At 41.9% G+C, this 56,764-nt stretch carries 50 protein-coding genes, 1 tRNA gene, 1 other RNA gene and 1 pseudogene; 6 read left to right on the plus strand and 47 right to left on the minus strand.

Annotated features, from left to right (window positions below; genetic code table 11):
- Positions 1-157 precede the first annotated feature (157 nt).
- Positions 158-670 (plus strand): ferritin, encoded by a 513-nt coding sequence (locus tag AC27EF_RS08565; protein WP_487110315.1) that lies wholly within the window; start codon positions 158-160, stop codon positions 668-670.
- A 150-nt stretch (positions 671-820) separates the two neighbouring features.
- Here the strand turns inward: AC27EF_RS08565 and AC27EF_RS08570 are convergent, their stop codons facing one another.
- From AC27EF_RS08570 to hrcA, 6 genes are all read right to left on the minus strand, one after another.
- The gene (locus tag AC27EF_RS08570; RefSeq protein ID WP_487110317.1) at positions 821-1,255 is read right to left on the minus strand and encodes a VanZ family protein; all 435 of its coding nucleotides are present in this window, start codon (positions 1,253-1,255) and stop codon (positions 821-823) included.
- 169 nt (positions 1,256-1,424) lie between these two features.
- Entirely contained in the window at positions 1,425-1,703 is a 279-nt protein-coding gene (locus tag AC27EF_RS08575) for a hypothetical protein (protein WP_487110319.1), read from the minus strand.
- A 270-nt stretch (positions 1,704-1,973) separates the two neighbouring features.
- On the minus strand, positions 1,974-3,125 hold the full coding sequence (gene dnaJ, locus AC27EF_RS08580) for a molecular chaperone DnaJ (protein WP_487110321.1): 1,152 nt from the start codon (positions 3,123-3,125) through the stop codon (positions 1,974-1,976).
- A 22-nt stretch (positions 3,126-3,147) separates the two neighbouring features.
- Complete coding sequence (dnaK, locus tag AC27EF_RS08585) at positions 3,148-5,007, minus strand: molecular chaperone DnaK (RefSeq protein ID WP_487110323.1); 1,860 nt, start codon at positions 5,005-5,007, stop codon at positions 3,148-3,150.
- A 107-nt stretch (positions 5,008-5,114) separates the two neighbouring features.
- Complete coding sequence (gene grpE / locus AC27EF_RS08590) at positions 5,115-5,687, minus strand: nucleotide exchange factor GrpE (RefSeq protein ID WP_487110325.1); 573 nt, start codon at positions 5,685-5,687, stop codon at positions 5,115-5,117.
- Between the two features lie 16 nt (positions 5,688-5,703).
- Positions 5,704-6,735 (minus strand): heat-inducible transcriptional repressor HrcA, encoded by a 1,032-nt coding sequence (hrcA, locus tag AC27EF_RS08595; RefSeq protein ID WP_487110327.1) that lies wholly within the window; start codon positions 6,733-6,735, stop codon positions 5,704-5,706.
- Positions 6,736-6,897: 162 nt separating this feature from the next.
- Here hrcA and AC27EF_RS08600 point away from each other — a divergent pair, with 162 nt between their 5' ends.
- Positions 6,898-7,194: a hypothetical protein gene (locus tag AC27EF_RS08600; protein WP_487110329.1), complete on the plus strand. Its 297-nt coding sequence runs from the start codon at positions 6,898-6,900 to the stop codon at positions 7,192-7,194.
- 61 nt (positions 7,195-7,255) lie between these two features.
- Here the strand turns inward: AC27EF_RS08600 and AC27EF_RS08605 are convergent, their stop codons facing one another.
- The 3 genes from AC27EF_RS08605 to AC27EF_RS08615 are packed head-to-tail and all read right to left on the minus strand — an operon-like array spanning position 7,256 to position 11,150.
- The gene (locus AC27EF_RS08605; protein WP_487110331.1) at positions 7,256-8,014 is read right to left on the minus strand and encodes a DeoR family transcriptional regulator; all 759 of its coding nucleotides are present in this window, start codon (positions 8,012-8,014) and stop codon (positions 7,256-7,258) included.
- Positions 8,015-8,035: 21 nt separating this feature from the next.
- Complete coding sequence (locus tag AC27EF_RS08610; RefSeq protein ID WP_487110333.1) at positions 8,036-8,716, minus strand: fructose-6-phosphate aldolase; 681 nt, start codon at positions 8,714-8,716, stop codon at positions 8,036-8,038.
- A gap of 22 nt (positions 8,717-8,738) precedes the next feature.
- Positions 8,739-11,150, minus strand: coding sequence for a glycyl radical protein (locus tag AC27EF_RS08615; protein ID WP_487110334.1), 2,412 nt, complete (start codon positions 11,148-11,150; stop codon positions 8,739-8,741).
- 179 nt (positions 11,151-11,329) lie between these two features.
- Between AC27EF_RS08615 and AC27EF_RS08620 the strand changes: the two genes are divergently transcribed.
- Positions 11,330-12,229, plus strand: a complete 900-nt coding sequence (locus AC27EF_RS08620) for a glycyl-radical enzyme activating protein (RefSeq protein ID WP_487110336.1) — start codon at positions 11,330-11,332, stop codon at positions 12,227-12,229.
- 156 nt (positions 12,230-12,385) lie between these two features.
- On the opposite strand, the gene AC27EF_RS08625 is transcribed toward AC27EF_RS08620, so the two are convergent.
- From AC27EF_RS08625 to AC27EF_RS08685, 13 genes are all read right to left on the minus strand, one after another.
- Positions 12,386-13,435, minus strand: a complete 1,050-nt coding sequence (locus AC27EF_RS08625) for a hypothetical protein (RefSeq protein ID WP_487110338.1) — start codon at positions 13,433-13,435, stop codon at positions 12,386-12,388.
- Between the two features lie 219 nt (positions 13,436-13,654).
- Positions 13,655-14,101 carry a hypothetical protein gene (locus tag AC27EF_RS08630; protein ID WP_487110340.1) on the minus strand — a complete coding sequence of 149 codons (447 nt, stop codon included), beginning with the start codon at positions 14,099-14,101 and terminating at the stop codon, positions 13,655-13,657.
- Between the two features lie 18 nt (positions 14,102-14,119).
- Complete coding sequence (locus AC27EF_RS08635; RefSeq protein ID WP_487110342.1) at positions 14,120-15,409, minus strand: M56 family metallopeptidase; 1,290 nt, start codon at positions 15,407-15,409, stop codon at positions 14,120-14,122.
- Between the two features lie 88 nt (positions 15,410-15,497).
- A complete protein-coding gene (locus AC27EF_RS08640) occupies positions 15,498-15,869 on the minus strand; it encodes a BlaI/MecI/CopY family transcriptional regulator (RefSeq protein WP_487110344.1) in 372 nt (123 codons plus the stop codon).
- Between the two features lie 166 nt (positions 15,870-16,035).
- Positions 16,036-17,265: a tyrosine--tRNA ligase gene (tyrS, locus tag AC27EF_RS08645; protein ID WP_487110346.1), complete on the minus strand. Its 1,230-nt coding sequence runs from the start codon at positions 17,263-17,265 to the stop codon at positions 16,036-16,038.
- Positions 17,266-17,445: 180 nt separating this feature from the next.
- On the minus strand, positions 17,446-18,810 hold the full coding sequence (locus tag AC27EF_RS08650; RefSeq protein ID WP_487110348.1) for a PFL family protein: 1,365 nt from the start codon (positions 18,808-18,810) through the stop codon (positions 17,446-17,448).
- Positions 18,811-18,822: 12 nt separating this feature from the next.
- Positions 18,823-19,095 carry an ACT domain-containing protein gene (locus AC27EF_RS08655; RefSeq protein ID WP_487110350.1) on the minus strand — a complete coding sequence of 91 codons (273 nt, stop codon included), beginning with the start codon at positions 19,093-19,095 and terminating at the stop codon, positions 18,823-18,825.
- Between the two features lie 21 nt (positions 19,096-19,116).
- The gene (locus AC27EF_RS08660) at positions 19,117-19,899 is read right to left on the minus strand and encodes an MBL fold metallo-hydrolase (protein ID WP_487110352.1); all 783 of its coding nucleotides are present in this window, start codon (positions 19,897-19,899) and stop codon (positions 19,117-19,119) included.
- An 88-nt stretch (positions 19,900-19,987) separates the two neighbouring features.
- A complete protein-coding gene (gene coaE, locus AC27EF_RS08665; RefSeq protein ID WP_487110354.1) occupies positions 19,988-20,578 on the minus strand; it encodes a dephospho-CoA kinase in 591 nt (196 codons plus the stop codon).
- Positions 20,579-20,590: 12 nt separating this feature from the next.
- Positions 20,591-23,224, minus strand: a complete 2,634-nt coding sequence (polA, locus tag AC27EF_RS08670; RefSeq protein ID WP_487110356.1) for a DNA polymerase I — start codon at positions 23,222-23,224, stop codon at positions 20,591-20,593.
- Positions 23,225-23,587: 363 nt separating this feature from the next.
- A complete protein-coding gene (cysK, locus tag AC27EF_RS08675) occupies positions 23,588-24,517 on the minus strand; it encodes a cysteine synthase A (RefSeq protein WP_487110358.1) in 930 nt (309 codons plus the stop codon).
- 122 nt (positions 24,518-24,639) lie between these two features.
- Positions 24,640-25,077, minus strand: coding sequence for an RrF2 family transcriptional regulator (locus tag AC27EF_RS08680; RefSeq protein WP_487110360.1), 438 nt, complete (start codon positions 25,075-25,077; stop codon positions 24,640-24,642).
- Between the two features lie 10 nt (positions 25,078-25,087).
- A complete protein-coding gene (locus AC27EF_RS08685; protein WP_487110362.1) occupies positions 25,088-25,690 on the minus strand; it encodes a DUF4362 domain-containing protein in 603 nt (200 codons plus the stop codon).
- A gap of 129 nt (positions 25,691-25,819) precedes the next feature.
- Here AC27EF_RS08685 and AC27EF_RS08690 point away from each other — a divergent pair, with 129 nt between their 5' ends.
- A complete protein-coding gene (locus AC27EF_RS08690) occupies positions 25,820-26,437 on the plus strand; it encodes an NUDIX hydrolase (protein WP_487110364.1) in 618 nt (205 codons plus the stop codon).
- Between the two features lie 412 nt (positions 26,438-26,849).
- Here the strand turns inward: AC27EF_RS08690 and AC27EF_RS08695 are convergent.
- The 7 genes from AC27EF_RS08695 to gltB form a co-directional block, all read right to left on the minus strand.
- Positions 26,850-26,933 (minus strand) — tRNA-Leu (locus AC27EF_RS08695).
- A 133-nt stretch (positions 26,934-27,066) separates the two neighbouring features.
- Positions 27,067-27,243: a (2Fe-2S)-binding protein gene (locus tag AC27EF_RS08700; protein WP_487110366.1), complete on the minus strand. Its 177-nt coding sequence runs from the start codon at positions 27,241-27,243 to the stop codon at positions 27,067-27,069.
- A gap of 116 nt (positions 27,244-27,359) precedes the next feature.
- Positions 27,360-28,499 carry an AI-2E family transporter gene (locus tag AC27EF_RS08705; RefSeq protein WP_487110368.1) on the minus strand — a complete coding sequence of 380 codons (1,140 nt, stop codon included), beginning with the start codon at positions 28,497-28,499 and terminating at the stop codon, positions 27,360-27,362.
- 69 nt (positions 28,500-28,568) lie between these two features.
- A non-coding RNA gene (gene ssrS, locus AC27EF_RS08710) (6S RNA) lies at positions 28,569-28,746 on the minus strand.
- A 76-nt stretch (positions 28,747-28,822) separates the two neighbouring features.
- The gene (locus AC27EF_RS08715) at positions 28,823-29,404 is read right to left on the minus strand and encodes a DUF5662 family protein (protein ID WP_487110370.1); all 582 of its coding nucleotides are present in this window, start codon (positions 29,402-29,404) and stop codon (positions 28,823-28,825) included.
- Positions 29,405-29,543: 139 nt separating this feature from the next.
- Positions 29,544-31,028 (minus strand): glutamate synthase subunit beta, encoded by a 1,485-nt coding sequence (locus AC27EF_RS08720; protein WP_487110372.1) that lies wholly within the window; start codon positions 31,026-31,028, stop codon positions 29,544-29,546.
- Between the two features lie 9 nt (positions 31,029-31,037).
- Positions 31,038-35,576, minus strand: coding sequence for a glutamate synthase large subunit (gltB, locus tag AC27EF_RS08725; protein ID WP_487110446.1), 4,539 nt, complete (start codon positions 35,574-35,576; stop codon positions 31,038-31,040).
- Positions 35,577-35,895: 319 nt separating this feature from the next.
- On the opposite strand from gltB, the gene AC27EF_RS08730 reads away from it, so the two are divergent.
- Positions 35,896-37,269 (plus strand): MATE family efflux transporter, encoded by a 1,374-nt coding sequence (locus tag AC27EF_RS08730; RefSeq protein ID WP_487110374.1) that lies wholly within the window; start codon positions 35,896-35,898, stop codon positions 37,267-37,269.
- A 97-nt stretch (positions 37,270-37,366) separates the two neighbouring features.
- Here AC27EF_RS08730 and AC27EF_RS08735 read toward each other — a convergent pair whose 3' ends face one another.
- The 14 genes and pseudogenes from AC27EF_RS08735 to AC27EF_RS08800 all read right to left on the minus strand — a co-directional run bounded on the left by AC27EF_RS08735 (position 37,367) and on the right by AC27EF_RS08800 (position 49,538).
- Positions 37,367-38,542 carry an iron-containing alcohol dehydrogenase gene (locus tag AC27EF_RS08735; RefSeq protein WP_487110376.1) on the minus strand — a complete coding sequence of 392 codons (1,176 nt, stop codon included), beginning with the start codon at positions 38,540-38,542 and terminating at the stop codon, positions 37,367-37,369.
- A 103-nt stretch (positions 38,543-38,645) separates the two neighbouring features.
- Positions 38,646-39,302 carry a 7-cyano-7-deazaguanine synthase QueC gene (gene queC, locus AC27EF_RS08740; protein WP_487110378.1) on the minus strand — a complete coding sequence of 219 codons (657 nt, stop codon included), beginning with the start codon at positions 39,300-39,302 and terminating at the stop codon, positions 38,646-38,648.
- A 19-nt stretch (positions 39,303-39,321) separates the two neighbouring features.
- Positions 39,322-39,909, minus strand: a complete 588-nt coding sequence (gene folE / locus AC27EF_RS08745) for a GTP cyclohydrolase I FolE (RefSeq protein WP_487110379.1) — start codon at positions 39,907-39,909, stop codon at positions 39,322-39,324.
- Between the two features lie 15 nt (positions 39,910-39,924).
- Positions 39,925-40,593, minus strand: a complete 669-nt coding sequence (queE, locus tag AC27EF_RS08750; protein WP_487110381.1) for a putative 7-carboxy-7-deazaguanine synthase QueE — start codon at positions 40,591-40,593, stop codon at positions 39,925-39,927.
- On the minus strand, positions 40,593-41,015 hold the full coding sequence (gene queD, locus AC27EF_RS08755) for a 6-carboxytetrahydropterin synthase QueD (protein ID WP_487110383.1): 423 nt from the start codon (positions 41,013-41,015) through the stop codon (positions 40,593-40,595). The genes queE and queD overlap by 1 nt, the downstream gene beginning before the upstream one ends.
- A 226-nt stretch (positions 41,016-41,241) precedes the next feature.
- Positions 41,242-42,645: pseudogene (locus AC27EF_RS08760) on the minus strand (PTS fructose transporter subunit IIC); the annotation flags it as partial.
- Positions 42,646-42,685: 40 nt separating this feature from the next.
- Positions 42,686-44,308 carry a recombinase family protein gene (locus AC27EF_RS08765; protein WP_077726929.1) on the minus strand — a complete coding sequence of 541 codons (1,623 nt, stop codon included), beginning with the start codon at positions 44,306-44,308 and terminating at the stop codon, positions 42,686-42,688.
- 107 nt (positions 44,309-44,415) lie between these two features.
- On the minus strand, positions 44,416-44,601 hold the full coding sequence (locus AC27EF_RS08770) for a hypothetical protein (protein ID WP_004849804.1): 186 nt from the start codon (positions 44,599-44,601) through the stop codon (positions 44,416-44,418).
- A 270-nt stretch (positions 44,602-44,871) separates the two neighbouring features.
- On the minus strand, positions 44,872-46,212 hold the full coding sequence (locus AC27EF_RS08775) for a virulence-associated E family protein (RefSeq protein ID WP_118392954.1): 1,341 nt from the start codon (positions 46,210-46,212) through the stop codon (positions 44,872-44,874).
- Positions 46,097-46,837: a CHC2 zinc finger domain-containing protein gene (locus tag AC27EF_RS08780; protein WP_144124320.1), complete on the minus strand. Its 741-nt coding sequence runs from the start codon at positions 46,835-46,837 to the stop codon at positions 46,097-46,099. The genes AC27EF_RS08775 and AC27EF_RS08780 overlap by 116 nt, the downstream gene beginning before the upstream one ends.
- A 47-nt stretch (positions 46,838-46,884) precedes the next feature.
- Positions 46,885-48,357 carry a MobQ family relaxase gene (mobQ, locus tag AC27EF_RS08785; RefSeq protein WP_118392956.1) on the minus strand — a complete coding sequence of 491 codons (1,473 nt, stop codon included), beginning with the start codon at positions 48,355-48,357 and terminating at the stop codon, positions 46,885-46,887.
- A gap of 2 nt (positions 48,358-48,359) precedes the next feature.
- Positions 48,360-48,677, minus strand: coding sequence for a DUF3847 domain-containing protein (locus AC27EF_RS08790; protein WP_207697956.1), 318 nt, complete (start codon positions 48,675-48,677; stop codon positions 48,360-48,362).
- Between the two features lie 286 nt (positions 48,678-48,963).
- The gene (locus AC27EF_RS08795; protein ID WP_004614949.1) at positions 48,964-49,167 is read right to left on the minus strand and encodes a hypothetical protein; all 204 of its coding nucleotides are present in this window, start codon (positions 49,165-49,167) and stop codon (positions 48,964-48,966) included.
- 146 nt (positions 49,168-49,313) lie between these two features.
- Positions 49,314-49,538: a helix-turn-helix domain-containing protein gene (locus tag AC27EF_RS08800; protein WP_120474617.1), complete on the minus strand. Its 225-nt coding sequence runs from the start codon at positions 49,536-49,538 to the stop codon at positions 49,314-49,316.
- A 302-nt stretch (positions 49,539-49,840) separates the two neighbouring features.
- Here AC27EF_RS08800 and AC27EF_RS08805 point away from each other — a divergent pair, with 302 nt between their 5' ends.
- Positions 49,841-50,881, plus strand: a complete 1,041-nt coding sequence (locus tag AC27EF_RS08805) for a DUF6076 domain-containing protein (RefSeq protein WP_118392959.1) — start codon at positions 49,841-49,843, stop codon at positions 50,879-50,881.
- Positions 50,882-51,106: 225 nt separating this feature from the next.
- Here AC27EF_RS08805 and AC27EF_RS08810 read toward each other — a convergent pair whose 3' ends face one another.
- The 4 genes from AC27EF_RS08810 to AC27EF_RS08825 all read right to left on the minus strand — a co-directional run bounded on the left by AC27EF_RS08810 (position 51,107) and on the right by AC27EF_RS08825 (position 56,606).
- Positions 51,107-53,497: an ABC transporter permease gene (locus AC27EF_RS08810; RefSeq protein WP_118392960.1), complete on the minus strand. Its 2,391-nt coding sequence runs from the start codon at positions 53,495-53,497 to the stop codon at positions 51,107-51,109.
- A 14-nt stretch (positions 53,498-53,511) separates the two neighbouring features.
- Entirely contained in the window at positions 53,512-54,177 is a 666-nt protein-coding gene (locus AC27EF_RS08815) for an ABC transporter ATP-binding protein (RefSeq protein ID WP_009296631.1), read from the minus strand.
- Positions 54,178-54,182: 5 nt separating this feature from the next.
- Positions 54,183-54,443 (minus strand): hypothetical protein, encoded by a 261-nt coding sequence (locus tag AC27EF_RS08820; protein WP_118392961.1) that lies wholly within the window; start codon positions 54,441-54,443, stop codon positions 54,183-54,185.
- 129 nt (positions 54,444-54,572) lie between these two features.
- A complete protein-coding gene (locus AC27EF_RS08825; RefSeq protein ID WP_055201191.1) occupies positions 54,573-56,606 on the minus strand; it encodes an ABC transporter permease in 2,034 nt (677 codons plus the stop codon).
- Between the last annotated feature and the right edge of the window lie 158 nt (positions 56,607-56,764).

Raw genomic sequence — 56,764 nt, forward strand, 5'->3', positions numbered from 1 at the left:
GGTTCAACAGGAGTGAGAAGAACTATTACCTGATTGACACTAGGACAATTATATCATGGGCTTTGCTAAGCCTATTGAACAATATTTATTTAGTAACTTATTAACCAAGATACATGGATTTATGTATCTAAAAGATATTATACGAGGAGTTTTGTTCATGTTAAATGAAAAAGTTGCTGAATTATTAAACGTTCAAGTAAACAAAGAATTTTACTCTGCCTACCTTTATCTGCATTTTTCTAATTTTTATGTAGAACAGGGATTGGATGGTTTTTCAAACTGGTACCGTATTCAGGCACAGGAAGAAAGAGACCACGCTATGCTGTTTGTAGAGTATATGCAGAATAATGACGTTCCTGTAACTTATGAAGCCATTGCAAAGCCAAACGCTGCCCTCAGTGACAATATGGACCCATTAAAAGCGGGGTATGCCCATGAAAAATATGTGACCAGCTTAATTCATGAGCTTTATGACGCCGCTTACAACGTAAAGGATTTTCGTACCATGCAATTTCTGGATTGGTTTGTCAAAGAACAGGGAGAAGAAGAAACCAATGCCAGTGATCTCATTAAAAAAATGGAATTGTTTGGCTCCGATCCCAAAAGTCTTTATCTCCTAGACCAGGAAATGGCAGGACGCACATATACGGCTCCATCTCTTACGTTATAATACAGAAAGCAAAGAAGCGCTCGCGCAGTCATTAAAAAATGACCGCGCGAGCGCCTCTTTTGTCTACCGATTTGCCAAAAGCAACACCGCCAATAAGCCCGCCATTGCAGCACTTGCAAGAGCTGCACAAAAAAGAATCACTTTTTGTGTTCACTCTTCTTTCTTTTGACATATGCAATGAATCAACGCATACGCCGCCAGCCCCAGAATTCCTCCGAACGTATTCTCAATTAAATCCGTAATATCTGCTCTGCCAATGGCAAAACCATATTGTATCGCCTCATAAAGAAAGCTAACCATGAAAAAAGCAAAGATTTTACCTCTTAGGTTCCATTTTCTCCACAAAACGCCTGCATAAATACCAAAAGGACAAAAAATGAGAACATTTTGTATCATTTCTGTCACATCCAGTTTTCCGTTCACAATCAACGCCCCGCCAAATGGTATCAGATTTAATGTCCGGTTTCCAATTGTCAGCTCCCGAAAGGAAAATTCCATTTTAAATACAATGATCCATGTCATTGACACAAGATAAAAAAGAAATAAACCCATTAAAATTTTCTTTTCCATATTTTGTCTTTTCATACTCCCACCTGCCTGTATTTTTCTTTCTTGTCTTGTTTCAATGATAACAAAGAAAAGGAACATTTCTAAAAATTTTTTCTTACATTTTTCTTAACAAACCGGACAGGTTCTGCTGTTTTCTCAAATTGCACAAAACCGGAAAGATCTTATGTCCTTCCGGTTTTTAATTTTAAGCTCCTAATCTGCTTTTTTTTATATTCTGGTCATAATGCTTCTCATACATCTCTTTCATCAAAACGATGATTTTGTGAAGCGGTTCCGATTTTCTGTGATTTACTTCATTTCGTATCATTTCTTTGACAACAGCTTCTTTTGCTGCCTTCATAGAATCATATCCTCCAATCTCTTCCAGAACCTCTTTCTGCTCTGTACGATCAAACGTTCTTCTCTTCAAGATGTACATTCCTTTGAATTTTTCGATATAATAATTATGTTTGATTCTAACCATGCTGCATTCTCCTTTCTTTCTCTGCTGATTCGATTGGATTACTGGCATTATATACCATTCTTCCTCTCAATTTGTTGCAAAATCATTACCTTTTCCTAAAATATTCCTTAATTTTTTACCAATTAAATAAAAACAAATATGAAAAGATTTATTTATTAACGTATTCTGTATACATTAAACCATGTGGATATTATATAGTATTCCCAAAGAAAGGATATTGATACAAATAAGGCCAGTATTTTGTCTTCCAATACTGACCTTGTTCTCTGACTATTTTTTTCGTTTTCCAAAAAAGCCCTTATGTTCATGTTCCTCTTTTTTCGGAACTTCTCCCATTGCTTCCTGAAATCTTTGAAGCGCGGCCCTCTGCTCTCCGCTTAAATGTTCCGGTACCTGTATCACCAGCGTTACAAAATGATCTCCGCGAACATTTTTATTTCGCACCAAAGGAACTCCTTTTCCCTTTAAACGGACTCTCGTATCTGTCTGTGTTCCCGGCTTAACCGTGTACTCGTACGGTCCATCCACCGTCGGAATCTGAATTTTCGCTCCAAGCGCTGCCTGAGTGAAAGAAATCGCCTCTGTAGAATAGATATTAGTATCTTGACGCTGGAATTTCGGATGCCGCTCAACCAGAACCTCAACCAAAAGATCTCCTCTTGGTCCTCCATTGATTCCCGGCTCACCTTTTCCACGAATTCTGATGCTCTGCCCATTATCAATTCCCGCCGGTACCGTAACCTCAATCGTCTTGCGGCTGCTCACATAGCCAGTACCATGACACTCCGGACATTTATCCCGGATGACTTTTCCGCTGCCATGACATTCCGGACAGGTTTGAACATTTTGAACCGTTCCAAACATAGATTGCTGTGTATAAACAATCTGACCACGGCCACCGCATTTCGGACAAGTCTCCGGGCTCGTGCCAGGTTTTGCTCCAGTTCCGTGACAGGTCGTACACTCATCTTTTAATGTGATTTCTATCTTCTTTGATGTACCAAATACAGCCTCTTCAAATGTAACATGGATTCTGGCACGCACATGCGCTCCCTGCGCCGGACGATTCGCTTGTGCCCGGCTACTTCCTCTGCCGCCGCCAAACATACCGCCGAAAATATCGCCAAAGATATCGCCCATATCACCGCCGAAATCAAAACCGCCAAATCCGCCGCCCTGGAATCCGCCACCCTGCTCAAAGGCAGCATGACCAAACTGGTCATACTGCGCTTTTTTTTCAGAGTCGCTTAAGACTTCATAAGCTTCTGAAGCTTCTTTAAATTTTGCTTCTGCTTCTTTGTTCCCCGGATTGGTATCCGGATGATATTTTTTGGCAAGTTTTCGGTAGGCTCTTTTAATTTCTGCATCTGAGGCACTGCGATCTACCCCCAATACCTCATAGTAATCTCTTTTCTCTGCCATTTTAGTCTACCTTTTCTAAAAATTAAACCTCTTTGTAATCTCCATCTACCACATTATCATCTGCTCCGCCTGCACTCTGTCCCGGATCAGCTGCTCCGCCTTCTGGCGCTGCCTGACCTGCTGCCGCTTCATACATCTTAGCAAATAAGTTCTGTGCACTTGTCATCAGTTTTTCTTTCTTTGCCTTCATGTCTTCGACCTGAGCATCGGTCATATCCTGATCCTTCGTCTGCTCTACAAGATCTTTTAAATCTTTTAAGTCAGCTTCCACAGCCGCTTTTTCAGAAGCATCTACCTTATCTCCTGCCTCTTCCAATGCCTTTTCTGTCTGGAATACCATAGAATCTGCTTCATTTCTCGCATCAATGGCTTCTTTGCGTTTCTTATCCTGAGCTTCAAATTCTGCTGCTTCTTTTACTGCTTTATCAATATCTTCATCAGACATATTAGATCCGGCTGTGATTGTGATATGCTGCTCTTTTCCGGTTCCAAGATCCTTTGCAGATACATTTACAATACCATTGGCATCAATATCAAAGGTAACTTCAATCTGAGGAACACCACGTCTTGCAGGAGCGATACCATCCAGTCTGAATCTTCCAAGAGATTTATTGTCTTTTGCAAACTGTCTCTCACCCTGTACAACGTTGATATCTACAGCACTCTGATTGTCCTCTGCTGTTGAGAAGATCTGACTTTTCTTTGTTGGGATCGTCGTATTTCTCTCAATTAATCTTGTTGCAACTCCACCCATTGTCTCAATGGATAAAGACAGCGGAGTGACATCCAGAAGAAGAATATCGCCTGCGCCGGCATCTCCTGCTAATTTACCTCCCTGAATGGAAGCTCCGATTGCTACACACTCATCCGGATTAATTCCTTTAAACGGCTCTTTTCCAGTTAACTGCTGAACTTTATCCTGTACCGCAGGAATACGTGTGGAACCACCAACCAATAAAACTTTGCTTAATTCAGAAGCTGACATTCCGGCGTCATTTAAAGCGGAATTTACCGGACCTGCGGTTCTCTCCACAAGACTTGCTGTTAATTCATCAAATTTAGCTCTTGTCAGATTCATGTCAAAATGCTTTGGTCCCTCTGCTGTTGCTGTAATAAACGGAAGATTGATATTTGTTGTTGTGGCAGAAGATAATTCTTTCTTCGCCTTCTCAGCAGCCTCTTTCAATCTCTGCATTGCCATTTTATCTGCGGATAAATCAACACCTTCCTGTTTCTTAAACTCATCTAACATATACTGTGTAATGACATTATCAAAGTCATCTCCGCCTAATTTGTTATCTCCTGCAGTGGATAATACTTCAATGACACCGTCTCCGATTTCAATGATAGATACATCAAAAGTACCTCCACCTAAATCGTAAACCATGATTTTCTGTTCGTTCTCATTGTCAAGACCATAAGATAACGCAGCAGCTGTCGGCTCGTTGATGATACGTTTTACATCAAGCCCGGCAATTTTACCGGCATCTTTGGTTGCCTGACGCTGTGCATCATTAAAATATGCAGGAACTGTAATAACTGCCTCTGTTACTTTTTCTCCTAAGTAGTTCTCTGCGTCAGATTTTAACTTCTGAAGTACCATTGCAGAAATTTCCTGCGGAGAATATGCTTTGCCATCAATGGTTACTTTATAATCTGTTCCCATATGTCTTTTAATGGAAGCAATGGTTTTGTCCGCATTGGTAACTGCCTGACGTTTTGCAGGTTCACCAATGGCACGCTCTCCTGTCTTTGTAAACGCTACGACAGACGGTGTCGTTCTCATTCCTTCTGCATTTGTAATAACGGTAGGTTTTCCGCCTTCCATAACAGCCACGCAGCTGTTTGTTGTTCCCAAATCAATTCCAATAATTTTACCCATGATTTATTCCTCCTAAGATATATTCTTTCATTATATCATTGATCTTATTCCTGATCTTCCACAGAACCTTTTCTGGCTTTTCGCCGGAACTTCTTCTGTTTTCGATCTTAGTTTGCAACTTTTACCATGCTGTGGCGCAATACGTTTTCTTTATACATATAGCCCTTCTGCATCTCTTCTACAACTACATTCTCGCCATATTCTTCATCTTCCACATGCATAACTGCATTGTGAAGATTGGCATCAAATTCTTTGCCTTCCGCGTCCATGGCGGATACACCCAAATCTTCAAAGACAGACATCAGCTGTTTATAGATCTGCTGAATTCCTTGCACAAACGCCGAATCCTTATCTTCCTCGGCAACCGCATCCAGCCCTCGCTCAAAATTATCGATCACGGGAAGAAGCTTTTCCAGCACTCCCATTGCTCCCAGATCATAACGCTGAACGGCTTCTTTGGCTGTACGCTTCCTTGCATTCTCAAATTCTGCCATCAGTCTTTGATATTTGTCTTTCCATTCGGCAATCTGCGCTTCCAATTCTGCATTCGTTTCTGATTCTGAACAATCCTCTTTGGCTTCCTCTTCGGATAAATCTCCTTTAGACTCCTGTTCTTCTATATTCTCAGCAACTTCTTCTGCGTTTTTTACCTCTTCTTTGATATTTTCTTCTTTTTTCATCCCTTCACTTCCTTTCTCAAGTACTTTCCTTAAAGATATCATCCAACTCTTCGGTAAGATTCTTTAAAGTTTTTACAACCTTTTTATAATCCATTCTCTTCGGACCGATAATTCCCACCGTTCCGGTTCCACCTTCTGCCAATTCATAGGTTGCTGTAACAATGCTGCAATCCTTCATGTTTTGTACCGGGGATTCTTCCCCAATATAAACTTGAATTCCATGATGGTTATGATCTTGATCCAGTGTAGAATCCACCAGCTTTGCCAGTGGTTTCTTCTCCACCAGCGCATTTAAAAGCTCCGTTGCACGGTCCGGATCTCCCAGTTCCGGATAACGGAGAATGTTCGCCGCTCCTCCGGTATAGATCTCCATCCGGTCTGCTTCGTGAATGGTCTTCGCAACTTCTTCCAGAATTAACTCCAATACGTCCTGGCGGATTCCCGCCTGTTCCCGCATCGTCTGTATCAATTCCAAATGAATATCCCGCAAAGACAATCCCTGCAAAAATGTATTCAACAATACATTCAGCTTTAAGATATCTTCATTTGACAAAGGCTCATCTACTGAAATCATCTTATTCTTTACAACATTGCCCTGTGTCACAATCACTGCCAAAAGATGTTCCGAATCAATCTGAGACAGCTGAACAAACTTTAAGGTTACGTTCTGATAATGAGGTGCGGATACTATTGTTGCATAATTCGTGCTGTTTGCCAGCACCGTAGCCACTTGCTTCAAAAGACCTTCCATCTTATCAACCTTCTGAATCAGAGCTTTTCTCTCCTCATTCTCACTTTCCCGTTCCATCATCAATTGATCCACATAGAAACGATAACCTGCATCGGAAGGAATTCTTCCTGCGGATGTATGAGGCTGCAAGATAAATCCCATATCCTCCAAATCTGCCATCTCATTGCGTATTGTCGCGGAACTTAATTTCAATTCCGGATGCTTGGAGATGGTCCTTGATCCCACCGGCTCACCGGTCTCAAGATAATTGGCAATAATCGCTTTCAATATTAACTTTTTACGATCATTTAATTCCATATCTTCGCCTCCTGTTATTAGCACTCAACTCCATCGAGTGCTAACATCTATGTTTAAAGTATCACTTTTGTTTTTTATTGTCAACCTTTTCTGAAGATTTTTTTGAATTTTTGTTCAATTTCTGTTCCTTTCCTCATAAACTCAAAGAAAGGAGGAAAAACTATGCACCAAAATACGAATCTTGAATTAGAACGAATCAAATTAAACAACAAATATCAGCAAATGAATTACAGAACTTCCTACACCGTCAACGAGGACGATTCCCCAACTTACTGGTCCTATTTAAAGCTGAGAATCGGATTTTCTGTTCTTCTTTTTTTCTTTATTGTAACATCTGTCAAGGCGTTTGATTCTTCCGAAACAAAAAAAGTACAAAGTATCATAAAGCAAATGGATCAGCAGGATCCCTATACCCAAAAAATTCTGCAGCAGATACAAACTTCTTTTACCAAAAAATAGAATTGGTCCGATACACAGATGTATTCCAACATTCGCGTATCGGACCAGAACTTAACCTATTTTATTCATCTACAATTTCTACCAAGATCCCCTGTTCTTCCAAAGAAGCCTTTGCCTCCTTGGGAATTTCATGATCGGTAAAAATCATATAGATTTCTTTGAAACGGGATTGTAAAACAACTCCATGTTCTTTAAATTTATCAGAATCCGTTAAAATCACTGCTTTTTTGGCGGATGCCATCATACTTTTCATCGCCTCCGCTCTTAACAGATCACCGCAGGTAAATCCAATTTCCGGGATATAGCCATCGGTTCCCATAAACAGTTTATCCACATAAAAAGCCTCCGCACAGGTTTTTACCATCGGTCCGACCATAACCTCGGCCTCCTTTTGATATTCGCCTCCCAGAAGAATAACTTTTGAAACTCCGCCTTCTGAATTGCGAATAAATCTGGCAATGAAAGCTGAGTTTGTAATGACCGTAATATCTTTTTTGGTTTCTGATAAATACTTCACCAAAAGTGCACAGCTGGATCCGGATTCCACCATGATCGTTTCCCCGTCTTCAACAATCTGCGCTGCCGCCTGTGCAATTTTCTGCTTTACCTCATAACGCACCGCCAGACGATTCCCGATATCCGACATATTCTTGACAGCTGCATATCCATGCTCTCTCACAAGCAGTTCCATATCATCCAGAGCATCCAGATCCTTCCGGATGGTTACCTGGGATACCCCAAGCATTTCAGACAAGGCAGCCACCTCCACCCGCTTTTTTCTTGTTACAATTTCAAGAATCTTCGTTTGTCTGTCTGTCATGTGCAAAACTCCTCTCAGATTCTACAGGTCACAAATTCCTTTTCCTTCTCCGTATACGCTGTACCAGTCCTGATTAAAATCTGTCACTGCTTTCTCAATATTAGGATTCGCAAATACCTGCTTTAAGATTGCATATGGCGCTGTAATTGCTTCTGCTCCATAAGTAAAGGCATTTTTCACCTGTTCTACACCCTTAAAAGACGCGGCAACAATCTTACAATCATATCCGTCGTTTTCGATTCGGTCTTGAAGATCACTGATTAATTCCATTGGATTACCGCCCAGATTTCCGATGCGGTTGACATACGGCGCGATATAGTCTGCTCCTGCTGCCAGCGCAAAATATGCCTGCATTAAATCATAAACTGCAGTGGCTGTAACATTGACGCCTTCTTCCTTCAAGATTTTGATTGCCTTCAGACCCTCATAAGATACCGGCACTTTAATAAAGACCTCATCGTCAATTTCTTTTAAAATTCTATGAGCTTCCTCAACGATTGACGCTGCATCCAGAGAAATCACCTGAACATGAAGACTTCTCTCTTTTCCAATGATTTTCCGTACACTGCGCATGTGTCCAAAAAAATCTTTCGGCGCTGTTTTCTTTACAATCGAAGGATTGCTTGTAACTCCTGCAATCGGCATATGATCTACACCGTCTTTAATCTCCTCAAGATCCACTGTATCTAAAATAAATTCCATGTTCTAACTCCTCCCTGGTCTTTTATAATGTTTGTTCTGTCCTTCCAATAATATCATCCTGCGTCGCTTTTGACAATACGTTAAAGAAAGCAGAATATCCTGCTACACGTACAATCAAATCTTTGTGCTTCTCCGGATGTTTCTGGGCATCAATTAAAGTATCTCTTGATACAACATTATACTGCACATGATATCCGTCCAGACGATTGAAAAAGGTACGGATCATCATCTCCAATTTCTGTTTATTCTCTTCTGTGGACAGCATCTGCGGCGTTACCTTCTGATTCAGCAGAACGCCCCCTGTAATTTCGTGAGTCGGCAGTTTTGATACCGATTTAAATACCGCAGTCGGACCACTTTTATCCATGGAATGAACTGGAGAACACCCTTCCGCCAAAGGTTCATGGGCTTTTCTTCCATCTGGAGTTGCCATGGTGCTCATTCCCTGACCTACGTTCGCAGAAATACTGGAAGTTCCTGCATATCGAATTCCGCCGATCGGACCTCTTCCGTAACGAGTATTCGGATATTTTTTCATCTCATCAATATACTGATCGTACACATCTACTACCAGCTGATCTACATAATCAATATCATTTCCGTATTTCGGAGCATCTTCAATCAGCATTTGCTGGATTTTCCGGTTTTCAGTACTTGTAAAATCATCCTCCAAAGCATCGCTCAGCTGCTGTGGTGTAATTTTTTCTTCCTCAAACACTAATTTCTTGATCGCTGCAAGACTGTCTGCCATATTGGCAATCCCTACCTGAAGTCCGGAAATAAAGTCGTACACCGCACCGCCTTCTTTCAGAGTTTTTCCTCTTCCTATACAATCCTGCGTCAATGCCGAGCACAAAATATCCGGGCATTCCCTCTCAATGGCAAGATCAATCGCATTTTCTACAATGACGCTCATACGTGTTAATTCTCTTGTTACATACTCTACTGCTTTTTGCAGCTCTTCATAAGATTTCATATCTTTAAAGTACCCGCAGCTTTTTACAAATCGCTTTCCGGAAGTCGGATCAATTCCATCATTCATGGCAATCAAAAGAATTCTAGGGAAATTCAGATAACTCATGCCGGTGCAGCGGTATCCCCATTTTCCCGGCACAGCTGTTTCCACACATCCAATGGCAGAATAATTGTATGCGTCTTCTTCGGAAACCCCTTTTTCGATAAACGAAGGAATGATCACTTCATCTGAATTAAAGGCAGGCATTCCGGTCCCAAGTTTCATAACCTCAATGGCTTCATCCATAAATTCTTTTGACAGTCCTTTGTGATAGCGAACCGTCAAATTCGGCTGCGGCAGCCTTGTCTGTGCAACTGATTTCAAAACTAAGAAAGACAGCTTATTGACTGCATCTTTTTTATCTGAGGTTTGCCCACCAATGGTAACATTTTGATACAGCGGACTTCCGGCGCTGCTTAAGGTATGTGCCTGACTGCGGACTTTGTTAATGGTCAGCGTCTTAATCCAAAGATTTGTCAGCAATTCTACCGCCTGGTCATCCGTTAAGGTTCCCTGCTGCACATCATGTTGATAATATGGATAAATGTACTGATCAAACCTTCCATAGGAAAGAGAATGTCCGTTGGACTCAATCTGTAAAATTAATTGAATAAACCATGTGGACTGCAGCGCTTCCTGAAATGTTTCTGCAGGTTCATACGGCACCTTATCACAGATTCTGGCAATCTCCAGCAATTCTGCTTTTCTATGTTGATCAGCATCCTGTGCCATGGTTTTGGCAAGTTCCGCATATCGACGTGCAAAATTTTTCACTGCGTCAATTACAATTAATACAGCCTGATAGAAACAATTCTTATCAAGATTTTCCGGAACACACAAATCCAATTCACTCTTTAATTTACGAGTTCTTTCCTCGTATCCTTTCAATCCGATTTTTAACATGGTCGGATAATCCACTGCAAGATGCGCATCTCCGGAATTTAATTTTCCTTCCATTCCAAAGAATCCGGTTTCCATAAAAACGTCCACTTCTTCGGGAAGCAGGGCTCCTCCCTTTGCTCTTAGATTATTATTCTCCCAAAACGGAGCAATGGAACGAATCGCTTCCTTGGTTTCCTCTGTAATATAGAAAACATCCCCATCACGTTTTTCAAACAAATCCAGCTCTTCTAACACAAATTTTAAAGTATATTCCGGAAAAATCGGAGCATCTTTATTGGAAGCCGCCTGATTTCCTACAATTAAAGTCTCATCTTCAATATAAATCGACATATGCTCCAATATATTTTGCAGCATCAAAGCACGCTTCATAACTGACGGCTGATTTTGATGCTTTTTATAGCTTTCTGTAGCGAGAAGTGCTCTCTCGGCACAGATAAAGGGCTTTTTATCTAAAACCGCTTCTCGAAACTTATTCATTCTCGGCGTCAAATCACCAAAATGTTCTGCATTTTTCATCTCATATACCTCCTTGAGAAAAACAGCACTTTCATTCGAAATATTTTCTACTTTTGTTTATAACTATATCTTATCATGTTTCGAAATATTGTCAATATTTTTTCATTTAAAACCTTTTTATTTACAATTTGAAATCCCTGTGATATGATGTTCGTAAGAAAGGAAAGGAGAACTTCACAATGTCAAAGAGAGGAATTATTTTTAATATACAAAAATTCAGCATTCACGATGGTCCGGGAATTCGTACCACGGTTTTTCTCAAAGGCTGTCCTTTAAAATGTAAATGGTGTGCAAATCCAGAATCTCAGCTGCGAGATATTCAGATTTTATATGACCGAAAAAAATGCACGCACTGCCAAACCTGTATTCATAGCTGCCCTCATAATGCTGTTTTTGCAACTGAAAATAGCATCCAAATCCAACAGAATCTCTGTAAAGGATGTCTGTCCTGCGTTCATGAGTGTCCTTCCAGAGCATTAAGCTTTGAAGGAGAATTTAAAACTGTAAAAGAGGTTACTGACATCTGTCTTCAGGATCTGGATTTTTATGAAGAATCCGGCGGAGGCGTAACAATCTCCGGCGGCGAAGGGATGACACAGCCGGAATTCGTTCAGGCTCTGCTTTCTGAATTAAAAAAACACCATATTCACACAGCCATAGAGACAACGGGATATATTAAGGAAGTAATTTTTCAAAAACTTGCTCCGATGTTCGACCTTCTGCTCTTTGATGTCAAACACCATGACAGTAAAAAACATTCCCAAGGAACCGGTGTTCCCAATCCTTTGATTCTCAAAAACCTTTCATGGGCAATTCAGCAAAAGATAGATGTTCTTCCAAGAATCCCCGTCATCCCAAATTTCAATGCATCTCTGGACGATGCCAGGGGACTTGCTCAATGTCTGGTGACAGTCGGTGCCAAAAGAGTTCAGCTTCTTCCTTTCCATCAATTTGGAGAAAACAAATATCATCTTCTTGGAAAAGCATATGCTTATGAACATGTCGAAGCACTTCATCCCGAAGATCTGAAAGAATACCAAAACATCTTTTCTCAGGCAGGACTGGATTGCTTTTTTTAAATATACGATGATACCGCAAAAGAGATGCACTTTTTGGATGCATCTCTTTTTCCGTGTATCATATTCAATGTATCATATTCAATTCCTAACCCTTTATGAAATGATTTTAACATATTTCAAGTCCAAAAACAACTATTCCTTTAGACATCTCTGTTTTTACTTATACTGAAGGGAATACTGTCCGTTCATCTTGGAACCTGATTTGCTTACTTTTACATAATAGGTTCCTTTTCCACTTTTCAGACGATAAGTCTTAGATTTGTTTCCTGATAAAGTATAGCTTCTCAGCGCTTTCTTTCTGCCTTTCTTATAAATTGTAAATTTTACTTTTCCAGAATTATTCTGCACTTTCATTTTTACATAGCGTTTGTATTTTGAGGTCTTTCGATAAACCCGGTACCAGCGAGAAGCTTTTTCTGTCGGTGTGTAGATATTTGTTTTTGTTGTCTTTAATTTTACTTTCTGCGCTTTGGATTTTCGAGTTCTATAGTTTGCAGATATTGCCTTAGTATCTCGATTCATTTGGTAAATCTGGTCTCTTCCAGCCTTTGACACTAGGCGATATTCTCCCGCTTTCAACCCCAAATAGAATGTTGTCTGCTCATGATCCATCGCTTTGGATTTCAATTTCTTTGTGACGGTTTTCCAACTTCCCTTTTCTTTTCGTTGTATATAAAATGTCACATCACTCTTGTTATAACAAACAGGAGCAATATAGAAGCTCTGTTTCCCTCTTTTTTTGACGTTAAATGTTTGATAAACATTTCTGTTTTGTCCTGATTGCGTATATAAAATCTGAGTGTTCAAAGGGGACACCGTATCTTTTTTCACAACTGCTTCCACAGCCAGCGAATCCTTTATCTGATCCGGAAGTTTTATATAAAACACATCCGTTTTTTTTACATCGGGAATAAAAGCATCTCCATCCTCTGTTCCTCTGATAACATTAGCCGGTTTTTTATCTTTGCTATAGATTGCAAATTCATACCCTATTTTCAGAATCCCCTCCGTCTGAGGTTCTATCGAAATCCATTTCCCCTGAGATTTTTTTGAAAATATATAGGTATCACTTACTGCTCCATTTCCTGTTAACAATGCAACATATTCCTTTGCCCGAATAATCTGCTCATCCGTATAACTTTTTGCAGATATATCCTTCGGTACAGGTAAAACTCCTGTCGTCAAAACAAACAGCAACAGCAACATCGTTATTTTTTTAATTTCATACCTCCACCCTCCTAGTTATACTTAATGGTTGAAGTCAGGTTGCAGCCCTTTGTATTACATGGATTTTTTATCAATCATAAGCATCCCATCCCCTCTTCTTATTTCATCATTATTTAATTTAATTTCTTTTCTTAATTGTAACATCGTTCAGAAATCAATTCAACTATTCTTTTCAATATTTTAGTACAATCCTGTCACCTATTTTATATAATATCCCATCGCCTGAACACCCGCACGGGAATGGTTTTGAACAAACACATGATATGTGTCTGTCCTGTGCAATGTAAAGGTTGCAGAAATCCCTGTTGTTGTGGATTTGTATATTTTCCCCGTATTATCACCGACAACTCCGATCCAAACCTTTCTCTTCGGTTTTACATGGATTTTTACCGTAACTTTTCCGCCTGACTTTTTCCGAAATCCGGCGCTCTTTTTTATTTTTGCAGGCTTAACCGCCCAATTCACAGAACTCCTGGCAACAGAAAGTTTAATTCCCATTTTTTCGGCTAACCGCTCTGTAAATCCCTCCTCCAAGACAACGGAAGAATATTGAAACTCCTGATTTTTCCCCTCTGCTGCCCCTACAACATCCTGCACTCCAAAGCAACAAATGATAGCAGCCATCAAGCAAACCTTTTTCTTCAACTTCAGATCATCCCTTCCTTATTCTTTTTTGGTAATTATATATTCACCTAAAAACTCTGCCTTTTTATTCCCCCAATTTTCTATGAAAATCTTGTAAGTTTCATCTTTCGTTATAGTGAAACAACAAAATAAATCAAAGCGTTTTTCAATATAGATCTCTTTTCCTTTTGAATCTGCTAATCCAACGGCTACTTTGTCTTGCGGGTTTTCTTCAAAACCCGTCGACACCGTAATTGTTACTTCCGTACCTTTTTTCAAATATACGTTCTGTGTCTGCATCCTCTCTTTTGCCCCAACCATCCATTCGACCGGATGTGTCTCTCCTATTTTCGGTTTTGCCTTTTGGATTGTAACCTTCTTAATTTTCCGATTGGGATGGTTTCGCTTTTTCCCTTTTCGAAGCATCGGTATATTTTCCACTGTCGCCAATCCTGCTTCTTCCAAATCCACAACCGTCTCTTCAAATACGAGATTATACCCTTCTACAAATGCCGCTCCGGATGCTGCCACTGTCACTGTACTAACTGCCATGACTCCAAAAATCAACATACACGCAATACACTTCTTATGTGTTTTTTCCTTTTGATACGACTTCATCCTTTGCATCCTCAGTTTGAGCAGTTCCTTGCTCTCATACAAACCAAAAGTCGTATAAGTTCCATATGCCGGCTTCGCTGTAGAAATTTCTATAATTACCGTAAAATATTGTTTTATATTTTCAATATACTTACTGACCTCCATATCACAGTAAGTTTCTCCCCACTGATCAATTTGATGAAATAATCTTCGCAAAACCGGATGAAACCAATGGATACATCGAACAATATTGGCAAGCTGTTTCCATAATAAATCATGATGCTTCTGATGGATCAGCTCATGATAGAAAATTACACGAAGTTCCTTTTTTGTATATTGGCGCGGCAATATGATTTTGGGATGAAAAATTCCATATAACATCGGGTTTCCTGCATTTTTTTGAGTTACAACAGAAACCGGCGTTTTCATCCTCAGTTCTGTTTTTATTTCCTCCAATAGTTCTTGCACCCATGCCTCGCATTGATCGCTCCTTTTTACATCACGCCGAATTCGGGCGTATTGCCGAATCAGATGAAACAAGGTTATTAAAAAACCTATCAGCCATACAAAACCAAGTGCCGCAACTGCCATTCCGATCTTCATAGTCGGCTGAAACAGCCATCGTTTCGTTTCCATGTTGATCATGTAAACCCAGGTAACCGGCATGCAAAATGTTAAAAGCACCACCTTCCACATCCAGTAACTGGCTTCTACATAATCCTTCCGCTCCATATACTTTCCTATGATTTTCCATACAAAATATAAAATCGTACCCTGTATACAGCACAGAAACATCCCGCTAAATACTTCTGTTATCACTTTATTCAAAGTCCATATCATCCAAAAATCCTTTCAATTCCTGCCCCTCTTCTTCTGAAATCCTTCCGCTTAATGCACTTAGAAACTGTTTTGCCGAACCACCAAACCAAGTATCCAGCATCTCCCCTGCCTGCTCCCTTTTATAGTCTTCTGCAGAAATCAGTGTTTGAATATAAGACTGTCTTCCCCTCTTTTCGACTCGAAGATATCCTTTTTCCTCCAGCCGAAATAAATAAGTACGAATACTTGTCCTCTTATAATCCTTTTGAAAATTCTTTTTTAATTCCTTCCCCATCTCTAAAAATGGCATTTCTTTTCCATATGCCCAAATGCACCTCATCATTAATTGTTCCACGTCTGTTAATTTTTCCATTATTTTGTTCCTCCTGTATATCTTTTATTATATTGTACCATTATTTTCCCATCCTTACAACGAATCCGTTAGATACATCAAACGTTTTTCATCCTTTGAATTGCAAAACAAAAAGACCCACCATCTCCATGGAGCGTGAGCCTTTCCGAAATTTTCTGCAAATCTTTTATTTTTCTTTTACCTGACAGAATTTCTTCTTCCCTTTTTTTAGCAAAATACGATTCTTATCGTCAAAATCTGTCTTTTTAAATACTGCATCAATCTGTGATACTTTCTCACCGTTGACGGAAACTCCACCCTGCTGTACCATTCTTCTGGCATCAGAACGAGTCGTGCAAAGCCCGGTATCTACCAGCATGGATAAAATATCAATTCCTTCTTCCAATTTTAAAGTATCATATTCATAGGTCGGAGCATCATCATTCGCACCGCCGCTTACAAACATAGCTTTTGCAGCAGTCTGCGCTTTCTTTGCTTCTTCTTCACCATGAACAATCTTTGTGACTTCATAAGCCAGTACATCTTTTGCTTTGTTGATCTCGGCACCTTCCAAAGCACCCAGCTTTCGAACTTCTTCCATTGGCAGGAAGGTCAAAAGTCCCAGACATTCTTCGACTTTCACATCCTCAATATTTCTCCAATATTGGTAAAAATCGTACGGCGATGTTTTCTCAGGGTCAAGCCACACGGCGCCTGCCATCGTTTTTCCCATTTTCACACCATCGCTTCTTGTCAAAAGTGTAAGCGTTAAGCCAAATGCGTCTTTTTGTTCTTTTCTGCGGATCAAATCTGCTCCCGCCAGAATGTTGGACCACTGGTCGTTTCCTCCCATTTCCAATTTACAGCCATACCTTCTGTTTAATTCAAGGAAGTCGTATCCCTGCATTAACATATAATTGAATTCAAAGAATGTCAGTCCTCTCTCCATTCTCTGTTTGTAACATTCTGCTGTAAGCATTTTATTTACAGAAAAATGCACACCGATTTCCCGTAAAAATTCCACATAATTTAAATCCAGCAGCCAGTCTGCATTATTTGCCAAAATCGCCTGGTCATCGTCAAAAGAAATAAAACGTGACAGCTGCTCTTTAAAGCGTTGTGCATTATGTTCGATGGTTTCTCTGGTCATCATATTCCGCATATCAGACTTTCCTGACGGATCACCGATCATGGTTGTTCCGCCGCCAAGAAGCGCAATCGGACGATGTCCTGCCTTCTGCATATGCATCATCGCCATAATCGTCAGAAAGTGCCCTGCCGTCAGACTATCGGCGGTTGCATCAAATCCGATATAGAATGTCACCTTTTCTTTCCCCAACAGCTCTCTTAACTCTTCATGAGTTGTCTGCGCGATAAATCCGCGCTCTTCTAAAATATCATATACATTTCTGCTCATGTTTCCAAAACTCCTTTATTCTGTTTCCAAATATTTTTACTATCCAATGCATCAGCATTTTGCTGCATTGGACACTTACGGAAATTCCTCGATGACTTTCAGCAGCAATTCCCAAGGTTTCTTTGCAAATATCTTTCCCATTGCCCTTTTCCTTTTTCATTGTCACCTGAAACAATTGTTTTAGTTCTTAAAACTGTGAATCGGAGCCGGAATTCTTCCTCCGCGGTTGATAAAGGCGTCGCAGGAGAACTCGTTAACTGGCATAACTGGAGCATAACCCAGCAGTCCTCCAAATTCCACCTGATCCCCTACGTCTTTCCCAATCGCCGGAATTACGCGGACTGCAGTTGTTTTTTGATTGATCATTCCAAGCGCCATCTCATCTGCAATCAATCCTGCAATGGTTGTTGCTTTCGTTTTTCCCGGAATTGCAATCATATCCAGCCCCACAGAGCATACACAGGTCATTGCCTCTAATTTTTCCAAAGTTAATGCTCCTGCATTTACCGCATCAATCATTCTCTGATCTTCACTGACCGGAATAAAGGCACCGCTTAATCCGCCTACATAGGAAGATGCCATCACTCCTCCCTTTTTCACCTGATCATTGAGCATCGCAAGGGCTGCCGTTGTTCCCGGCGCACCTGCATATTCCAAACCGATTTCCTCCAAAATCTCTCCGACACTATCTCCTGCTGCCGGTGTCGGAGCCAGAGAAAGGTCAATAATTCCAAACGGAATCCCCAGTCTCTTTGATGCCTCTTTTGCCACCAACTGACCGACACGGGTTACCTTAAATGCTGTCTTCTTAATCGTCTCACAGAGAACCTCAAAATTCTCACCACGGACATTTTCAATGGCACGTTTTACAACACCCGGTCCACTGACACCTACATTGATGATCGCATCTGCCTCTGTCACACCATGGAATGCTCCCGCCATAAACGGATTATCATCCGGTGCATTACAAAATACAACAAATTTCGCGCATCCAAGACACTGATTGTCTTTGGTAAGCTCTGCCGTTTCTTTTACAATCTCACCAATTAATTTTACCGCATCCATATTGATTCCGGTTTTCGTGGAGCCTACGTTTACAGAGGAACATACAAAGTCTGTTTCAGCCAAAGCCTGCGGAATTGAACGAATGAAAAGCTCATCTGCTCTGGTCATACCCTTGCTCACCAAAGCGGAATATCCGCCTAAAAAATTGACTCCGACTTTTTTTGCCGCAGCATCTAACACTTTCGCAAGCTCTACAAAGTCTTGCGGCGTCTTGCACACGTTTCCGCCCACCAGAGAAATTGGGGTAACGGAAATTCTTTTATTGACAATCGGTATGCCGTATTCTTTCTCAATATCTTTTCCTGTTTTTACCAGATCTCTGGCAACTGTGGTAATCTTTTGATAAATGTTTTCTTTTACTTCATCTAACGTGGTTCCCACACAATCTAACAGGCTGATTCCAATGGTAATTGTACGAACATCCAGATTCATCTCGTGAATCATTTTATTTGTTTCAAATACTTCATTCAGATTAATCATACCGCCACTCCTCTAAATTCTGTGCATAATATCAAAGATTTTTTCATTCTGTGCCTGAATCACTACGCCGATCTCCTCACCGATTTGTTTTAATTCTTCCGATAACGTTACGATATCTTTTGAGGAGCTGGACGGATCTACCACCATCATCATATTAAAAAACCCTCCGGTGATCGTCTGAGAAATATCCAAAATATTGACATTATTATTTGCCAAATAATTGCAGACCTTTGCAATGATTCCAACACCGTCTTTTCCAACAACTGTAATTACTGTTTTTTCCATATCTTATTTCCTCCTAATCACTTACGATACACAAGTTACGGTTGATACCGTGTCTCTTCCGGCAACTTCCAGCGAAAACTCTCCCTTATTATGTAAAGAAACTCTTACCGTCTCATATGCAAGTTTCTCATAATTGTTTTCTTTGCTCAAATGTCCCAGATATACTTTCTTTGTATTCTCCGATGCCGCTTCCTCAATGAACTGGGCACATCTTTCATTGGAGAGATGCCCCCGTCTCCCAAGAATTCTTCTTTTCAGATAATATGGATAACGTCCCACCTGAAGCATGTTGACATCGTGATTGGCTTCTATAAACAGAATATCTGATCCATAGATCTTTTCCACCAGATATTCATCATAGTCTCCAAGGTCCGTTGCAATGCTGGCTTTGACGTCTCCCTCCCGAAACGAATAACAAACCGGATCTGCCGCATCATGCCAGACTCGCGATGCTTCTGCCATAATATCTCCAATTTCAAACGGTCTGTCTGCTTCAATCGAGTGAAACAGGTGTTTCTCAACTTTTCCGAGATTTTTATATTCCAAAATAGCGTCAATGGTCTTTCCCGTGGCAAATACCGGAAGTCCGTATCTCCTTAAAAGCACCCCCAGTCCTTTGATATGATCGGAATGCTCATGGGTAATTAAAATCCCGTCAAATTGAGGAACGGTAAGATCAAGTTCCGAGAGCGCCTGTTCAATGCGTTTGGCGCTGATGCCACAATCCACAAGGAGTCTTGTCTTATCTGTTCCGACATAAATGCAGTTTCCCTCACTGCCGCTTGCAATACTCGTTAATTCCACGAATTTTACCTCTTTTCCTATGTTGCAAAAACCCTATTGGCAAATATTATAACACAAGCATATTTAAGAATCTACTGCTTTATTTTATTTATCCTCTAAGGATTCTGTGAATTTGCTCTCTTGTTTGTTCTATCGTCCCTGAGTTATCAATGATATGTGTGGCTGCTTTTTTAAATTCCTCTTCACTTCGCTGATTTTGAATCATCTGACGAATTTTCTCATCAGAGTACCCTCTGGAACCTTTCAAACGTTCAAACCGAAGGTTCTCCCGGACAAAAACATACCAGAGCTGATCAAAGCTTTGTTCATAGGCAGCTCCCACCAGCAAAGCCGTTTCAATCACGAGCAGACAAGGCGCGTTATTGTTTTGAATTCGCTGAATCCGGCTCAAAATCTCACGATCTACATTCCCATGGGTTATTTTATTCAGCTGACTTAATTTTTTTTGATCTGCAAATACCATCCCTCCAAGCTTCTGTCGGTCAATGCTCTGATCTTCTTTTAAAATTTCTGTTCCGAAAGCCTGTACAATCCCAGTATAACTGACTCCACCCGGCTCCATCAATTCATGCGCCACCGCATCTGCCATAACAACCTCTGCCTGATAATCTTCTTTTAGGATTTTCAAAATCTCGCTTTTTCCGGACCCTACACCTCCGGTAATTCCGATGATTTTCATTTGCATATCTCCTTATTTTGCTTCATACCAATTGTCTCCTTGATTAATGTCAATATTTAAAGGAACACTTAATTTTGCTGCATTCATCATTTCATCTCTTAATATTTCTTTTACCTGATCGAACTCATCCAAATGAGTCTCAATCAACAATTCATCATGAATCTGCAAAATCAGTCGGGATTTCATGTTCTGTTCCTTTAACTTCATATTAACACGAATCATGGCAATCTTAATAATATCTGCCGCAGATCCTTGAATCGGAGAATTCATTGCCACTCTTTCTCCAAAATTTCTCTGCATAAAATTACTGGATTTTAATTCCGGAATCGGGCGGATTCGATGAAACATCGTTGTGACAAAGCCTTCTGTTTTCCCTTTTTCCACCTCTTCGTTCAGAAATTCTTTTACTTTTGGATAGGTTGCAAAGTATTTATCAATATACTCCTGTGCCTGTTTTCTTGTAATTTTTAGATCCTGACTCAATCCAAAAGCACTCAATCCATAAATGATTCCGAAATTTACTGCTTTTGCATCTCTTCGCTGTCCCGGTGTAACTTCCTCCATGGGAACTCCGAAAACTTCTGATGCTGTCCGCGCATGAATGTCCTGATTTTTTTCATATGCCTGCTGAAGTTTTTCATCTCCGGATAAATGTGCCAGCACCCGCAGTTCAATCTGAGAATAGTCCGCATCCAAAAAAACATATCCCTCTTCCGGAAGAAAAACCTTTCGGATTTTCCTCCCCAAATCCATACGGATCGGTATATTTTGAAGATTTGGCTCGGTACTGCTAATACGCCCCGTCGCTGTGATCGTCTGATTAAATTTTCCGTGAATTCTCTGATCCCGATCTATATAGTTGGCAAGTCCGTCAGCATAGGTAGATTTTAATTTCGTTAACTGACGATATTCTAAAATCATCGGAACAATCGGATACAAATGTTCAATTTTTTCTAAAACATCCACACTGGTAGAATACCCGCTTTTTGTCTTTTTGGCGCCTTCCAGTTTCATATGCTCAAAAAGTACGACTCCCAGCTGCTTCGGGGAATTAATATTAAATTCTTCGCCTGCCTCTTGATAAATCAAATCCTGAAGCTCTTCAATTCTTCCAATCAGCTGCTCTCCATATTCTTTCAATGCAGCGGAATCCACATGAATCCCTCGAACTTCCATATCATGAAGTGCAAACATCGTAGGAATTTCAATGTTCCGATACAGCTCCATCATATTCAGTTCCTCTAATTTATCGGTTAACGCCTCCACCGTTTCTCTGGAAACCCAAGCTTCCAGTCCCATAATTTTTTGACCTTCTGAAGTTAACCTTCCATCAGAAGCCATCGGTCGTTTCTTATCCAATAGTTCTTTCCGGGACGGCAGCATCCATCCTTTATAATCTCTCGCAACGTCATCGTACTCATAGGTGCTTTTCAGAGGATTGATTAAATATGCCGCCAGAGAAACATCAAACAGACTCTCCGTATCCTCACGAACATCCAATTTAGAAAGATATTCTTTCATTTCCATCATCGCCACACACGGAACACAATGATAGAGAGCGCTGATTTTTTCATACAAAAACTCTTCGGTTAAAAATCCTTCTGCCTTCAAAAGAAAAACTTCCTGTGCTTCGATTGACAGCGCTGCCCACATACCGCTTTCTTCCTTATATAAGGAAACACCTGCCGTCTTTGCCTGCGAAGCTCTGAAAAATATTTCTTCTGCCTGAGCCAGATCTGTAATTTCACAAATGTGAACCGAAAGCTCTTCCCCATGCTTTCCTTCAAACCGTTTTAAAATCGTTTTAAATTCCAATTCCTTTAATCGTTGGTAGGCTTCTTCCGTATAAATATCAGAAATTTCTGCTTCTTCTAACGTAAGATCTATAGGACTCTCCAGCTCAATGGTTGCCAATTCTTTGCTCATGACTCCCTGTTCATAGTACTCCAAAAGATTCTTCTTCGCCCGATTTGGCTTCACCTCCTCAAGATTGGCATATGCATTTTCAATGCTCCCAAATTCCCGAATCAATTTGGTTGCTGTTTTTTCTCCAATCCCCGGAATTCCCGGAATATTATCCGAAGCATCTCCCATCAACGCCTTCACATCAATGAATTCTTTTGGTGTCACCTGATATTTTTCCAAAACATCTGCTGCATAATAATTCTCTACCACTGTGCCCGCACGATTTGTTTTCGGAATACGAATCTGCACCTGCTCTGTTGCCAGCTGCAAAAGATCCCGATCCCCGGAGACAATCGTCACCTGATATCCTGCTTTTTCTCCTTGTACCGACATCGTTCCCAGAAGGTCATCTGCCTCATATCCTTCTTTCATCATCATCGGAATCTTCATAGCTTTCAAAACGTCCTGAATCACCGGAACCTGCTCGGCAAGCTCTTCCGGCATCCCCTTTCTTGTCCCTTTGTATTCCTCAAACATTTTATGCCGAAATGTCGGAGCTTTCAAATCAAACGCAACTGCCAAATGACTGGGATTTTCCTCTTCTAAAAATTTAAACATAATATTTAAAAACCCCAAGACTGCATTGGTATGAAGTCCCTGACTGTTTGTCATCTCCGGCAGCCCATAGAACGCTCTATTTAATATACTGTTTCCGTCAATCAATAATAATTTATGCTCCATCTGGATGTTCTCCTTTTCTTTCCTGCTCGTCTCATCAAATCAACAAAGTCATGATTCCCCAAATTGATTTGACCAAACCATTATAGATCATTTTATCACAAAGAAATCTTTCTTGCATCAAAATTATAGGAGAGTAAGAACTTGGCTAATTTCGGATGGTTCCCAAGACCTGCATAGAATTACTTCTATGACCTGCTGCAGCAAAGGCAGGCGCCAAGGTCTCAGGCTAGCCCGGACTTTGTCTCATCGCTATCACAAAAACAGCCTCATACCATTCGGGTACAAGACTGCTCTTTCATAATTTATTTTTTCATTTCAACGATTCCGCAATAATTCTTCTTGGGCTTTCGCTTCCTTCTGTTTTTAGGAAAACATTGGCGTTGATAAATAGCGGTCGCCATTGTCCGGAAGAAATACCACAATGGTCTTTCCTTTATTTTCCGGTCTTTTTGCCACCTGAATTGCCGCCCACAATGCTGCGCCGGAGGAAATTCCGACCAAAACGCCTTCCTCCACTGCGACCATTTTTCCATAATCAAACGCATCTTCATTTTCTACCGGAATAATTTCATCGTAAATTTTTGTATTCAAGATTTCCGGAACAAATCCCGCCCCGATCCCCTGAATTTTATGAGGTCCTGCCTCTCCTTTTGATAACACAGGGGAAGTAGCAGGTTCTACGGCAACGACTTTCACGTCTTCTTTTTTTGATTTTAAATATTCTCCGACTCCGGTCACCGTTCCGCCGGTTCCAATCCCTGCAACAAAAATGTCAACATTCCCTTCTGTATCTTCCCAAATTTCCGGTCCTGTTGTTAATTTATGAACCTTTGGATTGGAAGGATTCACAAACTGTCCTGCCAAAAAGGCTCCTTTTGTTTCACCAGCCAGTTCCTCCGCCTTCTGAATGGCTCCCTTCATTCCTTTGGCTCCATCCGTCAAGACAATCTCTGCGCCATAAGCCTTCAAAAGATTTCTCCGCTCAACGCTCATCGTCTCCGGCATCGTCAGAATCACGCGATAACCTCTGGAAGCTCCGATGGACGCAAGCCCGATCCCGGTGTTTCCTGAAGTCGGCTCAATAATAACAGAGCCTTCCTTTAATTTCCCCGCCGCTTCTGCATCCTTGATCATTTGAAAAGCAATTCGGTCTTTTGCACTCCCCGCCGGATTAAATCCTTCTAATTTCACTAAAAGCTTTGCTTCCAACCCTAATTTTTTTTCAATATTCTTCACTTCCACCAAAGGTGTTTTTCCAATCAATTCTGTAACGCTCTCATAAATCTTCGCCATTTTTTCTTCTCCTTTTTATATTTCATATAATTCCTACTTGTTTGATATGTTATAAGTATATCACATTTTTTCCAGATGTCAAGAATCTTTTTAACAATCATTAGAAAAAAATGACTTTGCAATTAAATTACAAAGTCATTTCCTCCACGTTCCCTCGCCTTATTTACTATATCTTCCAATGTAATATGACTGAGGTAATCATAAACCACAGCCGAAAGTCCCTCCCAAATTTCAATGGTCGGACACTCCTGATACCTTTCACACTGATTTATCTTATCATCCAGACATGCCACCGGCTTTAAACTTCCCTCCGTAATCTCTAAAATCTCATAAATGGTGTACGCACCGGGATCTCTTGCCAGCTGGTACCCGCCCTTAGGGCCTCTTAAACTTTTTAAATACCCTCGAACACTTAGCTGCCTTACAATCTGCTCTAAATATTTTACAGAGATATTCTGCCTTCTGGATATATCTTTCAAGGCAATCCAATCTCCTGTGTAATGCAGCGCCAGATCGTACATTAAGCGAACTGCATATCTTCCTTTCGTTGATATTTTCATAATTTTTCACCTACTGCTTTCCTTGATCTGTCTTCACTTCCAAAATCTGTATTGCCGTCTTCAGATTCCTTGCATCCTGAGCTTCTGCCAATGTTATTTCTTCTTTGTTGGTCAAAAAAGCCGTATACAGCTTCTGTTCTTCAAACCGCTTGAAATAGTCATATGTATGTTCCACATATTTTTCGCCTCCAAACTGATCTCTTGTGGCATCTTCCACGTAATAAAACTTCCCGTCCAAATATGAAATATACTGAAGAATCGGATCACCCTCAGTTGTAAACTGGCAAATAATAACCGCCCCATCTTTTTTCTTTCGGATTTTCTCTAAAAACTTCTTCCACAATTTATCGCTGTCTTCTTGGAATTCCTGATCTTTCACCACAATCATTCCGCTTTTCAAAGCTTCTTTTTGAGATATGTCCTCGCTATATTCTTTTAGCGAACTTTCAATCTCTTTATAATTTGATTTTGCAATGATAACAATCCCCTCGTCTGGGTCCGCTGACTTTATCTGATCTGCCGCCCCCTTATTTGCCTTAATAAAGTTCGCTGCTAAAATCACGCTCAATACAAGCGCTGCCCCTGTCATTACCCATCCTGGTATCTTCTTCATTTTGAAACCTTCCTTTCACAGTATTTTCCCTGATTTCATAGTTGTTTCCTAAATAATTCTACTTGCTTTCCAATCTATTGTCAATTATCTTCCTTTGAATTACAATGGAAACATGAAGGAGGTCTTGTTATGAGCAAAATCAAGAAAATCAAACCCTTAACCAATGTAAAATTTTTAAATCTGTATGAATTGGAGGCAGAAAATAAATTCGGGAAAACACATCCTTATTACGCTGCCAGCCGAAAATCAAAGGATACCATGATGGCGGCAACCCAGACAGTGATTCCAGACGGCGTCGTCATATACAGCCTTTTCGGTCCATCTTTTGACCGACTTGTTATGATACGCCAATTTCGCTATCCATTAAACAATTTCATTTATGAACTCCCGGCAGGGCTCATAGATGCGGGGGAATCCGTCACAGACACTGCAGTGCGGGAAATGAAAGAAGAAACCGGACTGCAATTTACACCGTTTCATTGCGAGGAGTTTTTACATCGCCCCCATTTTTCTTCCGCCGGAATGACAGACGAAACCAACTGCACTGTCTACGGAACCGCATCCGGAACACCGAATCTCAATCATTTAGAAGCCAATGAAGACTTAACAGTCTGTCTGGTTGACAAAAGTGAAGCAAAGCGAATTTTAAAAGAAGAATACCTATCAGTGAAAGCCTATTATCTTTTACTTCATTTTTTACAAAGCCGCCCGGAGGATCCATTTTCATTTTTAGAGATTGCAAGATAAATGATGACAAAGGCGTATAACTCTGTAAAAGGAAACACGCTTATCTGATAGAGGATCACAAATGTGATATATTTGTCTTGTAAAGACACAAAAACATCACATCGAAAAATATGTTTCGTTTAAAGGATATTCCAATGCAAATAATTGGTATTTTGATTGCAATGTATATCTTATATCTCGTAATTAGCATTGTAAACGCTAATCATTCACAACCTAAAAAATATGAACTGCCCACAAGGAAACTATCCCCAAAACTAGGTTATCTAGGATTCTGCAGTTTCGCTGATTTCATTGGTTTTTGGAGTTATTTGGAACAGCAAAATAATATAGGAAAGTCAGAGCTTTCCTAATATTATCGGAAAATAAAAATGAGTAACCTGTATAAACAGATTACTCTCCAGCATTTCTTAAATGCCGATGGTGGGACTCGAACCCACACGCCCGCAAGGACAACAGATTTTGAGTCTGTCTCGTCTGCCAGTTCCGACACATCGGCGTATCTTTGAACCTTAAGTATAATATCATTTATCCAAACCAATGTCAATCATTTTTTGGAAACTTTTCTTAATTTTTTGATATGACAAGGGAGAATCTTTTCAAACCAAAGATTCTCCCTTGTTTCTGTTTCTTCACCCTTTTAATTCATTTAAAACAGTTTCAATCTCATCAATACAAGCTCCGCAAACGCTGCCGGCACCTGTGATTTCTTTGATTGCATCAACTGTGGTTGCTCCTTCTTCGTATGCGTCCATAATCTGTCCCGCTGTGACGTCAAGACACGGACAAATCACCTGTTCTCTATTCATTGATAAACTACCTCCTTTACAAAAGGTATGATACCCAAATTGAACACTTTCCATACACGCAAAATCGCTTTCTCTGATAAATGCATCGTTTGTTTTGGCAAACATTTTCTAAAGAATTATACCTTCTTTGCGGCATTTTCAAGATTTTTTTCCTTCAGCTGGCGGTTTACTACCTCTGTGAGCAACTGATATAATACCGAACAAAGCGGAATACTGAAAATCATTCCCACAATGCCCGCAACATTTCCTCCGATTGTTACTGCAACCAAAACCCAAATTGCCGGCAGACCCACAGAATTTCCAACCACATGAGGATAAATTACATTTCCCTCAAACTGCTGTACAACAACAAACATAATAATAAATATAATCGCCTGCTTCCAATCGACCATCAAGATTAACAGTACGCCTACCCAGCAGCCGATAAACCCGCCTACAATCGGAATTAACGAAGTGATGCCGATAAAAACCGCAATCAGAACTGCATATGGGATATCAAGGATGTTCATACAGGCAAAAATCAAACATCCAAGAATCACTGCCTCCATACATTGTCCGGATAAGAAGCTGGAAAAAGCATTATTCGACAGCCTGCCCACGCGAACCATATATTTGACGATCCTGACAGGCAAAAATGCAAATAATAGCTTTTTTACCTGATAAGCCAATGTCTCTTTTTTTAACAGCGCATTTAAGGCAAAAACAAAGCCTAACGCAAAACTCACAACCACCTGAACTGCGTTGGAAATGATGCTCACTGTTGAATTTAAAAGCCCGGTTGCCCAATTTTGAAGAAATGTTATGATCTGACCACTGATTTTGTTCCAGTCAAACTCAATTTCCCCAATATATTTATGTATCGCCGGCAAATCCTTCGATGTATTCTCGATAAAATCCTGAATTCCTTTCATATATCCAGGAATGCTATTGGAAAGACGAAACAGCGTATCGACAATCTCAGGAATAATCAAACCGGAAACCAGCAGAATCACTCCTACGATGCAGACCAACGCAGCCATCAGACTCACCGCCCTTTTCCCTTTCTTCACCTTCCGGAAAACACGATTCTCAAAAAAACGCATGGGAACATTAATGATAAATGCCAGACAGCTGCCGAGAATAAACGGAAAAGCCGCCGATGCCACATAAGAAACACCATTTAGAAAAATTTGAATGTTGTCTAAAAATAAATATAGCAGAATGCCAAATGCAACCAATATAAACGGCATCTTATCATTTTCTTTGAAAAATTTCATGAACGATATCATCTCCTCTTCTTAATTTTTAAAAGGGACTGTAAAAACAGTCCCTCTTTTTTCTCTTTCGTAATACCCGGGAATGCCGGTCCCGCAATTTTGACGCCTAGCAGAGCTAGGTGGGTTATCTCAACAAATCCTCTGCCGTCCCCCGGAAACAGGGCTTGACATCCGATTCATTATCCGAAATCCCATGATAAATAAATGTAGGTTCAAAATAGCGAGTTATCGCACACCCCAGGCTTTATATTTTAGGTTTACGTTTATTATACTTTAAGTATGCATCTTTTTCAAGCCGTCAATCCATGAAATTCTAACCAATATCAATTTTTTTTTGAGGGAGCGAATGGTGAAATCCTATCATAACCGCTGATATCCTCTCTCAAATCTTTTTTCAAATATGCAAACGTATATTTCTCGCCCTTTGCTGCATACATCTCCAAAAGTCTTTCCAGATACCTTCGCGAAGCATCGCTCATAATAGAACCGCCGACTCCGTGCTCAAAGTACTCCAATGGACTCTTCTGGCTAAAATGATCTCCATTATAAATTTTCCCGGCACTGATTCGATCAACAAACATCTCTGCCATATACTTCTTCGGAATCTTCATACCGACCAGTCCCTTCTGGCTATGATCTAAACTGTAATCAATCCAATACTCAAAATGATGCTTATTTCGTCCCTTGTGATGAAGCCACGCCTTCGATACGCCGTTTTTCAACCGCTCCTGATTATTCGGACTGGCCGTCCCCTGATAATAGCGCACCCCAGGAATAAATTCCGTCGGAGAATATTTCGACATATCATGCATAATACCCTGGTAGTAAAGACCTAGTTTAAAACAGCCTTTCGCGACTAAAATCTTATGTTTGGTAATGGTTTTCAAATGTCCAACAATATTCATAACTGCATCTGCTCCTCACGCCTGAACACTTTGCTATAAATTTCATCTTCACTTTCTATAATATAGCAAAAAGCCATACAAATGAAAAGCTTTTTCTTAAATTATTCTCGGAAACCCAAAGGAAATGCAAACCTTTTCATTAAAGGTTCGTATATCCCATCAATTGTTTGTCAACCTCTCTTGCTGCATCTCGTCCTTCTCGAATTGCCCATACAACCAGAGACTGACCACGGTGCATATCCCCTGCGGTAAAAACATTTTTTACATTGGTTGCAAAGCTCCCATCTGCAGTCTCCACATTGGTTCTTCCATTCACCTTTACTCCAAAAGAATCTGTCACATAAGCTTCGCTTCCCAAAAATCCCGCGGCAATTAATACAAGATCTGCCGGCACTGCTTTTTCGGACCCGGCAACTGGAACCATTGCCATTCTTCCGGTTTTTTCGTCTTTTTTGCTCTCCAACGTCACCAGAACTGCCCTGCACACTTCTCCTTTTTTGTTCATTTGAAACTCTTTTACTGTTGTCTGATAAATTCTCGGATCATGACCGAAAATTTCAATGGCTTCCTCCTGACCATAATCTGTCTTACAGACTCTCGGCCATTCCGGCCATGGATTCTTTTCCGAGCGCTGCTCCGGCAGTTTCGGCATCATCTCCAGTTGGGTAACACTTTTGGCCCCATGACGAATAGAAGTTCCAACACAGTCATTTCCTGTATCGCCGCCTCCGATCACAATGACATTTTTTCCTTTTGCAGAGATATATTTTTTATCCTTTAAATTGGAATCCAACAAACTTTTTGTCGTTGCCTTTAAAAAATCTACCGCAAAATAAATTCCTTTTGCCTCGCGCCCCGGAACCTCAATATTTCTCGGATGCGAGGAGCCGCAAGCCAGTATAATGGCATCATAATCTTTTTTTAACTGTTCCGGTTTCATGTCTTTTCCTACATCAACATTGGTTACAAAATGAATTCCTTCTTCTTTCATAATGTCTAGTTTTCGCTCTACAATATGTTTTTCCAGCTTCATATTGGGAATTCCATACATCAGCAGTCCGCCAAGACGATCTGAGCGTTCATAAACAGTTACCTCATGTCCTCGTTTGTTCAGGGAGTTGGCAGCAGATAAACCCGCCGGTCCAGAGCCTACCACTGCAACCTTCTTTCCGGTACGGAATTTTGGCGGTCTGGCTTTTGCAAGTCCTTCTTTATATCCATATTCCGCAATACTTAGCTCGTTGGCTTTGGAACACACAGGATCCCCGTTGAGTCCGCAGGTACAGGCATTTTCACAGAGCGCCGGACAAACACGTCCGGTAAATTCCGGAAAAGGATTTGTCTTTTTCAATCTTAAAAACGCCTGCTCCCAGTTGTCCGTATAAATTAAATCATTCCACTCCGGAATCAGATTATTTAACGGGCATCCCGATGCCATGCCGTTTAACATCTGTCCTGCCTGACAAAACGGAACTCCGCAGTCCATACATCTTGCCCCTTGTTTTTGCTGTTCTTCTTTTGATAACGGAATATGGAATTCATTAAAATGCTTGATTCGTTCCTTTGGAGCTTCAGCACGGGCATCTTCTCTACTATATTCTAAAAATCCAGTTGGTTTTCCCATAATTTCCTCCTAATTCTGTCCGTTTGCCTGCATATTAAAGGCTTCAATCTGCGCCTGTTCACTGCTCAATCCTCGTTCTTCCATTTGTACAATCAGATTCAGCATCTTCTTATAATCGTTCGGCATAATCTTCTTAAATTTTGGCAGGTAATCTCCAAAATTTTTCAAAATTTCTTTTCCTTTTGGCGAATTTGTATATGCCACATGTTCTTTCAACATATCTTTCAGTTCCATCACATCATATTTTGATGTAACATTTTCAATGGACACCATTTCCTTATTTAAATTCATATAAAGCTTGCTGTCTTCATCCAAAACATAAGCAACGCCTCCGCTCATTCCTGCCGCGAAATTCTTTCCGGTCGGTCCAAGAACCAGAACGCGTCCTCCAGTCATATACTCACACCCATGATCTCCAACACCTTCTACCACGGCTGTAACTCCGGAATTTCTGACGCAGAATCTCTCCCCGGCAATTCCATTAATATAAGCTTTTCCACTGGTAGCTCCGTATAAAGCCACATTACCTACGATGATATTATCCTCCGCCTTAAATTTCACACCTGTCGGCGGGCAAAGAATTAATTTCCCTCCGGAAAGTCCCTTTCCAAAGTAATCGTTGCTGTCTCCCATCAGTTGAAGCGTCAGTCCTTTCGGGATAAAAGCCCCAAAGCTCTGTCCTCCCGCACCGTTACATTTTACAACGTAGGTATCATCCTCCAACGTCTGTTCTCCCCATCTTTTTGTGATTTCTGCTCCAAATATGGTACCAAAGGTTCGGTCAATATTCGTGACATCCATCTGAATACTTTTCTTTTGTTTTTTCTCAAGCGCCGGCATAAATTCTTTCATCAGTATTTTCATATCCGCAGTTTTTTCCAGCTGGAAATCATAAACTTTCTTGTGATGATAATCCATTTTCTCTGTGGTTTTATACGTATGATCCAGAATTCTCGATAAATCTACATGCTTTTCTTCTGCCAGATGATTCGGTTTTAACAAATCAACGCGTCCCACAAGCTCATCCACCGTCGCAATTCCTAATTTTGCCATATATTCTCTCAATTCCTGCGCAATAAAATGCATAAAATTGATGACATATTCCGGTTTTCCTGCAAACTTTTTGCGAAGTTCCGGATTTTGAGTTGCAACTCCCACCGGACAAGTATCCAGATTACATACCCTCATCATAACACATCCAAGTGTGACAAGAGGTGCCGTGGCAAACCCAAACTCCTCAGCTCCCAACATTGCTGCAATGGCAACGTCTCTTCCACTCATCAGTTTTCCGTCTGTTTCTACAATGACTTTATTTCTCAAATCATTCATTAACAAATTCTGATGCGCCTCTGCAAGTCCCAGTTCCCAAGGCAGCCCTGCATTATAAATAGAATTTCTCGGTGCCGCCCCGGTTCCGCCGTCATAGCCGGAAATTAAGATTACCTGCGCTCCTGCTTTCGCCACCCCGGAAGCAATGGTTCCGACGCCGGCTTCAGATACCAGTTTCACAGAAATTCTTGCATCCCGATTTGCATTTTTGCAGTCATAAATCAGCTGTGCTAAATCCTCTATAGAATAAATATCATGATGCGGCGGTGGTGAAATGAGTCCTACACCGGCAGTAGAATGGCGGGTTTTCGCAATCCAAGGATAAACCTTTTTCCCAGGAAGGTGTCCGCCTTCTCCCGGTTTTGCTCCCTGTGCCATTTTAATTTGAATTTCTTTCGCACTGACCAGATATTCACTGGTTACACCAAACCTTCCGGATGCTACCTGCTTAATTGCAGAACAACGGTTCAGACCATCTCTTCCAACAGTTAAGCGTTCCGGTCTTTCTCCGCCTTCTCCGCTGTTTGACTTTCCTCCCAGAGTGTTCATGGCAATCGCAAGAGTTTCATGCGCTTCTCCAGAGATAGAACCGTAAGACATAGCTCCAGTTTTAAAACGTTTTACAATGGAATCGACACTTTCTACTTTTTCAATCGGAATACCTTTTTGAGGATAATCAAATTCCAGCAATCCTCTTAAATTTCCAGGCTCCAATTCCTCATTTATCATCGCTGTATATTGTTTAAACAGCTCATAGCTTCCGGTTCTTGCCGCAGTCTGCAGGGTATGAATCGTTCTTGGATTGTAAAGGTGCTGCTCTTTTCCGCTTCTGTATTTATGACTTCCCGCGCTTTCCAATGTCAAATCATTTTCCAGCCCAAGCGGATCAAACGCTGACGCATGGCGGGCATCCACATCCTTTTCCAGATCTTTTAAAGATATACCTTCCACACGGCTCACCGTATTGGTAAAATATTTATTTACAACATCCGTATTAATCCCTATGGCTTCAAAGATCTGTGATCCCTGATAAGACTGAAGCGTTGAGATTCCCATTTTGGATGCAATCTTTACAATTCCATGAAGTACTGCACTGGTATAATCTTCTACTGCCGCGTAATAATCTTTGTGCAGCATGTTCTCATCAATTAATTTCTGAATACTCTGCAATGCCAGGTATGGGTTTACCGCACACGCTCCGTAGCCGAGCAGTGTTGCAAAATGATGAACCTCTCTTGGTTCTCCGCTCTCTAAAATTAAGGCAACCGAAGTACGGCGCTTCGTCTTAATCAGATGCTGATGCATGGCAGATACCGCAAGCAGCGAAGGAATCGCAACATGATTTTCATCCACACCTCTGTCAGAAAGAATAATAATATTCGTTCCATCCCGGTACGCGCGATCTGCTTCCACAAACAAACGATCCAGAGCCTTCTCCAAAGACGTGTTTTTATAATAGGTAATCGGAAGCTCTACAACCGCAAATCCTTCTTTTTTCATTCTTTTGATTTTTAAAAGATCCGTATCGGTAAGAATCGGATTTTCTACCTTTAACACACGGCAGTTTTCTGGTGTTTCATCCAGAATGTTTCCTTCTTTTCCTACATATACCGTCGTAGACGTCACCAATTCTTCTCGAATTGCGTCAATCGGCGGATTGGTCACCTGTGCAAATAATTGTTTAAAATAATTAAACAATGGCTGATGACGATTCGACAAAACAGCCAGCGGCGTATCCGTTCCCATCGCCGAAATCGCCTCACTTCCATTGAGCGCCATCGGCTGAATTGCCGTTTTGATTTCTTCGTAAGTATAACCAAATGCCTTCAACTGTTTTTCCCGATCTTCTTTTCCATAAGCAGGAACGGATTCATTGGGTATTTTTAAATCCTTTAATTCCAACAGATTGCTGTCCAGCCATTCTCCGTAAGGTTCTTTTTTTGCATAATTTTCCTTCACGACATCATCGGCAATCACTTCCCCTTTTACAGTATCTACCAACAGCATTTTCCCCGGACGAAGCCGTTCTTTCACTACAATTTTTGTAGGATCAATGTCCAAAACTCCGATTTCAGAAGATAAAATCAACTGTCCATCGTCTGTAATATAATATCGCGAAGGACGCAGACCATTTCGGTCCAGCACTGCTCCTACTTGATCTCCATCCGTAAATAAAATAGAAGCAGGTCCGTCCCAAGGTTCCATCATCGTTGCATAATACTGGTAAAAATCTCGTTTTTCCTGTGTAATCACTTTATTATTTTCCCATGGCTCCGGAATGGTAATCATTACAGCACGAGGGAGATCCATTCCACTCATCACAAGAAATTCCAGGGTATTATCAAGTCTTGCAGAATCTGATCCGTTGGGATTTACCACCGGAATTAATTTATGCATTTCGTTTTTTAAATACTCAGATTCCATATTCTCTTCTCTGGCAAGCATTTTATCTGCATTCCCACGAATGGTATTAATTTCTCCATTATGCACAATAAAGCGATATGGATGCGCTTTTTCCCAGCTTGGCGTGGTATTCGTGCTAAACCTTGAGTGAACCAGCGCAATCGCGGATTCATAGGCCGGATCTTGAAGATCTTTAAAAAAGGTACGAAGCTGATCTACCAAAAACATTCCTTTATAAACAATGGTACGGCTGGATAGAGAAACCACATAGGATTCTTCATTGCTCTGCTCAAATACCTTTCTCGCAATATATAATTTACGATCAAACTCAAGTCCTTTTTTTACATTGGCGGGTTTTGCAACAAACCCTTGTAAAATCTTCGGCATACATTCCACTGCTTTCTTCCCCAGAACTGCCGGATCGTTGGGAACCTCCCGCCATCCAAGGAATGTCATACCCTCTTTCTCAATAATAATTTCAAACATTTTCTTTGCCTGACGCAGCCTTAATTCATCTTCCGGAAAAAAGAACATTCCGATGCCGTATTCCCTCTCTCCGCCAATGGCAATTCCGGCTTCCTGACAGGCTTTTTCAAAAAACTTATGAGAAATCTGCAGCATAATTCCCACACCGTCTCCGGTTTCTCCGGAGGCGTCTTTTCCTGCTCTATGCTCCAATGTCTCAACAATTTTCAATGCATTGTCAACCGTTTGGTGATTTTTTCTTCCTTTGATATTTACACAGGCTCCGATCCCACAGTTATCGTGCTCAAAACTTGAATCATACAATCCAAATTTTTGATTTGTCTGTCTCATCATTCTCATTCTTCCTTTCTGTGCTGCCTTCTTACTTTGCTGTTCCTAATCATACAAAACTCTTTTCTATTTGTAAAGTATTTTTTTCTTAAGTTTTCAGTTTATTAGTTTTTATATGATTTTTGATTATATTATCAGATATTATATAGAATTTTCTCTTATTTTCTTAAATTCATGTTTAAATTATAACTTAACAAAACATAGATTCCTCCATACTTATTGTACTCTTTTCTATTTTATATTATACTGTAATAGTCTTGTCTTACATTTTATGACAAGATATTTGAAAACAAACAGAAAAGTGAGGTCATACTTTATTATGGAACAAACAAACACTGCAAACCCGTTGGGAACCGAAAAAATCAGTGCGCTTCTTGTTCGTTTTGCAATCCCCAGCATTATCGCAATGTTAGTCAGCGCTCTGTACAATATGGTTGATCAGTTTTTTATCGGAAGAAGTGTCGGAATGCTTGGAAATGCCGCAACGAATGTTGCTTTTCCTCTGGTCATTACCTGCACTGCCATCGCGCTTATGTGCGGCATCGGAGGCGCTGCAAATTTTAATCTTTGTATGGGGCGAGATGAAAAACAGCAGGCTGCAAAATTTGCCGGAAATGCAATTACTATGCTGTTCTCTCTTGGATTGTTTTTATGTCTGATTACCCGTTTCTTTCTGAAACCAATGATGGGGCTTTTCGGAGCCACTCCGGATGTTATGGGATACTCTCTGATTTACACAGGCATCACCTCCTTCGGTTTTCCGTTTTTAATTCTTACAACCGGAGGAACAAATTTAGTCCGTGCAGATGGAAGCCCCAGATTTTCCATGGTCTGTACTCTGACAGGAGCCATCATAAATACAATCCTTGATCCTTTGTTAATTTTTACCTTTGATATGGGCATTGCCGGCGCCGCCTGGGCAACAGTCATCGGACAGGTCGTTTCCGGAATTATGGTCATCGCATATCTAAGAAAATTTCGTACGGTGAAATTAACCAGAGAAACCTTAACGCCTTGTAAAGAAAAAGTCTCAAAGATTATTTCTCTTGGAATGGCGCCCTTTTTTAATCAGGTTTCTTTAATGGTTGTCCAGATTGTTATGAACAACATTTTGATTCATTATGGCGCAAAATCTTCGTACGGAAGTGATATTCCTCTGGCATGCGCTGGAATTATCACAAAAATCAATATGATATTTTTCTCCATCAACATCGGAATTTCTCAAGGACTTCAGCCGATTATCAGTTACAATTACGGAGCCAACAAATTAAAACGTGTCAAGGAAGCCTATTTGAAAGCCGCTTTTGCCGCAACAGCGATCAGCACTGTATCTTTCCTCTGTTTTCAATTATTTCCGAGACAGATTATTGGGATTTTTGGTTCAGAGAGTGAAGCGTACTTTCAATTTGCAGAAAAATTTTTCCGTATCTTCTTATTCTGTACATTCATCAACGGTCTTCAGCCGATTACCTCCAATTTCTTTACCGCGATCGGAAAGGCAAGCCGCGGTATTTTCCTGTCTCTAACCAGACAGATTCTTTTTCTTTTGCCGCTGATGATTGTGCTTCCAATCTTTATGGGAATTGAAGGCGTTATGTTCTCTGCTCCAATTGCGGACGCCATTGCTGCCATTTGTGCAATTACTTTTGCCTTCCGCCAAATCCGGACATTTTCGCGCCACGAAGTATCCTGATAGTATAAAACAGGGAAATGGAATGATTCCTAAAAACCATTCCATTTCCCTGTTGATCTTTTTGCTTTCATATGCTCCGCGCATTCAGCTGAGTTTTTTAAAAAGTGACATCCTTCCCATAATAAATGCATTCTAAGACTTTTTCCATATCTTCGACAGACGTCTCTCTAGGGTTAGAACCTGTACAGGCATCTCCCACAGCTCTCTCTGCAATCATATGTTTCTTTTCTAAAAATTCTTCCTCATTTACTCCAAAATCTTTTAAATTGGATACAATATCAAGACTTGCTCTCAATTCCTGCACTGCCCGAATTAGCGATAACGTTAACGCTTTATCTGTGACTCCCGGAAGCCCAAGCTTTCTCGCAATCATTGCAAAACGGTCTTCACATACCTTCGCATTAAATTGAATCACATACGGAAGATAAATTGCATTGGCGCAGCCATGCGGAATATGACCGGTATCAAAAACAGCTCCCGTCTTATGCGCCAGCGAATGTACAATTCCCAATAACGCATTGGAAAATGACATTCCTGCCAGACACTGTGCAATATGCATATTTCCTCTTGCCTCCATATCTCCCTCATAAGAAGCTTTAAGATGATCGAAAATCATCTCAATTGCCTGCAACGCCAACGGGTCAGAAAACGGGGAATGCAATCCCGCCACATACGCCTCAATTGCATGCGTGAGGGCATCCATTCCGGTATGCGCTGTTAATGTCTTCGGCATAGTCTCTGCCAGCGCAGGATCAACAATTGCAACATCCGGTGTAATTTCAAAGTCCGCCAACGGATATTTAATTCCCGCACTGTAATCAGTAATTACAGAAAATGCCGTTACCTCCGTTGCCGTACCAGAGGTGGATGGAATCGCAATAAAAGTTGCTTTGCTGCGAAGCGGCGGAATCGTAAATGGATCTTTGATATCTTCAAACGTTGTTTCAGGATGCTCATAAAACACCCACATAGCCTTAGCCGCATCAATCGGGGAACCTCCTCCCATCGCAATAATAAGGTCCGGCTCAAACTCCCTCATCTCCTGTGCGCCTCTCATAACCGTTTCCACAGAAGGATCCGGCTCAATGCCCTCAATAAGCTTTGTCTCAATTCCTGCCTCTTTTAAATACCCGATCACCTGATCCACAAAACCGAAACGTTTCATAGATCCTCCTCCCAGGCATAATACTGCTTTTGTCCCTTTGATTGTCTTTAGTGTCTCAAGTGCTCCTTCGCCAAAGTACAAGTCTCTTGGTAACGTAAATCTTGCCATAACAACATCTCCTTCTATTCCTCTGTTGCTAATGTACAGTTACAGTTTAGGAATTCTCCTTGTATTCTATTATACATTTTTGTTAAAATTTTATCAATACCTTTTATGAGTTTTCCAAATATTCCTGCAGTCCCCGATTCCGAAGTTTGCACGCCGGACATTCGCCGCATCCGTCTCCCATGACGCCATTATAGCAAGTCAGCGTCTCATTCCGAATGATATCAAAAACTCCCAGACGATCTGCCATTGCCCAGGTCTCTTTTTTATCAATCCACATCATTGGCGTAATAATCTCAAAGTCATAATCCATTGCCAGTGTCAGCGTCGTTTCTAAGGATGAAATAAAGACATGGCGGCAATCTGGATAACCGCTGAAATCACTTTGTGATACTCCGGTAACCAAAATATGAATTCCTCTCTGTTTTGCAAAAACTGCTGCAAATGTTAGAAAGAGCATATTTCTTCCGTCTACAAAGGTATTGGGAGTTCCCTCTTCCGGCGCGTCATGATCCACTTCAACATCTGTTCTGGTCAGCGCATTGGGTGCTAATTGGTTTAAAAGTTCCATATTTAAAACATGATGCTCAATTCCGTGATTCTTACATAACGTTCGGGCGCACTCCAGTTCCAGATGATGTCTCTGTCCATAGTCAAAGGAAATAGCAAGGACTTCCTCATATTTTTGCTTTGCCCAAAACAGACATGTGGTACTGTCTTGTCCTCCGCTGAAAATTACCAAGGCTTTTGTTGGTTTTGACATCTCTATTTTCTCCCTTCTTTTATTTTCCTGCCTGCATCATAAAATGCCATTTTAATGTATCATCTTTTTCAAAAGCGCCGCGAAGCGTTGTTGTCACTGTTTTTGCATTTTGCTTTTTAATTCCTCTGGCGCTCATACAGCTATGACACCCCTCAATATAAACTGCTACATCCATACTTCCGGAAACTTCCGTAAGAATTTCTGCAATGTCGCTGCCAATTCTCTCCTGCAGCTGCAGCCGCTTGCCAACCATATCGCAGATTCTTGCAATCTTACTGAGACCTAAAACCTTGTCTTTGGGCAAATAAGCTACCGAAACCTTCATATCATACATTAACGCCAGATGATGCTCGCAATAACTGAAAATTTCTATGTCTTTTACGATCACCATATCTCTGTGACCATTCACTGCCAGATCATCCTCAAACGTTTTGGAAAACATTTGCGCAACTTCATGATTTGTATAATTCATTCCCTCAAATACTTCTTCATACATTCGAGCCACACGATCCGGGGTTTCTCTTAAGTCTTCCCTTTCCGGATCATCTCCAAGCGCCGTCAGAATCCCTTTGACATGCCGTTTAATTGCTTCTTTATCAATTGCCATCGTTATCTTATCCTCCTACACCCCGGTCTTTTCCGGATCCCAAACAACCTTATGCATTTGAATCTGAAATCTTACTTTATTCAAATGCCGTTCTTTCATAAATTCTACGATTTCCTCCGGTTCAATCGCATCAAAAACCGGGCTAAAATATACAATTGCTTTGCCGCACAGATCATAGCGCTGTGTCATCTCCTCTGCTCTCAGAAGGTCTTCCCTGCTTCCAATCACAAATTTCACAACATCCCACGGACGTAAGTATTCCATATTTTCGAGACACATCGCCTCCTCCATATGACTGGACGGCAGTTTATAATCCATTGTCACAGAAAATCTTGCATCCCGTTCTTTATAACAACGAATCGGGACACTTCCGTTGGTTTCAACTTCAAGCTCCACTTGCGGAAGCATCAAAATGCTGCCGATCAACTCCCCGATATTTTCATCCAGCAGAGGTTCTCCTCCCGTTAACGTCACCAGCGAAACTCCCGCTTCCAAAATTCGATCTGTAATCTGTTTGGAAGTTAAAAGTTCACATGGAGCCTTTTTTTCATTTGCCCACCTGGTATCACAATAGGAACAATTTAAATTACATCCTTTCAGACGAAGAAACATAGCAAGCCTTCCCGCTTTCTTTCCTTCTCCATTGATACTCACAAAGGTTTCCACAACCTGAAATGTTTCCATTACTCTTCTCCGTATCCCGCCATATTATTTGGCGTCTCATAAACTTTTACCATAGCCGGGTGATACCCGAGATCCCGGACCCGATCATAAAAATATTTTGCAAAATGTTCTGCCGTCGGACGAAAATCTACTATCCTTAGTTTAAATCCTTCTTCCTCCAAAGCCTCTTGTGTCTTACGCCGCAAGGTGTCTTTCTCCAGAATCAGGCAATGGTCAAATTCATCCGCTAAATTTTTTATATCTTTTTTTAATTCTCCAAAATCCACAATCATTCCTCGTATCTGCCCGGATTGCTTCAAAAATTCACTTTGCACCGTCACCTCCAGTTTCCAGCGATGACCATGAATGTTGCTGCATTTCCCCTCATAACCCGATAAAAAATGAGCCGAGTCAAAGGATGCGTGCGTTGTTAATTGGTACATAACTCTTCCTTTCTCATAATATAAAAAGGATACAGATTCTAAACGTACCTGTATCCTGAAAACTTTCCTTCTAAGTATTCCAGTCCTAGTTTTGTTTATAGACAGGATGGTACGAATGAACTGTCTTTTTTCTTGAAACTTCTCCTAGTATAACATTCCTTTTCTAAAATAGCAAACAGAGATTACATTTTTGTAATCTCTGTTTGCTATTTTGCTTATATAAAATCTAGTGATTTAAGGGGCGTTTTGTAAAAGACATGATCAGCATCCCAACCACAGAGCCTGCTGCTACTGCCAGAAGATACTGCAGTGGATTGGTAATCACACCGATCACAAACAGTCCACCGTGAGGCGCCGGAAGTCCACATCGAAATGCCATGGATAATGCTCCTGCCACGGCAGAGCCAACAATACACGGAGGCAGAATATGAATCGGATCTCCTGCCGCAAACGGAATTGCCCCTTCCGTAATAAAGGATAATCCCATAACATAATTTACTACACCGGACTTTCTTTCATTTTCTGTGAAACGATTCTTGAAAAATGTAGTACAAAGCGCAATTGCCAGAGGAGGTACCATTCCTCCTGCCATAACAGCTGCCATAATTGCGTACTGTTCCGGTCCTGCATTAGTAACAGTGAGCTGTGCTGTTCCGAATACGTAGGCCGCTTTATTAAATGGTCCTCCCATATCTACAGACATCATACCACCTAATACAGCACCCAGAAGAATAGAGCTTGTTCCGCTCATAGAGGAAAGGAAATTATTCAATCCCGTATTAATTGCTCCCATAATCGGGTTAATCGCAATCATAACAATCCCCATGAGAAGAATACCACATACAGGGTAGAGTAAAATCGGCTTTAACCCTTCCAGTGCATTCGGAAGTCTGTCAAACAGCTTCCTTAACAATACCATAATATATCCACCGACAAATCCGGCCAACAGTGCTCCGATAAATCCTGAAGATACCGGATTACTTTCACTGTAATTCATAATATTAGAAAATGTATATCCGCCATTGGCAATGGCTCCTCCAACGAAACCAACTGCCAGACCCGGACGATCTGCAATACTCATGGCAATGAATCCTGCCAGAATCGGAAGCATAAATCCAAATGCCTGCTCTCCAATGGTCTTTAAAGTTGCCGCAAGAGGCGTATTCTTACCAAAATTTCCTGGATCAATTGCCTGATTGTCAAATAAAAATGCCAGCGCAATCAAAATACCTCCGCCGATCACAAACGGCAGCATATGGGATACTCCGTTCATCAGATGTTTATAAATCTGCCGTCCGACGCCCTCATCAGAAGCTGATTCTTCTTCTGCGGCTCCTCCGGCATGATGATAAACCGGAGCTTTTCCATCCATGATCGTCTGAATCAGTTCTTCCGGCTTATTGATACCATCTGAAACCTTTGTCTTAAGAACCTGCTTACCTTCAAAACGTGCCATTTCTACATTTTTATCTGCCGCTACAATAATTCCGTCACAAGCTTCAATTTCTTCTTTTGTCAAAATATTTTTTGCCCCTCCGGAACCATTTGTCTCGGCTTTCAATTGAATTCCCATCTCTTTGGCTTTGTTTTCCAGAGACTCCGCCGCCATATATGTATGAGCAATCCCCGTTTCCCTTAATTAAAGATATTGTTGGGTAAAAAAAGAAAGGTCAGTCGATTTTGCCGATGAAGCGGTAGTAGATTTCTACTTCCTGCTCACGACTTCCGTCCTCGCCCTTGACAGCTTCGTGGACGGTTATTTTTTCAATTAGAGTGTTCAGAAGTTCGGCGGTCAGCTCCACAGGGTTGACATACTGTTTCATTAGGGCAATCCACTTTTCAGCATCCGCTGCGGTCTGTACGGCGGCTTCCATCATTTCGTGAAGCTGTCTTATTTTTGTTTCAAGCTCCTTTTGCTCGTTCTGGTACTTCTCGGACAGCATATTGAAATTATACTCGGTTATGCGTCCGGCAGACCAGTCCTCATACATTTTAGCAAACAGCCCGTCAACCTCGGCTTTACGCTTTTCCGCCTTTTTCAGCTCCGCAGCCTGCTTTTTCTTCGCAGAGTTTCTTTCTCTGTCGCTGGCATTGAGCAGCCGTTTCAGCAGCTTGTCCTCGTCTTTCTGTGCCAACATAGACCAGTATTGCAGTCTTGCAAGCACATAGGCATACAGTACATCATAACGGATATAGTGCATGGAACACTGGCGTAATCCCTGTCCGTTCTTGCTGCAATGGTAGTACCCGTATGGGTTCTTATTCTGCTTGTTTTCCCCATAGGCTAAAGACCATCCGCAGTCTGCACATTTTATCAATCCTGCGAAAATCTGTGTTGTACCATTTCTGCGTTTCCTGCGTCTGCTTGCAATCAGCTCCTGAACTTTTTGGAACACTTCTTCGGAAATGATGGCTTCGTGGGTATTTTCCACACGATACCATTCTTCCTGCGGCTTCCGCACTTTTTTCTTGTTCTTGAATGAAATGTTGCTCTGCTTGTTGTGAACGCTGTGACCGATGTAAGTTTCCTCTTTCAAAATGCTCTTGACCTGTGCAATCGTCCACGCATAGGCTTTTTCTGCGGGCGCACCGGCGTAGATATTGGCGAAAGTCCCATATCTTTCATAGTTCAGCCAGCCGGGGGTAGGTACTTTTTCTTCCACCAGAATCCGTGTAATGCTGGCGGCACCCCTCCCGTGTACGGCAAGGTCAAAAATCTTTTCTACAATCCAGCGTGTTTCCGGGTCGATCAGAAGATGACCTTTTTTGTCCGGGTCTTTTACATAGCCCAGCGGTGCATAGGCTCCATAGTGTGCGCCATTGGCAAATCTTGTGTGCATGGCAGCCTTGACCTTTTTGCTGGTCTGTCGGGCGTGCATTTCATTCAGGATGTTTAAGAACGGTGCAAGCTCGCTTTCTCCGTTGATGGTGTCCACATTGTCATTGATGGCAATGTAGCGTACTCCCTTGCTGGGGAAATAGATTTCCGTGTACTGACCGGTCAGGATATAGTTTCTTCCCAGACGGGATAAGTCCTTTGTGACAACGCAGTTGATTTTCCCGTCCTCGATGTCATCAATCATCCTTTGGAAACTTGGACGCTCGAAATTTGTCCCACTCCATCCGTCGTCAATGTACTCGTCTACAACGGTCAGCCCATGCTCTGCGGCATACTGCCTAAGCATCATGCGCTGGGTCTGGATGCTGCCGCTTTCTCCCTGCAATTCATCGTCACGGCTCAATCTCAAATAAAGTGCGGTGTTATAAATCGTTGTATTGTATGGTTGTTTCACGGTTAAAAATCCTCCTTCTAAAAGAAACAACCCACGCTTATACAATACTCGCTGGTACAAGTATATCATAAGCGTGGGCTGATTGACAGTCGTTATTCCGTATTTTTTCAGGAAGCGGCGGCAGCGTGCTGGATCACATCTTCCAGCAGGCTGTCAAGCGGCTTCCCATCCTGTGCGAAATGCTCCGATACCTTGATACGGACTTTCCCCATGACAAAATACTGGGTGCCGTCTTTTTCGGTAAGCAGGGTGCCGCTGTTTTTGTTATTGCTCTCGTTTTTGCTTTTTGCCATAGGCAGTTACCTCCATAAATGAAATATGCCCGACAAGGGAATGTCAGGCAGGTGTACAGCCGCAGACTGTCTCCATGTCAACCGAACCGTGTCAACCGGCAGAAAAGACTTTGAAAACAATCCATAGGCGCTCTATGATTACTTTTTACTTTTTCTTTGATTTCTTGGTTGACATGGTTGACAAAGGAGAGAAATGCCCCAAATATCAGGCTTTTCCCCGTCAACCGGCTGTCAACCGAAGCGTCAACCAAACTGTTAACCGGCGGCTTTTCAGAATGGCAGTTCCATTTGCCGGGCTTCTTCTTCCGTGATTTCCTTAAAACCGTCCCCCTCCGGCGGGGCTTGGTTGACACGCTCCCAGCCTTTTTGAGAACCGTATTTCTTATACCGCTTCGGGCTTTTGTAGGCTGCCCAGCCCTGTATGATGCCGCCCGCAATGCCAGTATTCATAATCTCGCAGATTGCCCGTGTCTCCCAGTCTGCCGGGGAATTTAAGTTCCCCAGCGCTTCCTCATAAAGCTGTTTGGAGCATACCCTGTCACCGGTGTAGTCCTCCAAATAGGCGTAGATCATGCCAGCTTGTGTGTCCTCCTGCATGAAGTCCTGCTGGTGGGCGTTCAGGTATCGGTTCATTTCTATGCTGAATGACAGCTTATACTTCCCACTGCGGTAAACCGTCATGGCTTCCGCCCACATCTGTTCGATATACGCCCTCGCCGCCGCTTCATCATCCAGTATGTGAACCTCCGCCCGTTCCGGGTACACCGTCACGGGGAGAAAGCGCCGGTTGCCGGTGCGGTCACGGGGTAAAAAGTCCTGCCGGTTGGTCGTCCCTCCGAATACACATTGCCGCAGCCGGTCTGCCGGGTGTGTCTCATACGGCACTTTGTAGGTTTCTTTCTGGCGGCTTAAGAATGACTTGATTTCCTCAATACTCTTGGCGTTGGCTGTGGCGATCATCTCCGACATCTCGATAATCCAATGCCCTTGCAGCTTGCGGTACACATTTTCATCGTCCAGCTTCTTCAAATCGTCTGAAAACCATTCGTCCCTGCCTGCCAGCAGCCGGAAAAAGGTAGATTTCCCGGCTCCCTGACCACCAACCAGACAGAGCATGACCTCAAACTTGCTCCCCGGTCTGAATACCCGCCGGATGGCTCCCATCAGGAACAGTTTCAAGGCTTCATAGGTGTATTCGTCCGTATCGGCTCCCAGAAAGTGATGCAGGGCGTAACGGATGCGCTCTGTGCCGTCCCATTGCAGGCTGTTCAGGTAATCCCTGACTGGATGGTAGCGGTTTTCATTGGCAACAATCTTGATGGCGCTCTGCACCTTTTTCTCGCTGGTAAGCCCGTAGTTTTCTTCCAGATACAAAAGCAGGTAGTTTATGTCCATGTCGGTCAGCGTGGTACTGGTGCGCTCCCAGCCCAGCGGCTTCACAATGTCAATCTGCTCCGTCAAAAGGTTCAGGCGCAGCGCCCCGCGAAACAGAGGGTCACGCTGGAACACCGTCAGGCAGTTTCGGATGCTGTTCTTCACGCCGCCTTTCTGCGTCCCCTCTAATGTTTCCCGGATTTCTGCCGGTGTTTGCGCCGGTTCCATTGTGTCCATCGTCCTTTTGACCACTTCCTGCGTTTCCGGCGGCAAGCTCTGAAATTCGCTGTTCAAGCCGCAGCACCTCCTTTCCCTGTGCGGCGATCAATGCCGCTTTTTCTTCTATTTCTCCGTATAACAAAATATCCAAAAGGTATTCTGTGTAGCTTATCCTCTGCAACGCTTCCACAAAAAGAGGATGCCAGATGGCATCCTGCGGCTGTGGGGCGTATGCTGTTTTCCAATGCTCCAGCAGGCGCAGATAATCGCATAGCACCCGGAAACAATACCGTTCCGTTTCCTGAAATCTCTGCTCCGCTGATTTTTGTCGGGGCTGTGACCTGTTGTGACGCTTCCTATCTGGCGGTGCATTGCCGGGTTTCTCATAGGAAACGCCGAAGTCCTTCGCAAGCCTGACCGCAGCTTCCCGTTTCCCCAATCCATGCAGCAAAGCGGCAAAGTCGATCACATCCCCGGAAGCCCCGCAGCCGAAGCAGTAAAAGCGGCTGTCCACTTTCATGCTGGGCGTGCGGTCATTGTGGAATGGACAGCAGACCATGCCGTTTCTCCCCACCCGGATTCCATAGAATGAAGCAGCCTGCCGGGTGGTAACAGACTGTTTCACCGCTTCAAATACATTCAAATGCTCCCTCCATAAAAATACCGGCAGCGGTAAAGCTGCCGGTTATATCATAGCTCCATCTCATGTTTCTTTCTCTGTACTTCCTGTGGCTGCTCCCTCCGGCGCAGTGCGGTATCTACGGCGTTCTGCACCTGCCGCAGCCGTATGACTTCCTCCCGGAGTGGCTTGTGCTGCGGAGACAGTTCGGCATACTCTGTTTTTAACTGTGCATATTCCTGTTTCCATGCTTTCAGGGCAATGGGTTTTCCGTCCAGTTTTTCTTTCAGAATACGGCGGGCGGCATAAAACAGCCGTAACTCCGCATCGTGGGATGTTTCAAATTTCTCCCTCTGTTTCTTAAACTTGATATTGTTCAATTCCGTATGAACAGGTTTTAGCCGCTGGTAATTCTCGCCCTCCCGTATCAATTCCTGCAATTCCTTTATCCTGGCAGATTTCTTTTTCATGGAGCCGCTTAATGCTTCAAATTCTTCACTGACAGAGGAAAGACGCTCCTGCAAATCCTCTAATGTGAGCAGCTTGTTTTCCGTCAGATAATTGACGGTTTCGACAAACTGCTTTAAGTTTCCGGTTCTGGCTTTATTGCTCCATGCCCCTGCGTTGCGCTGGTTGTAATAAGCGATCAGCAGGTCGGCAAGGCTCGGTGTCTGCGGTTTGGAAAGTTCTTCTTTTACCTCTGCCATCCAGACAAACAGGGCTTTGATCTTCTTCCTCACATCCTGCATGAGCCGGTTGGTGGCTTTAATCCAGCGGTTCAGTTCCCCTTTCTCGGTGCGGATGCCCTTTGCTTCCATCTGCCGGACATTAGCTCCCTCGTGGACAGTAGGTATCAGGTCAAGCCCCTGCCGCACATAGGAACGGTGGTCGATACGCACATCCAGCCCTTTTTCCTCAAATTTTGTATTAACGGCAGCCGCCCACTGCTCCCGCCAGTGTTCCAGCGTTTCCGGCTCATGCCAGTCTGTTGTATGGACAGCGTTAAACATATAATCGCCGTTTTTATCCCGGATTCGGTTTCCATCTTCATCAAGAAGATATTCCCGCCGCTGTTTTTGTCCCCATGTGCCATCCGGGTTCAAAGGGCGCATGGTTGTCATCACATGGAAATGCGGGTTAGGGATACCGCCGTCCTCTTTCTCCGGGCTGTGAAAAGCAAGATCGGCAATCATGCCTTTTGCCACAAACTGCTCCTGCACGAACTTCCTCGCCAGTTCCATGTTTTCTTCCAGCGTCAATTCATTCTGCATGGCAATATCAAAGGAATAGGCAAGCTGTGCTTTTGGATGTTTCTCGCAGCTCTCCACAGCATTCCAGAGGGTCGCCCGGTCAAGATATATTTCCGGCGCATGGGGCGGCAGCATGATTTCCGAAGCGATCACGCCGCCCTTTTTGGTGTAATCGCTGACTTCTCCATAGTAGCTGCTGTAAAGACGCTCCCCGGCTCGGTAGGCTGCGCTGGCAATGGCGCTCTGACCGGCGCTACGCTTTATCTGTGCGATTGAAAAATGATAAAGTGCTATCCTTAGTCACCGCCTTTCTCCTGCCCGGAAATACGGGCGTGGTTTTCTACGGCAGACCGGATGAAATGCTCCGCCTGCGGCAGATTCAAAATGCTTTCCATGAGGGAATAAAATTCCGCTTCGGATAGCTCCTTTGTCTGTGGTGCAATGCTCTCAATAGCTGCCCCACGGGTAATCAGCCGGTGCGTCCTCTGTTTCCGGGAACCGCTTTCCAGATACGCCTGCCGGTTTTTCAAACGCTGCATTTTCCGTTTTTCCCGTTCCAGCAGGACAGTGGTTTTTTCATATTCCTGCTTCAACTGTTCCAAAGATTTTTCCATGTTCTCACATCCTTTGCTTATAAGATAAAGAAAGACCATCCGCAGACAGTCCGTGTGTCAGTGCTTCTATAAAACCCGATGAAAAGGGAAAACCGCAGAGCGGATTTCTCTTTGCGGCGGGTACACAGGGGATAGCCGCTTTAGCGGCGCAAGGGGGTGTAGCCACCTTGTCGGAGCGAAGCGAACGCAGACCTCGGATTGCTGATTTTATCAGCGGCAGAGGTAAGCTCCGCAGGACGCACGATACATGGTCTTTAGACTATGTATAGAAGTGCGCCCTTAGTTCCTAAGGGATTTTGCCGTTTCCGGCAGTTTTGTCCTTTTTCTTGGAACGCTTAGAAAGGTACTTCGGGCAGTCAACCACAACCGCCCGGAAGCTCTGTTTACATTCGTGCTGGCATTTCCGGCACAGTTCGTTGTAAGTGATACGGCTGCGGTCATTTAAGAAGAACGACCATTCCAGCCGCCGCTTGTTGCTCATTCTTGCCATAACCGGCTCCTTTCTCCGTTTCTATCTGATGTACGCAGATAGGCTGTTTTGGTGTAGCGTTTCGGTATCATTTTTAAGGTTTTTTCCCTCTGTATACCCCTTTGTAAAGTGCGGCAGTATTGCAGTCAGGGAATGATAACTCACGCTTATTTGTCGCTTCTCGGTACGGTTTCGGAGCCTTTTGCCATCCATTCAAAGAAAGCAATTTTGCTGACCTTGATAAGTCTGCCCCTGCGGAACGCTGGAAAGCCGGGTGTGTGTACCAGCTCATAGGCGCTCGCTCTTGAAATTCCCATAATCTGCTGAATGTCCGCCACATCCAGAACCAGCGGTAAATCCTCGTAGCTGTTCAATCTCTTTTTATCGTTCATTCTGTTCCTCCCATAAATCAAATAGGTTAAAATGCTTCCTGTTGCCGTTTTCCCCAAAAGCCGTTTTCCTGCCCCATTCCTGCGGTGTTTCCCTGCATTGGTGCGCCGGATGCGTCACTTCTCCTGCCGGTCATATCCCTTTTGGACGGTCATTCACTTGTCAAGGTACTGTGCGGTACGAAATTACCAACTGCAATCATCATAGCGTACTATCCTTGACAAAACAATGATTCTGCAATACCATGAGTGTAACGGATATAACTGAATTATATAATTACCATAAACAAAGGCAGGGGATAGGGATGGAGAATCAGTTTATACGACATGAGCCATGTTTTGAGAGGATTTTGTTTGTCCTGACGCTGGACAGGAAGAAAATGAAAGAGCGGATTTTGATTGGGGAAGAACAGCAGATCCGCTTCCGGCTGAACGGGAGCCAAAACACAGAGGTGCTTTGTGATATGACACGCCCGCTGGGAACTTTTTTGATAAACTTTGAGCGTGACACGGACAGAGATTGGAACTTATACGGGCTTTCTCCACTGCGGCAAGCCCTCCACTCCAACCGATGGAAACAGCCGGAGCTGGAGCAGGCGGCAAGCGAATTTCTCTGGGGAAAATATCTTAGCAATGACCCTCTGAAAATGTATGTGGCGTTCCGTATCTGGAACAGCTATCTGCTTTCCAGAGAACCCCGTGACCGTAACGCTGCCTGTGACCGCTTCATGGATAAAATGAGCAGCCTGACCGGGGTATTCCATAACGAAGCCATGAGCTTTGACAGGGAGACAGGAAAACCGAAACATTTTCAAGCTGGCAGCCTTTATTTCAAAGGCGCACCATCAGAAGATACCCGGCTTGACCTCTGGTTCCCGGACAACCGTCGCACAGAAGAATGTGTGTCTGCCTATGCGTCCCTCTACCCGTTGATTACCTATTATCTGAACAGGCTGAATGACTGGGGGCTTTGCTTCCGGCAGTGCAAGGTCTGCGGGAAATATTTTCTGGCAAAGAGCCAGCGGTATGAGCTGTGCAGCGACAAGTGCCGCAAAGCACAGGCGCTTCAAAACAAGCGGGAATTTGACGAGAGGGCAAGAGAAAATAACTATGACCTGCTTTATAAAAATGAATGCCAGAACTGGCGCAACAAAATAAACCGGGTAAAAAATACCGCAGGCTTTCCGGCTGACTGTCTGGAAAAAATACAGGCTGCCTTTTCCGACTTTAAGAAAGAAGCCTTACAGAGAAAAAAGGCTGTAAAAACAGGAACAGCCAGCCCGAAAGAATTTGCGGACTGGCTGTATCAGCAGAGTAATGTAATTGTTGAGCTGACCGAGATATGAAAAACTTTCTATCGTCAATTTCGCATTATTGCAATAACAGATTGCTTCTTCCATGAATGGTAATATTATCATCAAACTTTTGGAAGAACTATAAATGTCCGAGGTGCCTTTGATTTCGACAGAAAAACAGGCTGAATTGTTACAACGCTCGGACATTTCAAAAATCTTTTTGAGAAATGGCGGAAAAAGCGGGGCAGCATACGCCGCCCCGCCGATCTCAAAAGGTCATTCCATTGCCCGCATTTGTTCTGTTAATGAACGCTTTTTCAAATCCCGTATTTCCCATACAGAAAGAATCAACTGTAAAAGAATCAATATTAGTAGATATCCACCTATCTGCATTGTTGGAAATTGATATGAGAGATTTGGCATACCGAATAGAATACCAACAGCTTTGCTCACAGGAATAGCTATGGGAATACCAACCAAAAGAACGATTCCAAATGAAACAAGTACATATAGCAATCCCTCTGTTATGAGAGAACGATATAATTGTTTTAGGCTTAATCCAACAGAGCGTAATGTACTGATTTCCTGTTTACGCGCTTGATGGTTAGAGAGCGTCATATTGATTAGATTGATTATTCCAAACAGCAAAATTAGTAATGACAGCATTTGCAAACTTCCAAACAATAAGTTCATAGAAGATTCCATGTACTCTACAGCATCATTATAGCTGCAAATAGAAAGCCCCTTTTCTTTAGAGGTAATTTTCTGCTGAATGGCTGATTCTATTTCATCATTATAAGTTTTATCAGTTATGATCTCCCATGAGTAAGCAAAATTTTCTGTGTTTGTGAATAGTTGTTGTGCAAGTTCTTGTGTAATTATAAGATTCGCTGGATCAATAGCATCTGTACCGTTTTCGGTTCCGACAAAGCTCTTATCAAAGAAACCGGAAACAATACATTCTATTTCCTCTCCACTATTTGTAATCTTTATAGGTGTCCCTTTTGTAATCCCCAGTTCCATATATCCATCTGTCAATAAAACTTCAAACTGGTTCTTAGGCATTTGTCCATCTATCAAATGTTGTTCAACAAAGCTAAAATTACCTTCTGTACTTTGAACCGAAATTATATCACACATTCCCTCAGTAGCATTTCCATTGATAGAATAATGACACATTCCTACCGAATCTCTAAGTGGTATAATCTTTTGGATTCCTTTAGTATTCAAAAGTTCTTCTTTCAAAGATTCATTTAGCGGATTATTTGTTTCGTTTTTTCCAACTGATTCTTCAGAAAGATATATACGGAAGCTTCCGCCGTTTACAAAAAACTTTTCACGGACAAATTGCTCTGGCGTATTACTAACTGCTGCGGATGCAGATATAAATAAGAGTAATCCTCCAAATATCAAGGAAAGCAATGTACTGGCTGTCTTTTTCTTATCGCGTCCAAGATTTAATAGAGCTAAAGAGTAAGGTGAAATTTTCTTATTATGTTTTCGAGATTGCATCGGAGCATTTCGATAAGCTATATATCGTACTGCCTCAATAGGGGAAGTAGTTGCCGCAATTTTAAGCGGCTTGCGAACAGATAATTTCACCATAAGAGTGCAAATGATGGAAACACCTATCATTACAAAAGGAATATTGATAGGAGAAAATCCGCTGGAAAATTCATTACTTCCCAAAACAGTTCCGACAATCGCACCCAAAACAATACCCGGAGGGATTCCAAGCCATGATAAATATCTACTTTCATAGTTTATCATTTTCTTTATCTGTAATGCAGTTGTACCTAAAGTGCGTAACTGTCCGAAATTTCTTATTTTTTCATTGATAGAAATTCTGAAAATACTTTGGATTACCGTTATACCTGCAAATAATACCAACACGGACAAACTTACAAAAGTTAGTATATTTTCAAATGACAATCCCATATTCTCTCTAAAAAAGAGAAAACTTAAGCTATAATCAGCACCAATTTCTTTTCCAATAGAAGCAATTCTTTCTTTTAGAATTTCTTTTGATGTTGAATCTGCATCAGCAAAACAAACATAGCTTTGGTATTTTGCAGGATTATAATTAGAGCTATTTTCTACAAACGATTTTGATATATAGCACGAGTAATTGCCCTGTGATTCAGTCGAGCTTTCCGTAATCCCAGAAATCACAAAATCTTGTGATTTTCCGTTTATTTGAAAAGAAATTTTATCTCCGATTGCAGTATTAGAAAAATATTTGTTCACCATTTCACGGTCAACTGCAATTTCATTTTCTTTAGATGGCATAGTCCCATCTTTTAGTGTAAATTGATTTCGGGCAATATAGCATGCCGCATCATCCATATATGCCAAATACAATGAATATCCCTCTGGCATTTTTATTTCTCCCAGATTGTAAAGCGACGCTACCATTTCGATTTCTGGTTGATGACGAAGTTTTTCAATTTTATCCTCTGTCAGATTATCATAGCTGGCTTGAAAAGTGGCCATATTATTTTGAGATTCCTGAAAAGCAAAAAATAATGTTCCACACATTGACATCAAAAACGCTGCCAGTGAAATAGCAATTATTATCATAAAATTCCGGCGCTTCTCGCTTTTCAAACTCTCCTTTGCCAGCTTCTTTGTAATGGCGCTGGTATCATTTTCAAAAGGCCATGTCATAGCTTGCCACCTCCTTATTCCACAATCTTGCCGTCCTCAATGCGGACAATCCGATCTGCAAGACGGGCTATGTCGTCATTGTGGGTAATCATCACAACAGTTTGCCGGAACTCCGCACTGGTACGCTTGATAAGTCCCAGCACCTCGGCGCTGGTCTTGCTGTCAAGGTTGCCGGTTGGTTCGTCGGCCAGCACAATAGCCGGTTTGGTAATCAGGGCGCGTGCGATAGCCACACGCTGCTGCTGGCCGCCGGAAAGATTGTTCGGCATATTTTTCAGTTTATCTTCCAGCCCCAGCAGGTGAACGATCTCGTCCAAAAACTTCTGATCCACCGTGTCCCCGTCCAGCTCCACCGGCAGGACGATGTTCTCATACACATTCAGGATGGGAACAAGGTTATAGTTCTGGAAGATAAAGCCGATGTTGCGGCGGCGGAAGATGGTAAGCTGTTCGTCGTTCATTTTCGACAGTTCTTTGTCCCGGACAATCACATTGCCGGAAGTAGGGGTGTCCAGCCCGCCCATCATGTGAAGCAGGGTGGACTTGCCGCTGCCGGAGGTTCCCACAACGGCCACAAATTCGCCGTCATTTACAGAGAAGTTCACGCCGTCAAGGGCGCGGGTGATATTCGGCTCTGTACCGTAATACTTTTTCAGGTCGATAGTCTGTAAAATTCTCATAAAATTCAATCCTTTCTTTGTTTGTTGTAAATGCGGAACGCTGCTGCGCCGGTGGCCGCCAACTGTACCAGAATCAGCACAGCGAACAGTCCGAAGCTCTCATAGTAGAACAATTCATCCCAAAACAGGAGAACATCACAGAGAGCAGTCAAGGCAACCGTCCAGCGGGTATGCTGGGCCAGCCATTGCCGGAACACCAGCACAAGGGCAACGGGCGGGACGATCAGCAGCGCCAGATTCAAAATCATGGTCGGGGTCAGTTCCATTGCAACGCCTCCTCACTTTTGTTGATAAGGTCATTGTAAAACCCAAATGTCCGCGAAATGTTACAGCGGCCAAAAAATTTCATCGAAAATCGGGGTGAAATGTTACAACGCTCGGACATTTCAAAATTATTATTCAACTACCCTTAATCGAGCTACAATACTTGTTTTTCTAAAATAGCGAAACGAAACATGAGGAACTATAATCGCCACAACGCAAATAACAATTCCCTCTAATATCAACGGGAAAATCGTAGGCTGTATTGTAAACAGCCATAAGTCAGGTTGATTAAAGAAAGTAGGAAGAATTGTATTTGCAACAATAAGAGAGAGAGGTAAACCCATTACACAAATCAGAAATGCGTAAAACAATCCCTCCAATACGGTCAATTTGTTAATTTGTTTTTTCGTCATTCCGATGCTCTCTAATGTAGCAAATTCCCGTTGCCGGTTTATAATGCCCGTTATAATGATGTTGGAAAAATTCACAAGCCCGATACTTCCTAATAGAAACCCAATAAGGCCACCTATGATAAAAATAGTTTGTTTTAATCCATTCATAGTTTGTGCCAATGTTTCAGACGATGCGTATTCAACGGTAGGCAAAGAATTGATGTACTCGGTCGCTGGCAAAAAGTGTTCTTTTTCCACATCAAACACATAACTCATTATGGCTGGATTGTTATACAATTCCACAAACATCTCATTACTCATATAGAAAATAGGACAATCGCCGCCAACATCAGTGTAGCCAACATTCTTACCCGGAGATTCTACCAATGAAAAATCAACCACTGCACGCGCAATTACCGAAACCGTTTTATAAGGCAATCCATCTTTGTAAATGGTAACTTCCTGATTGAGCGGACAAAGAAATTCAGGAGATTCATTTGGGTTGATCGCTGAAATTTCTATAACATAGTTTCCACTTTCCAAATATGAGGTTAGTTGCTGTATATCTGTTTCTCCCTCAATGAAATTCAATTTAGGAAGTATTGATTTTTCTACCCCGTAAATATTGCAAAGAGGTCGATAATCAACACCGAGTTTTACTGGATAAGTTCTGCCATCAACCATACCACTTCGTATAAGGTGATTATCTTCTGTGTATTCGTCTAATACTTCCGTGACCAAACTACCATAATCATAAGTAACACTGACATCATCCAAAGTGTTTTTATAAATTCGACTTCCGTTCAGCACAGGAATATTATTTTCAATATCAGATATGATTTCATTACTAACAGAATCATCTTTAAATCGAAAACCTTGCACATTAGAAAATGTGTTTGGGCTTGCCACAACAAAATCAAATGAGGTAACAGAAGATACATATTTTTTAACATCAACACTATTTCCGATTGCGATTGCACTGTTTAGGAGAATAATGCAGAGTATCATGGATAAGACGATAAATATGGTACGCTTTGAATTTCTTCTTAAATTTCTCCATGCCATTTCTGTTATTCTATTCTTAAACGAAAGACGATTCTTGTTGGCACTATGATAATTGTCTTTTTCATAGTATCTGGTTGCCTCAATGGGCGAAATCGTAGCTGCAATTTTGAATGGTTTCTTTATGCTCACCCAAACAGTAATCGCACTAAATATCCCGGCAACGACAAAAATAATAGGATTAAAACTCAAGTTCACAGAAAGATTGTGATACTCGCCTTTCATAAAATTAAGAATCCACGGAAGCATAAGTATTCCTACTATATATCCTAAAATCAACCCAATAGATATACCAATTATAGACAGCCAAAATGCTTGCTTATAAACAATTCGCTTGATTTGCTTCTCCGTTGTTCCGATTGTTCTTAATAAGCCATATTTCTTTATTTCTTGAACAACAGAAATCTCAAAAATATTGCGAATGAGCAAATAGCCCGTTATTACAAAAATCATAATAAAAAACAGGGCTGCTATTATGGCAATCCAATTTACAGATGTACCAGTGGACGGGCTGGTTCCCCTAATTTGCAAAATAGTTGTCTGTATAGACTGGATCGCTCCAACACATAAAGTCGTTACAGAAGTAAAAAGCATTGATGTTAAAACGATTGCTATTACAGCAACAATATTTCGTAATTTGTTGGCTTTGAAGCTTCTTTGCGCCAGCTTCTTTGTAATGGCGCTGGTGTCATTTTCAAAAGGCCATGTCATAGTTGTATCACCTCCATATTTGATAAGGGTATTGTAAAACCCAAATGTCCGCGAAATGTTACAGCGGCCAAAAAATTTCATTGAAAATCGGGGTGAAATGTTACAACGCTCGGACATTTCAAAAAAATTTACGGCGGGCAGCCGGAAATGGCCGTCCG

It is taken from the genome of Anaerostipes stercorihominis (assembly GCF_057535655.1).

Bases quoted from the DNA above. Each gene is read 5' to 3' on its own strand.
- AC27EF_RS08565 (WP_487110315.1), top strand. From the start codon at position 158: ATGTTAAATGAAAAAGTTGCTGAATTATTAAACGTTCAAGTAAACAAA.
- AC27EF_RS08570 (WP_487110317.1), bottom strand. From the start codon at position 1,255: ATGAAAAGACAAAATATGGAAAAGAAAATTTTAATGGGTTTATTTCTT.
- AC27EF_RS08575 (WP_487110319.1), bottom strand. From the start codon at position 1,703: ATGGTTAGAATCAAACATAATTATTATATCGAAAAATTCAAAGGAATG.
- dnaJ (WP_487110321.1), bottom strand. From the start codon at position 3,125: ATGGCAGAGAAAAGAGATTACTATGAGGTATTGGGGGTAGATCGCAGT.
- dnaK (WP_487110323.1), bottom strand. From the start codon at position 5,007: ATGGGTAAAATTATTGGAATTGATTTGGGAACAACAAACAGCTGCGTG.
- grpE (WP_487110325.1), bottom strand. From the start codon at position 5,687: ATGAAAAAAGAAGAAAATATCAAAGAAGAGGTAAAAAACGCAGAAGAA.
- hrcA (WP_487110327.1), bottom strand. From the start codon at position 6,735: ATGGAATTAAATGATCGTAAAAAGTTAATATTGAAAGCGATTATTGCC.
- AC27EF_RS08600 (WP_487110329.1), top strand. From the start codon at position 6,898: ATGCACCAAAATACGAATCTTGAATTAGAACGAATCAAATTAAACAAC.
- AC27EF_RS08605 (WP_487110331.1), bottom strand. From the start codon at position 8,014: ATGACAGACAGACAAACGAAGATTCTTGAAATTGTAACAAGAAAAAAG.
- AC27EF_RS08610 (WP_487110333.1), bottom strand. From the start codon at position 8,716: ATGGAATTTATTTTAGATACAGTGGATCTTGAGGAGATTAAAGACGGT.
- AC27EF_RS08615 (WP_487110334.1), bottom strand. From the start codon at position 11,150: ATGAAAAATGCAGAACATTTTGGTGATTTGACGCCGAGAATGAATAAG.
- AC27EF_RS08620 (WP_487110336.1), top strand. From the start codon at position 11,330: ATGTCAAAGAGAGGAATTATTTTTAATATACAAAAATTCAGCATTCAC.
- AC27EF_RS08625 (WP_487110338.1), bottom strand. From the start codon at position 13,435: ATGTTGCTGTTGCTGTTTGTTTTGACGACAGGAGTTTTACCTGTACCG.
- AC27EF_RS08635 (WP_487110342.1), bottom strand. From the start codon at position 15,409: ATGGAGCGGAAGGATTATGTAGAAGCCAGTTACTGGATGTGGAAGGTG.
- AC27EF_RS08640 (WP_487110344.1), bottom strand. From the start codon at position 15,869: ATGGAAAAATTAACAGACGTGGAACAATTAATGATGAGGTGCATTTGG.
- tyrS (WP_487110346.1), bottom strand. From the start codon at position 17,265: ATGAGCAGAAATGTATATGATATTTTAGAAGAGCGCGGATTTATCGCG.
- AC27EF_RS08650 (WP_487110348.1), bottom strand. From the start codon at position 18,810: ATGATTAATCTGAATGAAGTATTTGAAACAAATAAAATGATTCACGAG.
- AC27EF_RS08655 (WP_487110350.1), bottom strand. From the start codon at position 19,095: ATGGAAAAAACAGTAATTACAGTTGTTGGAAAAGACGGTGTTGGAATC.
- coaE (WP_487110354.1), bottom strand. From the start codon at position 20,578: ATGAAAATCATCGGAATTACCGGAGGTGTAGGGTCCGGAAAAAGCGAG.
- polA (WP_487110356.1), bottom strand. From the start codon at position 23,224: ATGGAGCATAAATTATTATTGATTGACGGAAACAGTATATTAAATAGA.
- cysK (WP_487110358.1), bottom strand. From the start codon at position 24,517: ATGGCGAAGATTTATGAGAGCGTTACAGAATTGATTGGAAAAACACCT.
- AC27EF_RS08680 (WP_487110360.1), bottom strand. From the start codon at position 25,077: ATGAAAATATCAACGAAAGGAAGATATGCAGTTCGCTTAATGTACGAT.
- AC27EF_RS08685 (WP_487110362.1), bottom strand. From the start codon at position 25,690: ATGAAGAAGATACCAGGATGGGTAATGACAGGGGCAGCGCTTGTATTG.
- AC27EF_RS08690 (WP_487110364.1), top strand. From the start codon at position 25,820: ATGAGCAAAATCAAGAAAATCAAACCCTTAACCAATGTAAAATTTTTA.
- AC27EF_RS08700 (WP_487110366.1), bottom strand. From the start codon at position 27,243: ATGAATAGAGAACAGGTGATTTGTCCGTGTCTTGACGTCACAGCGGGA.
- AC27EF_RS08705 (WP_487110368.1), bottom strand. From the start codon at position 28,499: ATGAAATTTTTCAAAGAAAATGATAAGATGCCGTTTATATTGGTTGCA.
- AC27EF_RS08715 (WP_487110370.1), bottom strand. From the start codon at position 29,404: ATGAATATTGTTGGACATTTGAAAACCATTACCAAACATAAGATTTTA.
- AC27EF_RS08720 (WP_487110372.1), bottom strand. From the start codon at position 31,028: ATGGGAAAACCAACTGGATTTTTAGAATATAGTAGAGAAGATGCCCGT.
- gltB (WP_487110446.1), bottom strand. From the start codon at position 35,576: ATGAGACAGACAAATCAAAAATTTGGATTGTATGATTCAAGTTTTGAG.
- AC27EF_RS08730 (WP_487110374.1), top strand. From the start codon at position 35,896: ATGGAACAAACAAACACTGCAAACCCGTTGGGAACCGAAAAAATCAGT.
- AC27EF_RS08735 (WP_487110376.1), bottom strand. From the start codon at position 38,542: ATGGCAAGATTTACGTTACCAAGAGACTTGTACTTTGGCGAAGGAGCA.
- queC (WP_487110378.1), bottom strand. From the start codon at position 39,302: ATGTCAAAACCAACAAAAGCCTTGGTAATTTTCAGCGGAGGACAAGAC.
- folE (WP_487110379.1), bottom strand. From the start codon at position 39,909: ATGGCAATTGATAAAGAAGCAATTAAACGGCATGTCAAAGGGATTCTG.
- queE (WP_487110381.1), bottom strand. From the start codon at position 40,593: ATGGAAACATTTCAGGTTGTGGAAACCTTTGTGAGTATCAATGGAGAA.
- queD (WP_487110383.1), bottom strand. From the start codon at position 41,015: ATGTACCAATTAACAACGCACGCATCCTTTGACTCGGCTCATTTTTTA.
- AC27EF_RS08770 (WP_004849804.1), bottom strand. From the start codon at position 44,601: ATGGCAAAAAGCAAAAACGAGAGCAATAACAAAAACAGCGGCACCCTG.
- AC27EF_RS08775 (WP_118392954.1), bottom strand. From the start codon at position 46,212: ATGGACACAATGGAACCGGCGCAAACACCGGCAGAAATCCGGGAAACA.
- AC27EF_RS08790 (WP_207697956.1), bottom strand. From the start codon at position 48,677: ATGGAAAAATCTTTGGAACAGTTGAAGCAGGAATATGAAAAAACCACT.
- AC27EF_RS08795 (WP_004614949.1), bottom strand. From the start codon at position 49,167: ATGGCAAGAATGAGCAACAAGCGGCGGCTGGAATGGTCGTTCTTCTTA.
- AC27EF_RS08800 (WP_120474617.1), bottom strand. From the start codon at position 49,538: ATGAACGATAAAAAGAGATTGAACAGCTACGAGGATTTACCGCTGGTT.
- AC27EF_RS08805 (WP_118392959.1), top strand. From the start codon at position 49,841: ATGGAGAATCAGTTTATACGACATGAGCCATGTTTTGAGAGGATTTTG.
- AC27EF_RS08810 (WP_118392960.1), bottom strand. From the start codon at position 53,497: ATGACATGGCCTTTTGAAAATGATACCAGCGCCATTACAAAGAAGCTG.
- AC27EF_RS08815 (WP_009296631.1), bottom strand. From the start codon at position 54,177: ATGAGAATTTTACAGACTATCGACCTGAAAAAGTATTACGGTACAGAG.
- AC27EF_RS08820 (WP_118392961.1), bottom strand. From the start codon at position 54,443: ATGGAACTGACCCCGACCATGATTTTGAATCTGGCGCTGCTGATCGTC.
- AC27EF_RS08825 (WP_055201191.1), bottom strand. From the start codon at position 56,606: ATGACATGGCCTTTTGAAAATGACACCAGCGCCATTACAAAGAAGCTG.